This is a genomic window from uncultured Methanobrevibacter sp., assembly GCF_900316895.1.
In the GTDB taxonomy this organism is placed as follows: domain Archaea; phylum Methanobacteriota; class Methanobacteria; order Methanobacteriales; family Methanobacteriaceae; genus Methanocatella.
This window is the reverse complement of record NZ_ONER01000002.1, coordinates 1-57,671: the sequence shown is the minus strand read 5'-3', so window position 1 is coordinate 57,671 and position 57,671 is coordinate 1. Positions and strand designations below refer to the sequence as shown.

Genomic DNA, 57,671 nt, shown 5'->3' with positions numbered 1-57,671 from the left:
ATGGAATGACATCTCCATTTAATACATCATCATTGAAGGACAATTCAGCCCTTTCGGATAGAATGTCTGACAATTGGTCTGCTCCATAAGGTGGAAATACTATTTCTTTATCATTTAAGCTACTGGTAACCCTTGATTTGATTAAGTTTTTAAAGTCAAGATAGTTACTGATTGATAGGACCGCAACATTGTCTGTTCTGGTTAAAGTGTATAATATTCCGTCACCATCCTTATCAAGCAATATATCGATTTCGTCCAATATAACGATTAGCTGAAGTTTTTTACCAAATGCATTGGTTCTAAACAGGCTTCTGAATGCATTTACAACCTCGGCCTTGGTCCATCCACGATTTGGAACATCACGTCCAAGCCTGTTACACAACTCGGCAATAACCTGGTATTCAGTAGTGAAATCTGTGCATCGGATATATTCTATCTTTACAAAGATGTTTTCGTTGTCTGCAACTTCCATCAGCTGTTCACGTGCGAATTTGGAAGCAGCTGTTTTTCCTGTTCCTGTTTTACCGTATAATGTGACGTTTGATGGAGTGACATTATCCAAAACATCGACCCAATTTCTTGCAATTTCTCTGATTTGCTCATCCCTATGAACTAGTTTTTCTGGTAAAAATCTGTGATCCAGAGGTTTCTTGTTTTTAAATATCTGATTTTTCCTTCTGTTTGAAATAAGTTGTTCATCCTCAAAAATATTCGCCATCTTTCCCACCTAAAAAATTAAGTAAATAACAAAAATGTAGTAAGTATAATTTCCAGTGTTAATAATATAAAATACCTCATAAATAAAGGTTTTTATTACAAAGTTATGAAAATTGTATTAATAATTGAAAAATCTCTAAAAATTAATTTGATTAAAATAAGTTAAAATGAATAAAAATGATTATATATAATTATAATATAAAATAAATGAATATATATTATTAAAATTCAAAAATATTTGATTTTAATATTTTAATTTTTAAATGTGAAATAGTATTATTTCAAATAAAAGATAATGATTTCAAGTGTATTTATCTCTAAAAAATATGAATTCAAACTACTCAAATCAGCTAATGGACATCAAATCTGAAAAAATTATCATGATTTGTCACAAAGACAGAGAGGTCCGTTTCAAGTGTAATATTTTTTTCAAAAAACTTAAAATGAAGACATGCATTTCAAGTGTAAAAAACAAGATTAAATGTTGAAATTATAAAATAAAGGAAAAACAATATGTTTAATCAGGAAAACAAGCGCAAAAATAAAAGATAAATTTCAAGTGTTACAGTTGAAATAGACCCCTTCAGTCTTACAATATCAACGAAAGTGTTTCACTTGAAATACACCCCTCCCTCTCTAAATGAACATGTCATTCTCATTGGAAGGTGTGACATTAATTTGAATTGATCCGAAAGTCTTGTCGATTAACCAGATACAATGAAGTTTGGCTTTGAAAACACGTTTAAGAGTTCTGAAAAATTCATTTTTGGTGATTCCATCCTCAAAAATCTGTTCAGTGACTACAAATTGCTGCAAAATATCCTGTGCAACCTGAAGCTCAAAATCGACCAGGAAATTATTCAAACCAAAGTTCAAATCCATGATGAAATCCTTTTGAGTTTTTTTATCAGCTTGCCTCATCAGGTCCAAATGTTGTTGTGCAACCTGTGTAGCGCATGCAACAATCAAACAATCTTTACCTGCTGGCTTTACAACATCCATGATATTTTCTTTTGGAAATTCAATTATATAGTGAAAATCAGCATTTTCATCATACTTGGCTTCTCTTAACAAATCTTCTTCAGATAACCATTGTCTTACATTTTCTTCAAGATTCATAATAACCATCTTTTATTAAAAAATTTATAATAAATTATTTATTTTTTAATTATATAAATTAAACTATGATTGAATATAATAATTTGATTAATGGTATAATTACAACAAAAATAAGCAATATTATATCATTAAATTTATTTTTATTTATTATATTTGCCTTAATATTATCATTGATAATAGACATGATATTTGGAGAGCTTCCCACAAGAATACATCCTGTCGTAATAATGGGATCAATCATCAATTTCTTCAAAAAACTATTTATTGTGATTAAAAACAAAATTTCAGGATTGTTAGTTGTTTTAGGAGTGTATTCAGTATCTATTATTATTTTATATTTAATTTATTTAATTTGCAGTTGTAATCTAGTTCTGTTTTTCATTGTGTTTTCAATACTCCTGTCATCGACATTTTCTGTCAACATGCTGTTGAAGACTGCAAGCGATGTCAAGGATGCACTTGATGAAAACATTGACAAAGCAAGGCAGATGGTATCCTATCTAGTCAGTCGTGACACTGATGAACTGACAGAATCATTCATTGTTTCAGCAACGATTGAAAGCCTGACTGAAAACATTACCGATTCATATGTTGCACCTGTCTTTTATTATTTCATTTTTGGAGTTGTTATATTATGTCATCCGCTCGACAATCAGCTGTTTTATCTGCTGCTGATTCCAATGGCTTATAGAATTTCAAACACTATGGATGCAATGCTCGGATACCAAACTGAAGAACTGATTGACATTGGCTTTTTGCCGGCAAAAATAGATGATATACTGAATTTTATACCATCACGAATTGCAGGACTGTTCATTGTTATTTCAGCTTATCTTATGAATCTTGATGGTAGAAATGCCTATAAAATCATGATGAGAGATGCAAGAAACTGTCCATCTCCAAACTCAGGATATACAATGGCAACAACCGCCGGAGCATTAAACATTCAATTGATTAAAAAAGATACCTATATTTTAGGTGATGACAATAAAGTTATAACAAAAGAAGATATTTCAAAAGCGGTAATGCTGTCTAAAATGACTATTTGTCTGTTTACAGTAGTCATCATATTATTATTTACTTTAATATATGTGATATTATGAAAGTAGCAATAATTTCAGTATCAAATAAGGGCCAGGAATTGGCACATGATTTAAAAGATGATTTAGATTCAGATTCAACAATTTTAAAGTGTGATTTATATCACAAAAATGTTAAAAAATATTTTCCAATTTTATTTTATGAATATGATGCGATTATTGCTGTAATGGCTTCAGGAATATTGATTAGATCAATCGCACCACTGGTTGAGTCTAAAGTCACAGATCCTGCCGTGATAAACATAGACGATAATGGACAGTTTGTAATATCTACATTATCTGGTCATTTAGGTGGAGCAAATGAGTTTGCAAATAAAGTTGCTGCTTTGATTGATGCTACACCAGTCATTACGACTTCAACTGATGTTAATAACAAATTGGGAATTGATGTTCTGGCAAAGGATTTGTATTTATCAATTGACAATACAAAAGAGATTTTACACTTCAATAAGGCCATTTTGGAAGGTCGTGAGATTTCTATTACATTAAATCCAAACAGGAATTTTGAGTATTTATTTGAATATTTGAACAATGTTACACTCGAAATCAATGTTTCAATTATTTATTCATCAAAAGTTAATACAGATGAAATACATGTCAGTTTTGAAGGGCATGAACTGATATTGAGGGAAAGAAAAGTAGTTGCAGGAATCGGATGTAGGCGCGGAAAGGAATGCAAATACATCTATAATGGACTTAAAAAATCATTGGATGATTTGAAAATCTTTGCTTCAAGAGTTAATATGCTCACTTCTGCAGAAATAAAAAAAGACGAAAAGGGAATTCTTGAATTGTCTGAAAAATTGAATATACCTGTTGAATTTGTTGACATTGACAAGATGAAACTGTTTGAATCCAGTGATGTTTCCAAATCAGAATTCGTTTATTCGAAGTTTGGAATTTATGGTGTTTGCGAACCATCAGCATTGATAATGGCAGGTTTCGATTCAGAATTGATTTATAAAAAAACTTCTTATGACGGTGTGACAATAGCTGTTGCCGTTTCTAAATAATATTAAAAAAATAGTAAAAAACTAAATTAGATTGCTTCTAATTTAGATAGAACTTCCCAAATTAAAGTTCTTGCGTGTACCGGAATATTAGGATCATTACTAATTTCATCTAATTTTCCAAGAACGGTACTGATTCTTACAGATTGATCTTGTTCATCATCCTTTAACAAATCACAAGATTGACTTGCTGCTTCTCTGATATTACGAGGAACAGTGTTATTATCTGAAATATAGTCAAGAATTTCACATACTTCTTCGATTGCTTGATTACTCATTTATTCTCCCTCCAAAATAAAATATTAAAATAAGTAAAAATAACTATTAAGATAATATTTGTCTGTAATAGATTTAAATAGTTTTTGGTAATAGCAACATCTTTATTAGAAAAATATATATTTAATTAAAATGAATTATTATACATGTCAGATATAAGCAAAACCACAATAAACTTACCTGTAGATTTAAAAAAAGAATTAAAGAAAATGGCTATTGATGAAGATACTTCATTATCTGGATTAATCATTCAAATGATTGAAGAAGGAATGAAAAACAGAAACAAATCAAATGTAATTTCAGATGAAGATTAATCAATATCTTCAGCTGAATTTAACATAAATGTAATAAACTGAGTTTTAGCAGTCTCTTCAACAAAAACTGCCAGTAACATAGCTTCTTTTAAACTGTCACTTACGCAAATCACACCATGATTTTTTAAAATTAACACATCTTCATTGCCAAGGCCTTCACTGGCGCTTTTTGCAAGTTCATCGCTTCCAGGCTTTTCATAATCAATGGATTGCAGATATGGTGTAACTATCGGTCCGAAACCTTCCAGTCTTTTAAGATTTTTATTTGAAAATGCAAATCCTGTTGCATAAGGTGAATGGGTATGAACTATAGCATTCACGTCAGATCTTTTTTTATAAATTTCCAAATGCATATTTACTTCAGAAGACGGCTTTCCCTTAGTCAAGACGTTGCCTTCCATGTCAACAAGAACAATATCCTCTTCACATAATTTTGATAGGGATTTCAATGTTGGTGTAATGGCAACAACATTTCCAAATCGTGCGCTGATGTTTCCTGATTTTCCGGAAACCAAACCCTTATCATAGATTTCATTTGAAACGTCAATAATTTCAGCAATATTCTTTTTCATTAAAATAACCTCTATAAGAATTTAAAGTGTCTGTATTTTCCTTTATGAAGAACAGGTACTTCAGCAGGTGTCGGATTGATGTTATAAATTTTCTGGAACTCTGTCTGAGTCTGGAATGTACCTGAATTAATCAAATGAACGCCTTTATATTTTTTGTAGCTGTTAATGTGAATGTGACCTGTATGGAAAACATCTGGAACCTCATCAATTACAAGATAGTCTTCAAGTTCTGATGCTAAAGGTGTTCTTTCTCCATAAATTGGAGCTAAATGTCTTTTTTGCAGTAATTCAACCATTATTTCATCACTTTTTTCATATTCAAAGCTCTTGATGGCCATAACCAGGTCGTCAAAACTGCGTCCGTGGTAAATTAATACATTGATTCCGTCAAGTGAAACGACACCGGGATTTGAAATGAATTCGACATTGTCAAGTTCATACAGTGCCTTTGCATATTCCTCAGGCACGGCCGGCTGAGGTTCAGCGACTCTTGATGCATCGTGGTTTCCAGGTGCAATGATTATTTTGATGTCACTTCTGATATTGCCCAAAAATCTGGCAGCTTCATTATACTGCTCGGTAATGTCTTTAATGGCGAGTTCCTTGTCCTGATTCGGATATACTCCTATACCGTCCACGATATCTCCGCCGATAATCAGGTATTTGACATCTTCAGCAACTCTTCTTTGCTCTTCATCTCCAGCCTCACAGTTAATCCAATCAATGAATCTTTGAAAGGCATCCTCCAGGAACGTTAGACTTCCGATGTGAACATCTGACAGAAATACTATACCGAAATCCATTTCCTTTTCAGGTATGCTTAGGACACCCGGATTTATTATTTGCTGTCCAAAGGCGAAACCCGCATCACTGCTTTTGTTTGCAATGACTCCAACAACCTCATCCCTGACAAGCTTTTCGGCTTCTGCAAACAATTCCTCGTTTTTGTTTGAAAATAGAATGGAAATGTTTCCTGTATCATCTTCAAATTCAACGATTTTATGACCGTTTTTACTGGATCTGATTTCACGGACCATTAGAATCAGGCTTAAGCTATCCATCCCGTCATCGATATCGGCTATTTTCGTATAGTTTCTGAGATCAGGTCGTCTGGATAATATCTTGGCCAATTTATCATATCTGCTTTTGAAATAGGAAATGAGGTTTTCAAGCTCACCGCTTGTGTATGATTTTTTACTGGTGTCCTGAATGATTTTAAAATCATATTTGACATTTGTCTTCTGTTCATTTCTTTTGAATTTGATTTTAGTATCCTTAATAGTTTCAGAAGCTTTTTCAATGGCCTCATTTACATAGTGTTCAGGTTCATCACCTTCTTTTTTAAGGTCATCAATGGAATCCGGCTTTTTGGTTTCAACTTCCTTTTCATTGCCGGCGCTTTCAGGCTTTTCATCCATAACCTTTTTTGGCGGTTGCTCTTTTGCATCTGAAACTTTTTTAGGTGGCTGTGGTGTTTTGTCAACAGTCTTTTGAGTCTCTTCAGGTTTTATTAACGTGTCCTGATCATCACTTTCAGGTGCTGTTTTAACGCCGGTGATTTCATCTATGGTTTCACCGCTAACGCAAATCAGGTCTTTAGAAGTAAATTTATCGCTTTTCAATTTGACTATTAAATTTGATGCAAAATCCAGAGGGTTATCTGCTTTCATGACCTTGTCATAAGCTTCAGGTGATAGGTTAATTCCTTTTTTTGCAAATTTTAATAGAATTTTATTAGTTGACATACTGATAAAAAATTTATTTTTCTATGTTAATAAACTTTGAGAATTTTAAAAATCAATATTGGTTTTACTGTGAAAATTTGGGTTAGGTTTATTATATATTAGACATATAATTTAAAACATTATATAATCTATATTTATAAAGATTTATGATTGTGATAAAATGGCAAGTAAAATACTTAGAGTTATACTAATAATAGTGTTATTTATCGTATTTTTTGAATTGGGTCTATTCAGTTCATACACCATTGTAACAGCTGAAGCTCCTAACTTCCACGGATTGGTGGATATGCAGATTTCAAAAATCCAGGAATTCTTTAATCCGCAGAAGGTTAACGACGTTTTGATTAAGGACCCAACTCCAGTCAACATTTCAAATAAAAAGGATGTTGCACTTAAGATGGAATCGCTGTCGCAGGTAGACGGAGTAAATGTTGATTCAATGAATATTACAACATTCGATGACACTGATAACAAAAACATTACTATAAATGTTGAGGCGTTAGGTTATGCTTCACCTAATCAGACATCAGGTCAAATAATCATCAGTCAGGATCCATCCTATAAGGTTATGGCAACCGGTAAGGCGACATACGGTGAAAATGGTCTGAGAGTAGATGAAAATACAGTTGCGATAACTTCTATTTTAAAATTGTACTAGTGATATAAATGATTAATGTAATAGGAATTGGCCAAAATAGGGACAATATGACTTTAGGGGCTATCAAAGCCATTGAAGAGTCTGACATTATTATCGGTTACAAGAAATATGTAGACCAAATTGAAGACTTAATCGAAGGTAAGGAAATAGTCAAAAAAGGAATGGGTGATGAGATAGCTAGAGCTGAATTCGCCATTAAAAAGAGTCTGGAAGGCCAGACAGTTTCATTAATCAGTTCCGGAGACCCAGGCGTATTCGGAATGGCAAACGTATTATATCAGATAGTAAGCAAATATGACGATGTTGAAATAAAGGTTTATCCGGGAGTATCAGCCCTGAACTATGCATCAAGTCATTTGGGAGCTCCTTTACATGACTTTGCAGCAATAAGCTTGAGCAATATCTTGACTCCATTATCAGAAATAGAAAAGAAGTTAAGATATGCACTCGAAGCCAATTTGATAGTTGCAATCTATAATCCTATAAGCAAAACACGTAAAGAACCTTTCAGAAGGTTCAAACAATGTGTTTTGGAAATTAAAGGTGAAGATGCATTGATAGGCATCGTTGACAGTACCTATGAGCCTCCAAAAGCAACAATCGTTGAGGCCAAGGATTTGACCGAGGACATCGTTAACATGTCATGCACACTGATTGTCGGAAATGACATAACCTATGTCCAGGACGGTAAGATGATAACACCGAGAGGATATGTTATCAGGTCCAAGATTCATCCATTATCACAAAATCATTATGAAAAATTCTTGAATGGCGAAGTGGCTCATGGCCCAAACCGTGAATGTGAATTCTATCCTTGCCACTGGGATGGTCAGTACTGTGATTTCTGCTATTGTCCATTTTATCCATGCGGAGATTCTGCAACAGGTGGAGAATGGATTAAGGGCAAGGGAGTATGGAACTGTACAAACTGCCATTGGCTACATCAAAAGGAAACCGTTGAATATATCAGAGAGCCTTTGGAAAACATTCTTGAAGATGTTGAAGATTTGAAAACCAAAAAGAAAACTTTATTGAAACTTAGAAAATCATGCTTATTGAAAACAGATCCAAATGATCTATAGGGGAATTTGAATTGACAATTAAAACTCTTTTAATAGAAATGAAAAACATGTCGGAGTTAATGGTGGATTTAGCTTATTCTGCTGTTTTGTTCAACAGTAAAGCAGCAGCAGAAGAAGTTATTGCACTGGAAAATGAAGTTAACTCCATGAATTATGAAATCAAAAAGGAATCGTTAGTAGCGGCCAGATCATATGAAGATGCAGAGAAGTTAACAGCATTGATTGAAATCGCAGAAGCGGCTGAAAGTATAGCAAATGCTGCTAAGGATTTGGCTGATTTAGTGATAACCGGGTTTAAACCACACCCTGTATTTAAGATGGTTATGGAAGAATCTGATAAAAGTATAGTCAGAGTTACCATTGACGATTCATCAGAACTTGCAAATAATACTTTAGGAGATTTATTATTGGTAAACCGTACTGGTATGCGTGTAATTGCAATCAGAAGAGGTTCATCATGGATTTATGGACCGGATAAACATACCACACTTTTACCGGATGATACTTTAATTTTAAAAGGAACAGACGAAGGTGCTGATTTGCTTGAAAAATTAGCGGCAGGAACCTGTTCTTTAGAGGATATTCCAGAAGAATTAGAAGAAGACTAGGAAGTGAAAAAATGATTATGGGTAGTGATATGTGTGACAGACAAACAGAAGAAGATTCGCACTCCACTATCTGTAAAATGTTCTGATTTTTACGCAGAGCATAAATCTGTCATTAAGGAAGGATTAATAGCCCTTTTGATTTGCGCTATTGGAGACCTATGTGCCGGTCTTATTTTAGGTAAGATGACCTTTTTCCTAGAAACATTCCCGGGATTGCTTGTAGTCATTCCTGGAGCAATTGGAATGAGGGGAAATATTTTCGGTTCTTTTGCATCAAGATTATCAACCAACCTTCACATCGGTATAATATCACCGGAATTTGAGTTTTCAGAGCAATTGAACTATAATATTTACTCATCTTTTGTTTTGACGATGGTATTGTCATTGTTTTTAGCAATCATAGCTAAAGTATTATGTATTTTACTGCATCAACCGTCAATGAGTCTAATAGATTTCATGCTAATCTGTGTGTTTGCAGGAATAATTTCAAACCTGATAATGCTTCCGATTACAATGTTTGTATCATTTAAAAGCTATGAACATGGATGGGACCCGGACAATATAACAAGCCCAATTATAGCTGCATTTGGAGATTTGCTCACACTGCCGGCTATCATTGCATCAATATTTATTCTGCAGGCGATGAACTTCAGCTACATTTTTAAAGATGCTGTTCTTGGCATCGTTTTGATTGCAGTCTGCATCAGCTTTGTTTATTGTTATCGTCTGTCCTATGAGACAAATACCATTTTGAAGCAGTCCACACCTATTCTGCTTTTATGTTCCTTTTTAGGAGGGGCCGCTGGAAGTATCTTGAATTCAGCACTTGAAACATTGCTTACAAATGCAAGTCTACTGACCTTATTGCCACTGTTTTCAGGAGAAAGCGGAAGCCTAATAAGTATTTTGGGAGCCAGATTATCTTCAGGACTTCACTCAGGTTTAGTCGAACCGTTCAATAAGCCAAAAGGCGAAGCGGTTCATAATTTCATTATCAGCTTCATTTTAGCGATTATTGTCTTCCCGCTAATAGGCCTTTTAGCAGAAGGGTCCTCCTTCGCTTTGGGTGTTGTCGGTGTCGGATTTGATAAGATAGTTGAAATAAGCACAATGTCAGGGCTGATTTTAGTGGCTATAATGGTAATTATTGTATATTACGTTTCCATTACATCATATAATCATAATTTGGATCCGGACAATATCGTAATTCCTATTTCAACAAGTATAACAGATTCAATTTCAAGTTTTGTCTTGATTTCAGTTTCACTGCTCCTGTTGGGCACTTTAATTTAATACCATGCCTTCATGACAAATTCACATTCATTTGTTCTGAAATAATCATATTCTAAAAGGTCCTTATCAAAGTTTTTTGGAACGCACACCAGCAATGCCTTCGGATGTGGCTTGTCAAGATGAACGAACACTATGGCACTTTCATCATCGTAAAAATCAAATTCATCGTTTAGGTAAATCACATCAGATATTGTGGTTTTCCATTGTCTGTCCTTTACAACTCTTGTGGTGTCTACAATGTAGGACAGGTCATATTCCTCTGTCGTGTCAATCAGCAGATAGTAATCCGACTTTTTTAAGTTCCCCGGAAATACCTTAAAGTAGTTGCAGCTGCACTTGTCCTGTGAGTGGTGCTTGTTGCACTTGCCATTGATTTCAAAATTTTTGAGTACATAGCTTTTGTAGAAATCACATTTCACCAGTCTTGTAAGTGAAAAAACGCTTTCGCCTTCACCACTTTCACCAATCTTTACACTTGAAATGCAGCTCTCCTTAGGTATGAGTTCCATTGAAGTATGTATTTTTGATGTGAACAGTTTGTCATAAACCAGCTTGTCATAATCCTTTCCTAGGGCTATCAGTTTGGCATATGAGACACTGTTTGGAATTATCTGGCCTTCCCCATTGATGACTGCAAGGCCGGGAGTGCCTTTGCCATATTCATTCCAGTTTTCAGGAACTCCTGGATTGTTTATCAGGTTGGCAATGACTTCTGAGGTTAGTTTTTCCATATTATTTGCTTCAACTTCTTTCATGGCCTTTTCAGTCGAATTTTCAATGGATGAAAGGATTGCGCCGAAGATTACTAAAATGATGATTAGGATTATTCCGATTTCAATAGCTTTCATTTCCCACCAACCCGTATTTCTTTCTGTGTGATGCATCCAGAATCAAGCTGTCCCAATCATCCGGATTTATCTTTTCGCCGTTATAGTGGTCTGCAAAAACCACATGATCAGAGCACGACAGCGATTCGTTTCCAAGTGGGGTATGTGTCTGGATGAAGACCTCCATGCCATAATGGGGACATTTCCCCTTTCCTTCCAGCCTGCATAGATAACAGCTTCCGTCAGCGCTTTCATGAAAATAGCCGGTATCAAGGCAATCCCTCAATACTCCAGGATCACCATGGTGAACGTATGGGTCATAAGGACACCTTTTTATAGTTAATGGCGCTGTTGCTTCGATATATGATTCCGGCGAGTCGAAATTATGCAGGAGCATATATGCTGAAAGTGCAGTCTTATAATGGATCTTATCATCATATGCCATCACGCCGGATGCTATAGTCAGCTTTGCAATAGGTAATGGGTCCCTTAAACCTTCAATAGAAGCGTTTCTTTCAATTATCTGTGAAAATTCATCACTACCCTTTTTTCCATTCAGTTTAACTTTAAACAATAATTTCCAGGGTGAATCGGTTGGTTCAACAGATATCACCTCTGAAGATAAGTCAATATCATATTTTTTCTTGAATTCTTCGTTTTTATCTTCCAAAATATTGTTCAAATTCTTTTTTATTTGGTCTGGACTGTCTCTTACAGGCAGACCATTGTAAACCTTTTGAGTAGCTTCAGCTATTGCATCCCTTTCTAAAATCTCCAAATTGGCTGAATAGTCATCGATAACATATTTGAAATTATCATTGTTCTCGGAATCAATATTTGAATTTTGAATGAAAGTTATTGTAGTTATAACAAAAATGGAGATTAACAGAAGCGCCACAATCAGAATTGCAGTGGTGCCTACGATAATATTGCCTTTTGAGTCTGGTTTTTTTGCTTTCATTTTTAAGGATTTGGCTTGAAATTTATAAATTAATTGTTGAAGTGCGACCCTATGATTTTGCATATTAATGTTAATACGATTTTGTGAAAATGTCAAAAATAGTAATAAAAAAAATACCTATTTATATTATTTAAGATAAACTATACATATTGAAAATTATTAGGAGGATTCACATGTCTGATACTGTAAGAACATGGCGTCATATACAACAAAGATATAATCTTATAGGCTCCAAATGTAACACCTGTGGTGAAGTATTCTTCCCATCTCGTGTAGTTTGTCCTAACTGTAGGAGAAAAGGAGACCTTGAACCTTTCCAATTTTCTGGAAAAGGAAAAATATATACTTATTCAGTAATTAGATCAGCACCTGATGACTTCAAAAAATCAGCTCCATATGCTGTTGCGGTCATTGAACTTGAAGAAGGTGCAAAATTAACCACCCAACTCGTCGACTGTGATGTTGATTCACTTGAAATCGGCGATGATGTTGAAATGGTATTTAGAAGAGTTAGAGAGGATGGAGAAGACGGAGTAATCTCATATGGATACAAATTCAAAGTTATCAAATAATACCGGTGTAATTCTCGTAAGTCACGGCAGTACTTTGCCTTACGCTGAAGAGGTATTTACAGAAATCAAAGAAAAATTTATCAAAAAAACAGGTCTTGTGGCTGAAATAGGATACATGAAAGTCTCAGAACCTACAATTGCAGGTGCTGTAGATATTCTAAAAGAAGAAGTGGATGATATGGATAAAATCATTGCTCTTCCTGTATTTTTAGCTCCAGGAATTCACACCAACATCGATATTCCACAATTATTGGGTTTGGAACCACTTGAAGAGGATCCAAGATGTCCTGACGGCAACTATCCGCCAGAACATTACTTGTCAATAGCTCCTGATGTCGATTTTGATGGTGAAATTGAACTTTTAAGTTCAATAGGACCAAGAGATGAGCTATTGGATATCATCGATAAAAGAGTTGAAGAAGCATTGGCTGAATCCGAATTGGATGACAGTGCAAAAACCGGAATACTGCTTGTAACCCACGGTTCCAGACTAAACTACAACAAGGAATTTGCAACTGCATTATACAATAAGTTTGAAAAGACCTGCGAATTGCCGTCAAGTTTCGGATTCATGGAATTATGCGGTCCAAGCATACCTGAATCAATCAACAAACTTGTTGATGAAAACGGTTTGGAAAGACTGGTTGTCGTACCGGTATTCATTGCTCCTGGAATGCACACAACCCATGACATTCCACATATCCTAGGATTTTTGGATGACCACGAACATGGGCATTCACACGGCCATTCCCATGGCCATGGGGACCACGACCATGTGCATGACTTGACCCCTGTCGAGTTCGATGGTGAAATCTTATATCCGGAGCCTATCAAGGCTGATGACATCTTAATAGATATTTTAGCTAAAATGATTGAGGGAAAATAGTTATTTTTCCATATATTTTTTTGAAAAATTTTTTAATCAAGATAACTTAACAGAATTTAACTTAAAATTTAATTATGGTTGATATTTATGTCAGATAAGAAAACAGGAATATTATTATTATCTCACGGTTCCAGATTGGACGATGGTGAAGAGGTAATTAAAGCTTATAAGGAAATGTATGCTGAGGAATTTCCGGACATACCGGTTGAATACGGTTTCATGGAAATCAGAAAACCTGGAATTCCGGAAACAATCAAAAAATTGACCGAAGAGAATGATTTGGAAAAAATCATTGTAGTGCCGGTCTTTGTAGCACACGGTCTTCACACAAAAAGGGACATTCCGGGATTGTTAGGAATTGAGAGCGATTATGAAGGTGACGACCACGGACATCATCACCACCATCATGACCACGATGATCACGATGACCACCATCACGGACATCATCACCACCATCATGACCACGATGACGAGCCGGTCGAATTCGATGGTGAAATCGTTCTGACCGATCCTTTAGGAATCGACAGAAGAATGTATGAAATCATCAAGGACAGAGTTTCAGAACACTTATAGTTCTGAAATATTTTTACTTTTTTTCTAAAAACTTATTTATTTTAAAGTTTATACTAATATTCATGACCTTGAAAGTCTCAGATATCGGCGAAAAGGAATTGGTCAGATATATCATATCCAATTCCAAGGATATCACGCCGGATGATACAGCAATAACAAATTTTGACAATACAAATCTTATTTCAACATGTGACATGCTGATTCAGTCAAGGCACTTTCCGAAAAACATGACATATTTTGACATGGGATTTAAGGCAGTCACAGTCAACGTAAGCGACCTTGCGGCAATGGGAGCAGAGCCATTGGGATTTCTGCTTGCAATCGCTCTTCCAAAGGATTTGAAATTGGATTCCTTTAAGGAAATCATTGACGGTGTTCTGAAGGCCTGTGACTATTATTCAATTCCACTGATTGGCGGGGACACCAATGAGGCATCAGAAATAATAATCACCGGCACTGCATTGGGTCTGACAGATAAGCCATTGATGAAAGACACTTATCAAAAGGGTGATTTGATTGCCGTTACAGGCGACATTGGACTTGCAGCATTGGGCTTTGAGCTGGAAACCTTGGATAATGTATATGTAAAGCATGCATTAAAACCCAAAGCAAGGATTAAGGAGGGTGTAATCCTGAAGGATTATGCAACTTCAGCCACTGACATTACAGACGGGCTTGCAAGTGAGTTATATGAGATTAAAAGGGATGGTTTCGGCTTCATGATTCATGAAGAGATGTTGAATGCTTCCAATGAATATAAACAGCTGGCCAATGAATTAAACCTTGATTATCTGGATTTGATATTGCATGTCGGCGAGGACTTTGAGCTTTTATTCACAATTTCTGAGGAAAATCTTGAAAAGTTGCCGATTGACTGCATTGTAATCGGTGAGGTTAACGATTCGGATGTTGTTGAACTTACCCTGGAAAACGGCTATGTTGAAAGAATTAAAAACAAAGGCTATGAGCATTATGTTAGTGAGTAGTGATTTATACAAAAAGAGTTCCAAAACACGGAAAATCAGATGTGAGATTTGCGCCAACTACTGTAAGATTGCTGATGGAAATGTTGGAGTCTGTAGACAGCATAAAAACATCAATGGGGAATTGTTTGATGAGTCATATGGTGTAGTTTCATCACTTAGTCCTGATCCGGTTGAAAAAAAGCCTTTGAATCATTTTTTACCCGGCACTTTTACATACTCAATCGGGGGTTTTGGGTGTAACATGACATGTCTGCATTGTCAGAACTATATGATATCACATGAATATGACAAAAATTCAATGGGTGTTAAAATAACACCAGAAGCGATTGTGGAAAATGCACTTAGATACAATTGCAAGTCAATTGCTTGGACCTATAATGAACCTACGATACACTTGCCATTCTCCATGAAAACCTCTTTACTTGCAAGGCAAAAAGACCTGAAGGTAATCTATGTGACCAACGGCTATTTTTCGGATAAGTCAATTGAAGAAATCTTAACATTTGTCGACGCATTCAACATAGACCTTAAGGCAATGTCCAGGGATTTCTATAAAAAAGTCTGTGGTGCGGATTTGGATGTAGTCTTGGACAATATAAAAAGGGTTTATGATGAAGGTAAGCACTTGGAAATAACCAATTTAATTATCAATGATTATAATGATTCAATTGAAGAAATTAATGAATTATGTGATTTTGTAGTAAATGAATTGGACTGCAATGTTCCGCTTCATTTCTCAAGGGCATTTCCATACTATAAGATGAATGACATTTCACCGACAAGGCCCGAAATCCTGTTTAAGGCAAAAGAAATAGCTTTAAATAAAGGAATAAAAAATGTGTATTTGGGTAATATTTAAAAAAAGTAAATTAAAAGTTAGTTTCATTCTCCAAAACTAACTCTTTCGAATTTTTCTAATGTTTTAAGTGACTTTGTTGCGTCAACTCCGATTTTAGTGGTTGTACCGTCACTTTCAGCCACAGGGTCTAATGATGATCCACGGACATTTGGAACAATCATGATGTCACGGTCACCTTTTACACGTGTAGCTATTGCATATTCAACATCTTCCGCATCGAAAATGTTGACATCGGTATCCACAGCAACACAGTGTTTTAGTGAAGGGTGTGCAGACAATGCTGCCATGATTGCGTTCTTACCGTCACCTTCAGTCTGTTTGTTGATTGATACAACTGCATGAAGCCAGCAGCAGCCTCCTTCAGTCAGAACGACATTTTCAACTGTAGGAACAGCATTTTTAACTGCCTTGTAAATCCTTGGCTCCTGTGGGAGACCTTGCAGCAACTTGTGTTCAAATCCTGCAGGAACGATTGCATGATAGCAAGGATTGTCCTTTTTGATGTGCATTTTTTCCAAGTTAATGATTGGTTGGTCACGGATGATGTCGTAAGTGTCAGTCAAATCAACGAATGGGCCTTCAGCAACGGTTTCAGTCACTGAAATCTTACCTTCAAGTATGATGTCAGCCTGTGGAACTTCTAAATCGCCGCATTTTATCAATTCGAGTTCTCCATTTTTAAATGCATTGGCCACTTCCATCTCGTTGTAGTCGATAGGTATTGAAGTGGTACTTGCAAGCAATATTGCAGGGTCCATTCCGATAGCTATTGCAATATCCAAGTCTTCACCAGCTGCCTGTGCATTCTGGAAGTAGGTATAAAGGTTTCTAGGCACAATTCTGATGACCAGTCTTTTATCGTCAAGCACCATCATCCTGTGGATTGAAGCGTTCTGGATGCCTGTTTTAGGGTCACGTGCAAACACGACACCGGCGGTAATGTATGCTCCACCATCTCTTTTATAATGTGTTAAAATAGGAATTTTTCCTAAATCAATATCTAGATTATCATAATCTGAAAAATCAGTGAATTTGGTAACTTCAAGTGGGTTTTCCATTGCGTCAATGATTTTTTCGGTAATCTCTGACACTTCACAGTTGATTGATTTAGCAATCTTGTCACGGGTATTGCAGATTCCGGTTACAACTGGCATGTCATATCCTTTCACGTTTTTAACAATAACGGTGTCCTTAGGATATTCTCTTAATACTTTTGAGATTTCATATTCAGTTGAAAGCTCATCTGCAATTTCTATAATGTTTTCGTCTTTAAGGTTCATGTTATCACTATAAGCTTATTTTTTTATCCTTTAATTTCTCAAGAATGTCCACCATTTCCGGATTTCTGATTGAAAATATTTCACCTGCCAATACTGCGGCATTCTTTCCGTTGTTTATTCCGACAGTTGCAACGGGAACTCCCGGTGGCATGCTGACAGTTGTAAGCATGTAGTCATCGCCGTTTTCATTGGTACATGGAACTCCGATTACAGGTCTTGCTGTAAGGCCGACAAGTCCTCCTGTAACCTGTGATGAGTTGGAGCTGACTCCAATGAAAATTTTGGCGTTTTTCATGGACTTGACATAATCGATGAATTTTTTGTTTGATCTGATTGGACAGACGACTTTCATGTCATATGTAATTTTAAGTCTGTCAAGAAGTTTGGTTATTTTTTTTGCTGTTAACACATCTGCTTGTCTTCCAACAATAATCGCCACTTCAGCATCCTTGTTTTTGCATCCTCCATTCTCTTCATCCGCTTGAACTTTATTTATTTCAATGTCTTTGACTTTTATGAAGTCATTTCTGATGAATGGCCTGTGAATCGGCTGGACAAGGTTTTCATTGCTGTCAATTACCTTTTGAGCATAATCCTTTCTTAATTTTATGACCTTTTGATGTATCTCATCGTCATGAAGTCCAATGAATTGTGCAGCAAGTATTGCCGCATTATCTCCCCTGTCAATTCCAACGGTAGCTATAGGGGATGGATAAGGCATTTGAATGATTGACTGTAAAGCATCGATACCTCCTGTTTTTACATCAACCGGAACTCCAATGACGGGTCTGTATGTATATGCCGCAATTGAACCAGGCAGGTGCGCTGCCAAACCGGCAATTCCAATAAACACTTCTATTCCAGCAGCAGTACCTTGAGTCACGATTTCACGTACAAGGTTAGGTGTCCTGTGGGCTGATGCTATTTTTAAACTGTATGGTATTTCTAATTTGTCCAGTATGTCCATTGCTTTATTTGCAATGGCAATATCTGATCCACTTCCAAGAATAATCATTATCTTTGGTGTCATTTAAAAATCCCTTCTAAAAATAAATGTTAATATATTTATTTTATGTCTAAGTACTATTAAGATTTTTGCAAATTTACATAATCCGATAAAATTTACTTAGTATTATAATAATTACTTATACATATATAATTGTGTTGGTTTAAAACCAACAAATATATAAATATTATAAAAAATATAATATGATATGACAAGAAAAATTCAGAATAAACATAGGATAGGTGACAAATTGATTTACACGGCAAAGACACCTAATGGCTGGTCAATCGTTATCATGCCGGATAACATCCTGATTGACAATTATCATATTGATAGGGTTCATATTCATCCTGACCCTAAAAAACATGTTCATAAAGTAGAAATAAGTCAACTGGATATGGAAAAAATTTTAGAAACAATTAAAGATTACTTAAATGCATCAAATAGTTTTGATGTTGAGGAGTTAATGGAGATGTTAAAGTGATTATAACTTTAGTCAAAAAGCAAACAGGGCATGAATTTATTCGAGAAATGGAAGAAACATATAACTCCATTTCAGAACTAGAAAAACTGTTTGAAAGAACAAACAATATGAAAATGTATGTTGATTTAGAAAATTGGAGATATTATAGGGATAACTTGGATGAAGAAATAGAATTAACTGAAAGTTTGGTAACAAATAAATTATCCTTATCAGATTTGGATTTGATTATTTTAAATACCATTAAACATGAAAAGCCTAGAAGCATCCGTGATTTGGCAAATAAGATTAATAAAGATGTAAGTAATGTACAGCCTAAAGTAAAAAGATTAGAAGAAGAGGGATTTATTAAATTTGAAGCTGGTGCAAAGAATAGCAAAATTCCTTACTTAACATTTGATGAAATTAAATTGGAGATTTAGAGTATCATCGAAAGATTAATCCTATTTCTTCTGTTATCAACATCCAAGACTTTAACGTCAACGATATCCCCTACACTCACAATATCCAAGGGGTGCTTGACAAACCTATCGGCTACCAACTGTGAAATGTGAACCAGTCCGTCCTGATGAACTCCAATATCTACAAATGCACCGAAATCAACAATATTTCGGACTGTTCCCTGCATTATCATGCCTTCCTCCAAGTCATCGATCGATAACACGTTTTTTCTCAGCATCGGCTTCGGCATGTCTTCACGGGGATCACGCCCAGGCTTTTTAAGCTCCTTAATGATATCCTTTAGGGTTTCTTGACCTATATCCAGTCTTTCAGAGAGTTCATTAATGTTGATGTTATCTAATTTGAGTTTTGAGGTTCCTATATCATTAACGGAGTAATTCAGATTATCCAATAATTTTAAGGTCGCATCATATGATTCGGGATGAATTGTGGTATTGTCAAGCGGATAATTCGGATTATCAATTTTAATAAAGCCGGCACATTGTTCAAATGTCTTTTTACCTAGTTTATTAACTTTCAATAATTCCTTTCTGTTTTTAAAACTTCCGTTCTCCTCCCTGTATTCGATAATATTTTTAGCTGTTGTATTTCCAATGCCTGAAACGTAATTCAGGAGACTTACTGATGCGGTATTCAGGTCAACTCCAACTTCATTAACCACTTTTTCAACAACGCCGGTCAATGATTCATTCAATCGCTTTTGATTCATGTCATGTTGGTATTGTCCGACACCAATGGATTTCGGGTCGATTTTAACAAGTTCGGCTAATGGATCCTGCAGCCTTCTTGCAATTGATACCGCACTTCTTTCACCCTCTGAAAACTCCGGAAATTCCTCATCAGCCAATTTTGATGCTGAGTATACTGATGCTCCCGCCTCATTGACAATGATGTATTCTACATTTGTGTTTTTGATAATTTGAGATACAATCTCTTCAGACTCTCTTGAAGCCGTACCATTGCCGATTGCAATAACGTTAATGTCATATTTTTTAATCAATTTACGAACGGTATTGATAGATTCATTAACCTTATTTTGCGGCGCTGTCGGATAAATCAAAGCGGTATCCAATACTTTTCCGGTTTTATCAATAATGGCAAGCTTACAGCCGGTTCTGAATGCAGGGTCCCATCCTAAAATAGTCTTGCCGACAAGCGGACTTTCCATCAGAAGCTGATTCAGATTTTTTGCAAATACCTCTATTGACTTCTCTTCGGCCTTTTCGGTTAAAGAATTTCTTATTTCCCGTTCAATTGCAGGTGAAATTAGACGTTTATAAGCGTCGCTAACTGCCTCTTTAATGATTGGTGTCGTATACTTATTGTATTTGACTTTTTCAGGTACCTTAGAGATGTTTTTAAGCATATGCCTGTTTAGATATTTTAGGATTTCATCGCTGTCGCAGGTGATTTTAGCTTTAATAACACCTTCCTTTTCAGCCCTGTTGATTGCCAGAATCCTGTGGGGTGGTATCTTTTTGACGTTTTCCGAATAATTGTAGTAGATATCGTATTCCGTTGAGATGTCTTTGTCCTTAGCCTTGGTTTCAATCTGGCCGGTGCGGAATGTATTTTGACGGATTTTCTTTCTGAATGTGGAATTGTCCGAGATGATTTCAGCTATTATGTCCTGTGCCCCCTGAATCGCCTCTTCAGGGGTTTTCACCTCATCGGTGACATACTTTTTGGCTATATTTTTGACGCTTTCCTTAACATTTTGTTTTAAGATGATATTTGCCAGTGGCTCCAGGCCTTTTTCACGTGCCTTTGTAGCCCTTGTTTGCTTTTTGCTTTTGAATGGTCTGTAGATATCTTCAAGTTCCACTAAAGTTTCAGCCCTTAAAATCTGACTTTTCAAATCATCATCAAGTTTTCCAAGTTCTTCAATTCTTTTGATGGCTTTCTCTTTTTTGTCTTCCAGGTTTCGCAGGTATTTTAGCCTTTCATCGAATTTTCTCAATGTCTCATCGTTGAGAGAACCGGTGACATCTTTCCTGTACCTTGCAATGAAAGGTATAGTATTTCCGTCATCAATCAGTTTGATTACCTTTTTTACCTGCCAGTTGGCCAGATTCAATTCTTTTTGGAGTGTCTTAACAATCATCAAATACTACCTAAATCAATATTTCTTTTTAATTCAATATTATCGCTTATTAATTAATAATTTTTTGTTTGAATTAATAATAACATTTATAACTATTTAAATTATAAAAATAATAATGTAGAAATTAAAAACGGTGAATTTAAATTGTATTGGTTTTTTGTAATTATTGCATTTTTGCTTGCGGGAATAAAAACCCAAAAACCTAAAAAGTACCAGAAGGTTTCAGTAATCATCCCCGCCTATAACGAAGAAGATACCGTAGCTACCGTTGTGGATGTGGTGAAGAAGGTATCCTTTGTTGACGAAATAATAGTTGTCAATGACGGATCATCTGACAATACCGAAGCTGAAGCAATGAAGGCAGGGGCTCGCGTGATTACTCATGTGACCAACAAGGGTAAAGGTGAAGCATTGTTCACAGGTTACAGGGAAGCGGAATGTGATATCATTGCTTTCATTGATGCAGACATTCATAATTTAACATCCAAAAAGGTAGAGGCAATGATAATGCCTATTCTTATGGGTAAAACTGATATTACTAAAACCAAATTCGCACGTGCCCGTGGACGTGTAACTGAACTTACCGCAAAGCCGCTCTTAAACTTTTTCTTCCCAGAAATTACTTTTGAACAACCGTTGAGTGGTCAGTTTGCAGCACGTAAAGAAGTATTGAAACGTATAAATTTTGAAAAGGACTATGGTGTCGATGTAGGTATTGTTATAGATGCCGATGTACTGGGAATTTCAATAACTGAGGTCGACATTGGTGCAATCGAGCATGACATGTCCCCACTTGAGGATTTGAACTTGATGGCAAATGAAGTTGTAAGGACAATCATGAGCCGGGCTAACAAGTATGGCCGTGTTATAATGATTGATGAAATCGGTCATTTTATCCGAATGTCAATTGTCGGATTGTCTTTGGTCATTTTAGGCTTGTTTACAATATTTTTCGTAAGCTTTGTTCCGTTGGCTATAGGTATAATGATTGGTGTCATCGGTGTTATAATAGCAATCTATTACATTGTCAAAGTTATTGTAAAGTCAATCCTAATGTTTAAAAAGACTCCTAAGGGAAATCTTGTAAGGTCGTTTATCAAAATTCATTTTCCACTTATTATTTCAATCATTATATTGCTTTTAATGATTTCAACATTTATTGGAGCCGCACATTTTGAAAACGGTGTCCTGTCAATCGAGCCCAATTCAAGAAACCTGATCATTTATGCCGATGATTCAGCAAGGGGAAACTCAATTTCAGTAAGGGGTCCTTATACCGTTGATGTAGCTATTGAAGATGAATTGGATTTGGTGCGCATACCGGCCGACGCCATGATGACATTGGGCGTAAAGGAAAACGACACTATACAGATTGATGACAGCAGTTACACAATCAAAGATGCAAGGGATGGCGAACCTAATGTATTAAGATTACCTAAAGGTGCTAAAAACTTTTTGAATCTTGAAGAAGGAAGCGTGATTCAAAATACTCGCTTAAAAGAAGTGTTTGAAGGAACTGTAATAACTCACACTTATGAAAATAACAACACGACAGTTTATGAACAGTATGCTGTCTCTTCAAAGGATGTTCATTCATGTACATATGAAATCTTTTTGGATAACTCCTCCATAGCTTATTCATCAGGAATATTCAAGAAGAACTCAACATATGACATTAAGGTCAATGATGAATCTGTCACTTCATTTAACTTTAATAAGGATAGCAATGTCACATTTGACTATGGAAATCATACCGTTGAAATAATGTTTAATGATAAGAATACAACATCCATAAAAGATATTCCACGGAAAAATCAGGGAACCTTCCTGAATTTTGAATTTTGATTCCATATAATCCATGCCATAATCTTAGAAAATATTTTTTTTCATTTAATTATCTATTTTTTTTGTTTTCCATCACTAATTTAATCCAATTTATTTTTAACAGTATTTAAATGATTTTTTTTGATTGGTTTTAAATTAATCGTCAGAAATTAAGAAAATATAGGTTTTATTTTTGTTTTCATTTTTTCTCATATTCAAAATATTTATATATTAATACTACTAAATTTATTAATCGGAAGGAATGTTCCTTCCGACAATGTATTTCCGACTATACATTTTATGAAATTCATTTAGTAAAAAATTTTCCACTTTCAAAATATTCGGCTAAATGAAAAATAAACTCAAAAATTGATGTGAAAGAATGTCAGAAAGAGATGATAAATTAGACCAAATAATTAAAACAATAGAAGTAAACGACATAAAATTTTTGAAATTAGAGCTCTCAGACATACATGGGTTACCAAAAAGTATGGCAGTACCTCTTAAAAAAGCTGACGATGTTGAAGACATCGTAAATGATGGATTATTGTTTGACGGATCCTCAATTGCAGGATTAGCTTCAATTAATGATAGTGATTTACTTGCAAAACCGGATATCGACACATTTTCAACAATTCCATGGAGACCTGAAGTGAAAGGTACCAGCAGATTCATCTGTGATATTTTCACTACAGAGGGAAAACCATATGATGGAGACCCAAGAGGAGTGCTTAAAAAATCATTACAATTAGCAGAAAAAAGAGGATACCAATTCAATATGGGTCCGGAACCGGAATTCTTCATTATAACAAAAGATGAAAACGGAAATTACATACCTGCAGATGAAGCTGAATATTTTGATGTAGAACCTCTAGACCAAGGTACTGATATCAGAAGGGAAATCGTATTAGGTCTGGAAAAATTGGATTTCAATGTTGAGGTAAGTCACCACGAAGTGGCTGCAGGACAGCACGAAGTAGACTTCAAATATGCTGATGCTTTAAAAACAGCTGATGCTGTAATAACATTTAAAGAGGCAGTCAAAGCTGTAGTAAACAACTTAGGATTTAAAGCAACATTCATGCCAAAACCGTTCCTCGGAATCAACGGTAGTGGAATGCACTGTAACCAAAGTTTGTTTAAAGACGGAAAAAACATTTTCTATGATCCTGATACTGAAAACCAAATATCACAGGAAGCATTATACTTCATTGGAGGATTGCTGAAACATGCACCGGCTTTATCAGCAATATTATCCCCAACAGTCAACTCTTATAAACGTTTAGTGCCTGGATACGAGGCACCATGTTACATCGCTTATGGATTTAAAAACAGGTCAACATTATTAAGGATTCCTGCATCCCGTGGATTAGGTACAAGAATCGAGTGCAGGTCAGCTGACCCATCATGTAACCCATACTTGGCATTTGCAGTGCTTCTCGAAGCTGGTTTAGATGGTATGGACAATAAGATTGATCCTGGCGAACCGACTGAAGAAAACTTGTTTGCACTTTCTGAAGATGAAATTGCCCAAAAAGGAATTGGCAATTTGCCAACAAGCTTATGGGAAGCATACCATTCATTAGAAGAGGATGAGGTTGTTAAAAACGCTCTTGGAGAAAAAGTATTTAATCAATTCTATAACATCAAAAGGGCCGAATGGGATGCTTATAGAATTCAAGTCTTCGATTATGAAAGGGATGAGTACTTAAACGTATAATATCACTGAATTGATTGGCGGTCTTGTTTAAAATTTGGTCTTTAAATGGTCTGCCAATTGATTTTAAATTTTTTTGGAGGTTGAAAATTAAAGTGAAATCAGACGTGACAAATTAAATGTAAATGGTTTTTAAGATTTTAGAATTATTTTTTTAAGGCATATTGTAATTTTAGAATTATTATCGTTAATTAGGCATATGAAATCTATAAATCATGATATTTCAAGCATTAGAAAAATTGAGATATCAGATTTAAAATAAACTCGACTTAAGTTACTGATAATCTGTCATTAACTTAACATGTAGTATTCACCTATTATTTTGTTTGGAGGTATAAAAATGTGTGGAATAGCAGGTGTAATATACAAAGATAAAAAAACTCACAATGTAGGCCAAGCATTGACATCAATGTTGGAATCCCTACAGCACAGAGGCCCGGATTCAGCAGGTTATGCAATCTACGGCAGTTTAAATTTTCCTGAAAATTATTATCAATTAAACATTGAAATACAAAGAAGAAGAGGAGCATTAGACAATTTAAAATCACTATTAAATCAGATAAGCCCAATATTCGAAGAGCAATTAATTGAGTCTGTAGGCGACTCAGACGTATACAAATGCAAAATAGCATTGGATGAGTATTCTCTTTTACAGCCATGTATAAGGGAAATAGACGAACTGGAAAACGTGAGAGTAATCAACGGTTCACATTCATTTGAAATGATAAAGGACACCGGAAAAGTAAAGGACATAGCAGAAAGGTTCGATGTTTCAAGCAGAATGGGAACACATGGAATAGGACATACACGTTTTGCAACAGAAAGTGGTGTGGACCGCTATCATGCACACCCATACCAAAGCTACATCATACCAGACATAACTGTAGTGCACAATGGCCAAATCACCAATTACTGGAAAATAAGAGATCCTCTAGAGAGAAAAGGACATACATTTGAGTCATTCAACGATACAGAATGCATCGTTCACTATATGGCGGATAAACTTGACCAAGGCTATAAATTAGAAGAAGCTCTTGACCAAGCAGTAATTGATTTGGACGGTCCATTTTCAATTTTGGTTGGAACACCTAACGGCATAGGCATTGCAAAGGACAAGCTTGGTCTCAGGCCGGGGGTAATGGTGGAAACTGATGAAATTTTTGCAATAGCTTCAGAGGAAATGGCATTGCATGATGTTACAGATTCCAACGAAATAGAGCAAATAGCTCCAGGTGAAACAAGAGCTTACACCATCTAAATGAGGAGGCTTATCTATGAAAGAATATGTTATCAATGCAGAAAATATGGATGAGAAGGAATTAAACCGTACCATAAAAGAACAGGCCACAACTCACGATAAACTCATTATTAACAATCCCGAATCCAGACACAATATCTGCGCAGGCTTGATTGAAGATGTTGATATCGAAATAAATGGTTCTGCCGGATATTTTGTTGGAACAATGGTCAACGGCCCAAAAATACACATCAACGGAAATGCGGGCTGGTTTGCCGGAGACAACATGACAGAGGGGGAACTGATTATTGAAGGTACTGCAGGTGATGGTGCAGGACAGGGAATCTATGGCGGAACCGTAATAGTTAAAGGAAGCACAGGTTCAAGAACTGGAGAAATCATGAAAGGCGGAACTGTAATAATCGGCGGAAACAGCGGATATATGACAGGACTTCTCATGATGGGCGGCAGACTAATAATACTCGGCGATGTAACCGATGACGTTGGCGAATCAATCATGAGGGGAAGCATTTATGTTCTTGGGGATGTGAAAAGCTTAGGAAAGAATGCCATTATGGATAAAACCACACAAGAGGATCAAAAAGAGCTTAAAGAAATTTTAACACAATATGATTTTGATTTAAGTGATGAGGACTATAAGAATTTTAAAAAAATCGTTAATATACAATAGGAGCTAAGAAAATGAGCGAACATAGAATAGCCATGGTTGGAACACCATGTGAAATTATGGCAGCATCCAAACTGCAGCATTATACTGACAGCCCTATTGATGTTAAACTGGGCTTATTTTGTATGGAGAATTTTTCATATAAGTACTTTGAAAATCTTTTAGAGGAATATGATTTGAAAATGGACGACATTGAAAAATTCCAGATAGATAAAGGATTCGTATTTTTATTGCTGAAAAACAGGCAAACAGTGAAAATACCTTTATCAGTAGCTAAAAGGATTATAAGAAAAAACTGTAACATATGTGTCGAGCTGACTTCCGAAACATCTGATATTTCAATAGGATCAATAGGATCAGATGACGGCTGGTCAACAGTGATAGTCAGAACCCAAAAAGGCGAGGAAATAGTCAATGGGGCAATCGAACAGAAATTCATTGAAGCAAAAGACCTTACAGAATTTCAATTTGATTTATTGAATAAACTTGCAGGAAACAAAATTAGCAAAAATCTGGAACATATAGAAAATAAGGAATTTCTTGCTCGTCCGGTATTGTATCAGCGGGAAAAATCAGACGATTCAATCAATAAGGAAATCTCAGAGTCTAATTTTTTAGATTTGAAGTCAAATATTATTGATATCGGGGCATGTGTGCTCTGTGGAGCATGTGAATATGTATGTCCAGACAATCTGATAACAATTGATGATACAAAACCGATAATGAGAGGTGAATGCCCTCAAGACTGCCACGCATGTTTTGCAGTTTGTCCGAGAACTTTTACACCTCAAAATTTACGAAACGACAATTCAAAAGCGATTGGAGACTTTATTAAAGTTCTGACTGTCAGGTCATTAAAACATAGCCAGGGACAGGACGGTTCCATTGTAACTACACTTTTAGACTATCTGCTGACAAATGAAATCGTTACCGAGGCACTCATTGTTGATAAGAAAGATGATCTGGCCTGGAAGCCTTATGCAAAAATAACAAGAGACATTGATGAGATCGTTAAATCAGGTGGAACAAAATATTCTGTCTGTCCGGTATTCAAACCGTTAAAAGATATAAAAGAGGGGGTAAATTAGATGTCATTCACTGTTGAAAGAAAGATAGAGATATGTAGACAGAACAATGATAGGCCTGGCTGCTGCTGGTATTTATGTGACAATCCTAAAAAATCAGCATGTAAAAACTGTTACAGCTGCTATTCAAATTGCCCTCACAACGTATATGAGGTAATTAATGACGAACCGCTGCCTATTCATCAGGAAAACTGTGTAGGATGTAAAATATGTGAAGAGATGTGTCCGACACATGCGATATATGTCAGGCCTCTTGTAGATGAGGGCAGAGGAATCTGGTCAAATTCAACAATGGTTGAAATAAAACGTAAAAGCCAAAGCGGAGCATATAAAGTGCGTGGATGTGGATTGACCAGGAAAATCCCAACATTTGACGATTTAAGCATATTGCCTGCACAGGTTTCAAGACCTCCAATAGATTCATACAGGGAAACCTGCAAGACTTCAGTAGTGCTTGGAGACAGGTTTGCTGAAAACCCAATTGAAATCGATACTCCAATCATGATCGGAGCAATGTCTTTCGGTGCACTGAGCAAAGAGGCAAAAATAGCACTTGCTATTGGAAGCAGTAAAGTGGGCACAATAACCAATACAGGTGAAGGGGGAATGCTTCCAGAAGAGAGGCATTATGCCGATAAGCTGATTGCCCAGTATGCATCCGGCCGTTTTGGAGTTTCAGCCAATTACCTGAACAATGCCGAAGCCGTTGAGATAAAAATAGGTCAAGGTGCAAAATCAGGTATGGGCGGACATCTGCTTTCCCATAAGGTGACTGCTGAAGTGGCAAGAGTCAGAAACATTCCCGAAGGAACCTCAGCGTTAAGTCCTGCAAGGCACATGGATATTGTTGGGCCTGAGGATTTAGGCATGAAAATCAACCAGTTAAGGGAAATTACCGATTGGAAAATACCTATTATTGTAAAATTCGCATCCGGTAGGGTCGAACAGGACGTAAAGATTGCAGCAAAAGCAGGCGCAGACATAATTGTAGTTGACGGTATGCAGGGTGGAACCGGTGCCGGACCTGAAGTGGTTACAGAACATGCGGGAATTCCTACAATTGAAGCAATTGTAAAGGCTGATGATGCACTTAAGGAGATAAACTTAAGAAGTGAGGTCAGTCTTGTGGCTGCAGGTGGAATAAGGTCCGGTGCGGATGTGGCAAAGGCAATAGCTTTAGGTGCAGATGCTGTGTATGTTGCAACTTCCGCATTAATTTCAATAGGATGTAAGGTCTGTCAAAGCTGTTCTGAAGGAATATGTCCTAAAGGAATTGCCACACAGGACAGGGTGCTCAGAAGAAGACTGGATCCTATAAGAAAAGGTCAGCAAGTTGCAAATTATATAGAGGCAATGACTCAGGAAGTGACCTCCTTGACCCAACAGGCAGGAAACACTGATATAGAAAATCTTGAACGTCAAGACCTGCTTGCATTGACCATGGAAGCATCACAGTTAACAGGAGTGCCAATGTCAAGCAAACAATATTAATTTGATGAGGAATTGGTGATTATTGTTAAAATATAAAATTCAAGATTATTGGGGTTTAAAAAAATTAAATAAATATTAGGAGACATTATTATGGCCGCATTCGATAGAATTAAATCCGGAATTCCCGGGCTTGATGAAGCTTTGGACAATATCCGATTGGGAGATAATGTAGTATGGAATGTAACAAACTTGAATGAATTTTCCTACTTTGTCAATCCATATGTGAAACAGGCAAAGGAGGATGGCAGGAACTTGATATACATTCGATTTGCTAATCATCCTCCATTAATAGAAATGACTGATAAGGATTTTGAACTGCTTGAAATTGAACAGGATAATCCTGACACTGAGTTTTGCATGATAGAACGTGACGGGATTAAGATATATCAGGTAAATCCATATAACCAGTTTGAAACATTCACTCTTGAAGTTCACAGAATCATCGAAAAGGAAGGCTTTGACGCATTTTATGTTTTTGACTGCCTGAGTGACCTGCAGGCGGTCTGGTCAACAGATTTGATGATGGGCAATTTCTTTAAGGTCACCTGTCCGTTCCTGTTCCAACTGGACACTGTGGCATATTTCCCAATCATTCGTGGAAGACATTCTTATGATGCAATAGCCAAGATTCGTGAAACTACACAGTTGTTCCTGAATGTGTACTCAAATTCCCCCGAAGAGGTTTACGTTTCTCCGCTGAAGGTGTGGAACAGGTATTCCCAGACCATGTTTCTGGGACACAAGTTCAACCCTCAGACAGGATTCGTCAAGGTTCTTCAGGATGGCCAGGAAGTCAGCAAATACTACAAGACCATCAATTCGGATAAATATCAGGATGGACGAACCCTGGACAGCTGGGAAAGGTATATGATTCAGGTTAGAAGGGAGTATAAGGAAGGCAAAAACATTGACGAGGAATGCGATAAGATCTGTGAGCTGATGATGACGAAAGATGAAAAGATGCTTTCTAAAATCAAGGAATACTTCACTTTTGAGGATTACATCACAATTTATGACCGTCGTGTCGGCAGCGGATTGGTGGGCGGTAAGACATGTGGAATGCTGCTTGCAAGAAAAATAATCGAAAAGGACCGTCCGGACATATACAACAATTTTGAGCCTGACGATTCGTTCTATATAGGTTCTGATTTATTCTATACATATATAGTTACAAACGACTTGTGGGACCTTAGGGTAAAGCAAAGGACACAGGAAGGTTATTACAAATACGGTAAGGAACTGGAGGAAGCCCTTAAAAACGGCAGCTTCCCGGAAGGAATTAAAAAGGAATTCATACGCATATTGGATTACTTCGGACAGAACCCTATAATTGTCAGATCAAGTAGTTTCCTTGAAGACGGATACGGCAATGCATTTGCGGGCAAATACGAATCTGTGTTCTGTGTAAATAGGGGCAGTCTTGAGGAACGTCTAGCCGCTTTTGAAGAGGCTGTAAAGATTGTATATTCAAGTACAATGAACATTTCCGCTTTGGAATACAGGAAAATAAACGGTTTGGACGACACTGACGAACAGATGGCTCTTCTGGTTCAAAGGGTTTCTGGCTCTTATCATGGAGACTATTTATTCCCGACAGCTGCAGGTGTCGGATTTTCATACAGCCCATATTCTCCGCTTCCGGACATGGACAACAGCAAGGGAATGTTGAGGCTTGTAATGGGTCTTGGTACAAAAGCTGTTGACAGGACAAAAAAGGATTATCCAAGAATCATCAATCTTGATAAGCCTGAAGTGACTCTAACAAAGGATATAAAGGAAAAGCATAGATATTCACAGCATTATCTTGATGTTATCGATTTAAAGAATATCTCTTTGCATGATATACCTGTCGATGATGGTTTAGGTGTAATTCCAAGGTATGCAAAAAGAATTTTGGTCGAACATGACCGTGAAGCTGAAAGAATGTTTCGGGATCGTGGACAACGTCGTGAAATAGTGTTCGTAAACTGTGAGGGAATCGTAAAGAATAAGGAGTTCATCGACGAGATGAAAGAAATCCTGAGCACGTTACAAACAGCATACGATTACCCTGTCGACATTGAATACACAGTCAATGTTGGAGAGGACAATTCATTCAATATAAATCTATTGCAATGCCGCCCTCTTCAGGTTTCAGTAAATGATGAGGCCATTGAGATGCCTGAAGACAAAAACGTCTTTTTCCACATTAAGGAATCCTCCATGGGAATGTCACGTAAAAACAAGATTGACACGATTTGCTATGTTGATCCGCACAAGTATTACGAATATCCTTATGCCCAGAAAAGTTCAATATCCAGGGTTATCAGTGATGTTAATGCTTATTGCAAGAACAACGATAAAACAGCTATTCTGATAGTTCCCGGAAGAATAGGCACATCTTCTCCTGAATTGGGTATTCCAGTTGTATTTGCTGATATCAGTTATTTCTCTGCAATTCTGGAGGAAGCATATAGTGAAGTTGGCTATATGCCGGAATTGTCTTTTGGAAGCCACATGTTTCAGGATTTGGTGGAAGCGGAAATATACTACGGTGCATTGTTTGAAAATGAGAAGAAATTAGAATTCAACAGAGACATGGTCTATGATTATCCGAATATACTGAAAGATATCAATCCTAATTTGAGTGAGGAAGTGTATTCCATGATACAGGTTATAGACTTTGATGAAGACAAGGCGGAGTTATACCATGATATGAATAAGGATGAAACATTATGCATTTTCAAGTAATCAGGTTCATAGTTTAGGATAATGGAAAACATTTCATTATTTTAGGGCAGGCGGGTGGGACATATGCCTTTTTATTTGTAATAATTTTTTGAAAAAAAGATTTTTCAAATAAAAGAAAACGTATGACAAAATATTTATGTGATCAATGACCCTGTTTGATTTTTTCGAGTTTATTTTTTCAACGGGGTTGTTTTTCACATATATTTAAAATTCAGTATTAAAAAAATAAGTTAAAATCTAGAATTAATCTAGATTTCTTTTTCATAAGCTTTTACCGCTTCTTCAACATCATCATAAAGTCCTAGGGCTGCAAGAGCGCCGACTTTACCTTGTTCACCGGTAACCGCAATCAATGGAATGTTCAATTCTTCTGCAACAGATTCTGCAGTTTCAACGTCCATCATTCCGGATTTTGTAGCAATTGAATATTCTCTTAACTTTTCCGGAATGTCTAAACCTTCCAAGATGGCAATTGCTGTTTTATCAGATAATGTGTCTCTTTTAAGGATTTCAATAACATTATCAATTAAATCCTGCTTTTTATCACTTTCAACAGCGAAAGTAAGAGCAATTGAAACACAGTTTTGTGTTTTGTGTGGATTATGAGGATACAGTTGAACAATAATGTGGTCCAAGTATTCAAAGCCCATTCCTGCAAGTTCAACTCCTAGATTATGAGCCATTGTCCAGGTAGCGCCAGCATCTTTGGTGTCTGTATCGTCAACACCGATAACTACCTTTTCAAGTTTAGGTGTCACAACTGTAGCTTTACCTGCTTTTGAGCCTCCTCCAACTTGAATAAGCTCAACATATTTAACACCTTCACCCATTCCTCTGCACATTCCGGCTCCGACTCCTGCTCCGGCAAGGCCTGCATGGGTAACTTTTACCTCATCGCCATCAACGATAATCTCATCTATTCCTGCAGCATTGAAACTTGCTTTCAGGTCAAGTGGAGCCTTACCGACATGGCATTTGTAAACATGCTTGTTTCCATCACGGTAAGCGGAATCAATGAGCTCTGAATTGTTTCTGTACTGATGCAGTAACCAATGAGATCCTGAAATGCATGGATGGTACTCTACGAGCTCCACCTTATCCCCATCTACCATAGTCAATACTTTTTCGTATGGAGCTATCCATGGGTCATTAAACTTTTCTCTTAATTCGTTAGGCTTTAGTATTTCCATCTAATCACTAGATTTCTTTTAATCTGTCGCACATTTTGATAGCTGCTTCAACTGCACTTTTTGCGTTTTTGACACGTCTGTGAGCATCCATTCTGGTCATACCAGGACCGGTAATTCCTAAAGCCACTGGAGTATCATATTCAAGTGCTAAATCAGCAATTTTACGGGAAGCGTGTTGTGCCACGATTTGGTCATGGTCGGTTGCACCTTCAATTACAGCACCGAGGGTAATGATTGCATCGTATTCCCCTTTCTGCAATAATTTTTTGATTACAAGAGGCATATCGAATACGCCTGGAACTGCAACCACTTTAGTAATTTCACAGCCTCTGTTTTTTGCTTCTGCTTGAGCCAGTTCTAACATCATTTGTGTAATATCATAGTTAAATTCAGCAACTACTGCTGCTATTTCATATCTTGCCATTTTATCAATCCTCTTTAATTATCCGGCACCACCGAATATGATAAGTAAAAATCCTGCTACCCCACTTACTACCATAATGAATATGATAAAAAGTGCTGCCATTTGCATTTTGGTTAATTTTTTAAAATTCATATTTATTATTTCTCCTTTACAAGTTATTTATAACTTCACCGGTCAATTCATCGGTTGTAGCTGAACCGCCCAAATCCCCGGTTAAAGTATTAGCATCATTCAGTACTTTTAGTATTGAAGCCTCGAATCTGTCAGCTTCGTTATTTTCACCTAAATATCTAAGCATCATTATTGCTGAAAGCATCATAGCTATTGGGTTGGCTTTGTTCTGGCCTGCAATGTCAGGCGCTGAACCGTGGACAGGTTCAAACAATGCTCCATCCTCTCCAATATTTGCGGATGGTATCAAGCCAAGTCCTCCAACAAGGCCTGCTCCTTCATCTGATAGGATGTCTCCGAAAAGATTGGTTGTCACGATAACCTCAAAGCTTTCAGGTTGTGTGATGAGATACATTGCGGTTGCATCCACGTAAAAGTCCTCAGTTGCAATGTCAGGATAATCCTTTGCAACTTCATAGAAAATCTCACGAAACAGACCATCGGTTTTTTTCAGCACATTGGCCTTATGAACTGCGGTTACTTTACGTTTACCATTGTCCTTTGCATATTTGAATGCATAGTCAATGATGCGTCTTTCCGCTTCTCTTGTTATAATGCGTCTTGCTATTGCCCCTTCATCAGTGTATGATTCCTCATCGGCAATGTACATTCCTTCAGTATTTTCACGCACGATCATAAAGTCAATGTTGTCAAATAATGAGTTAGTATTAGGATAAGCTTTAACAGGTCTTAAATTAGCGAACATTTTCATTTCCTGACGTATTTTAACGATAACGTCAGCTGCAGTTTCACCAGCTGCACCAAATAGGCATGCATCAGCTTCTCTAATGATATCTAAAGTCTCTTTTGGCAGTGCGGTGCCTGTCTTTTCAAGGCATTCGTCTCCTGCATCTCCATAGACATATTCAAAATCAATATCCAATGCATCTAAAACATCCAATGTTGCTTTCATAACCTCTTTGCCGATTCCATCACCTGGAACGACTGCAATCTGATATTTATCTTTTGTTTCTGAGGTATTCAATTAAACCACCTTGATTTAAAATTTCTAACATGAATGGAGGCAATTTTTTAAATGTGATCTTTTCACCATCTGAAGTAGTAATGGTTCCTTCGTCCATATCCACTTCAATTTCATCTCCATTTTCCACGAGTTCTGTAATTCCGGGAGCTTCAAGAAGAGGAACCCCTACATTAGTAGCATTTCTATAAAAGATTCTTGCAAATGATTCCGCAATCACGGCTGACACGCCAACACCCTTAAGTGCAATTGGGGCATGTTCTCTTGAAGAGCCGCATCCGAAATTTGTTCCAGCTACGATAAAGTCTCCTTTTTTGCATTTCTTATTGAAGTCAGCATCAAGTCCTTCCATACAATGCTGTGATAATCTTTCCTCATCAGTATAAATTAAGTATCTTCCGGGAACTATAATGTCAGTGTCTATATCATTTCCAAATTTCCAAGCTGTTCCTTTCATATAATCACTCCGGTGCCACAATTCTTCCTTCAATTGCTGAAGCCGCAGCAACAGCAGCAGAGGATAAATAAACTTTTCCATCAGGACTTCCCTGCCTTCCCTTAAAGTTTCTGTTGGATGTGGAAAGGCTCACTTCATCAGGTCCTATAATTCCGGTATGACCTCCAAGACACGGGCCACAGCATGGAGCGGATACAAGAGCTCCTGCATCAACGAATATTCTAATTAATCCTTCGTCCAACGCTTTTGAGTAAACTTCTTTGGATGCAGGTATGACTAGCATTCTGGTGCCGTTAGCTATTTTATTGCCTTTTAAAATCTTTGCGGCATCCCTCAAATCGCTGATTCGGCCGTTGGTACATGAACCTAAAAATACCTGGTCAATCTCTACGTCCACCTCACTGATTGGCTTTACGTTATCAACATTGTGAGGACAGGCTATCTGAGGCTCCAAATCATTAACGTCAACATCAATTATATTAAGTGAAGATGAGTCCAAATCAGTCTTGAACACTTTGTAAGGCTTATCGGAACGTTTTTCAACGTAATTGATAGTTTTTTCATCCGGTTCCACCAAACCTGTTTTTCCACCCATCTCAATTGCCATATTGCATAGAACCATTCTGTCTGAAACGGTCATGTCTGAGATGGTCTCTCCTGCAAATTCACAGGCCTTGTATGTGGATCCGTCTGCACCCATTTCACCGATAATATGTAAAATAACATCCTTGGCATATACATTGTCCTTTAACTCACCGGTAATATTGAATCTGTTTGTTTCAGGCACCTTGAACCATAAATTACCTTCAGCAAACACCATAGCCATATCGGTTGAACCGATACCTGTTGCGAATGCACCCAATGCACCATGAGTACAGGTATGTGAATCGGCACCTACAATAACGTCTCCGGGCACCACATGACCTTTTTCAGGTAAAATTTGATGACAGACACCTGCATTAACATCATAAAAATGCTTAATATCATGTTTTTTAACGAATTCTCTCATTAAAATATGATTATTGGCGGAATCTATTGAATCGGCAGGCACTTGATGGTCAAATGGAATAACAATTTTTGAGGAATCCCATACCTTTTCAGCACCAATCTTTTCAAAAGACTCAACAGAAAGAGGCCCTGTTAAATCATGGGTCATTGCTATATCAATATTTGCTATAATAATATCTCCAGCTTCTACACTCTCTTTTCCTGAAGCCCTAGCTAATATTTTTTCTGACATTGTTGGCATATTTCTAACCTCTTAGTAATGATAATTATTTATATTAATCAAAATATATAAACCCTTTTTAATATTTATATATAATGTTTGACAGAATATAAATTATGAGCAACTCATTTTTTAAAAGATTCAAAAAAGAAGAAGAACCTCAAATAATCGAGGAAGAAGCTCCTGTTTGGGAAGATAGGATTTTTTGGGTTTCAACATTACAAAAAATAGCATTTCCTGTCCTTAATAATCTGTCAAAGGGGTCACTTAGAAAAACAATGCCTTTTGAATCAAACACTTCTGAAGGACAGAAGTTTTCTTATCTTGAAGCTTTTGCTCGTGTTTTTAATGGTATCGCTCCTTGGTTGGAATTGGGGCCTGATATTTCTGAAGAAGGTAAAGTTCGTGAGAAATATATTCGTTTAACTTTACAGTCCATTAGAAATGCTGTTAGTACAAATAGCAATGATTATATCTTTGTTGTAGAACCTAAACAATCTTTAGTTGATGTTGCTTTATTTGCTCAAGGATTACTCAGAGCTAAAAATCAAATTTGGCTTAATTTACCGATGGATGTTCAAGCCAGAATAATCCGCGAATTCAAAAATACAAGGATTATAGCACCTTTTGAAAATCATTGGTTATTATACACTTCTATGATTGAAGCGGCTCTTTTAGAATTCACAGGGGAATGTGATATGGAGAGATTGACTTATGCTGTATCCAAATTTAGAGATGAATTCTACATTGGAGATGCAATTTACTCTGACGGCACAGATTTTGAGGTGGGTTATTTTAACAGTTTAGTTATACATCCTATGCTCAATGATATCTTGCGCGTAATGAGAAAGTATAGTCTTAGGGATGGGGAATTTTTGGATGTGCAGTTAATGAGATCCTCAAGATTGTCCTCTCAACTTGAAAGAATGATTTCTCCTGAAGGAACATATCCGCTTTTAGGTAAAGCTTTATCTTATCGCTGTGGCATTTTCCACTTGCTTTCACAAGCCGCCTTACTGAAAATTTTACCAAGAAACATTTCACCTGCACAGGTCAGATGTGCACTTACAAAGGTTATTAAAAGGCAATTTGAAGGTAATCAAAACTTTAACTCTGAAGGATGGTTGATTTGTGGATTGAATGCGTCACAAATAGAAATCTGTGAAGATAACATTGATACAGGCAGTCTTTATGCATGCTGTACAGTATTTTTACCTTTAGGTTTAAAAGCCAATGATGTATTTTGGGAATCACCATCTGAAGAATGGAGTAGTCAAAAAGCATGGAATGGCCATCAAATACAACCAGACCAATCAATTAATTTTTAATTCAATTTGTATAAGTTCCCGTAATTATATAATTTAATTTCGTTTGGAACTTCTTTTATTATATTTTTTGTATCAAATATTATCGGATTAGTCATATTTTTAGTTATCAAATCATAATCCAGGTTTTTGAATTCGTCATGGTCACATAGCACTAAAATCAGATCCGCATCTTTTGTCGCCTCATCCAGACTGACGAAATCGGGATTGGTAATGTGAGGGTCATGTATAGCTATTTCATAATTGCTGCTTAATTTGGCAATTATTTCATAAGCCGGACTTTCCCTGTCATCTCCGGTATTGCCCTTATAGGAAACGCCCAATATGGCTATTTTACCCTTTTGAATAATTTTTTTAGTATTTTCAACAACAAAATCAGGCATGGAATTATTGGTGTCACGTGCCAGTTTAATGATTTTTGCCTGCTCAGGTGCCTTTGCATAAATAAAGTAAGGGTCTATTGCAAGGCAATGTCCTCCAACACCCGGACCTGGTGAGTGCAGGTTGACTCTTGGATGTTTGTTTGCCATTTCAATAACATCAAGTGCATTTACACCGATTTCAGTGCAAATTTTAGCAAGTTCATTTGCAAGAGCAATGTTAACATCCCTGAATGTATTTTCCATACATTTTGAAAGTTCTGCGGTTTTTGCTTCTGTTAGCATCAAGTTTCCTTCAACAAACTGCCCGTAAACTTCACAAGCCTTTTTGGCACATTCTGGTGTAACTCCACCAATTATGCGGTCATTGTGTATTAATTCTTCAATGATCCTTCCTGGAAGCACTCTTTCAGGGCAATGCGCAAGGTACAAGTCTTTTCCAATTGTAAATCCTGCCTTTTCAAAGATAGGCTTTATTGTCTCATCTGTTGACATAGGAGCTATTGTGGATTCGATGATTACAGTATTTCCTTTTTCAAGGTAAGGCAGAATTGATTCACATGCAGTTATTACATAGCTCAAATCGCAGCTGTAGTTTTCAACTATGTATGGTGTTGGCACGGTAATTATGAAAGCATCGGCTTTTTGTGGAGTTAGGCTTGCTTTATACACTTTTAGTTCAACAGCTTTTTTGATGATGTCGGATATTCCAGGCTCTTCGATGTGGATAATTCCCTTATTCAGATTTTTTATCATCTCTTCTGATATGTCGACACCTACCACTTCACAGTGGTTACGAGCGAATAATGCGGCTGTTGGTAGTCCAATGTAGCCTTGACCAATAATACATACTTTCATAATTCCAACTCCATTATTAATTAATATTACTTCAAACATATATAAAAACTAATATTAAATTTTTAAGTGATAATATGAAAATTCTAATAACAGGCTCTAACGGAATGTTGGGCCATGATTTAATCAATGTTTTGGAAAATCATGAATTAATTTTGACAAATTCTAAAACATTGGACATTACAGATAAAAATCATACAATCGAATTTGTTTGCGATGCAAAGCCGGACATTGTTATCAATGCTGCTGCATATACCGATGTTGACGGTTGCGAGGAAAACCGTGACCTTGCATATGCCGTCAATGGAGAGGGTGTTAGAAATCTGGCTCTGGCATGCAGGGAAGTTGACTGTCCACTTGTTCATATAAGCACTGATTACGTGTTTGATGGAACTGCAAGAGAACCTATTGCAGAAGATGGGGAAATTGGCCCAATTAGTGTTTATGGTAAGAGCAAACTCGAAGGAGAACTGGCCATACAGGAAATTTTAGATGAATATTTCATTATAAGGACAGCATGGCTATATGGAATCAACGGTAAGAATTTCCCAAAGACAATGCTTGAATTGGCCAAAAGCCATTCAGAAATAACTGTCGTTTATGATGAAGTCGGAACACCGACATACACTCCAGATTTGGCTTTTGGTATTTCCGAGCTAATCGAAACGGATTATTATGGAATATACCATTTGACAAATTCCGGAAGCTGTTCATGGTGTGAGTTTGCAAGATACATTTTTGAAGTTGCACAAAAGGACATTAATGTGGTTCCGGTGACAGCATCTGAGTTTGCAAGGCCCGCTCCAAGGCCAAGTTATTCTGTTTTGAAAAATAAGAATTGGGTTGAAAAAGGATTCAAGCCACTTCGAAGTTATAAAGAAGCAATCAAAGAATATATTGAGTTGATTATATGAATAAAAAGTTATTTTTAATCATAGCATTGTTCATCGCTTTCATAAGCATTTCAGTTGTCAGTGCAGGATTTTTTGATTTCCTGAATTTCGGTAATGATAAGGCAGGCGATGTCAATGTTGTTGAAGACGGACAGTACTGTACAGTTGAAGAGGTTTCAGCATACATTAAGGAGTTTCACAAGCTTCCAAGCAACTATATAACAAAAAAGGAAGCTCAAAGCCTTGGCTGGCATGGGGGACCCCTTAAGAAATATGCTCCGGGAAAGAGTATTGGCGGAGATAGATTCACCAACAGGCAGCATGTGCTTCCTGACAGCGATTCCAAATACATAGAATGCGATATAAATGCAAATGGAACACAGCGCGGTGCCGAAAGGATAGTATACAATACCGGTGACTATAAGGTTTATTATACTGACGACCACTATAATACATTCAAAGAGGTTTAAAATGCAATTAGACGGCAATTTAATAAAAAAAGAGGGGCATGACTATTTGAAGGAAGCTTTGAATTTGCCTGATTACTATGGAAAAAATCTTGATGCATTATATGACTGTCTCACAGAAATTGAATGTGAAATTGAACTGGTCAATGCAGGTGAAGTTGATGGGGATATCATCGATACTTTTCAGGATGCGGCCGATGAAAATCAGTTTTTGACTATTAAAATCATTTATTAATTTCTTTTTTTCTTTTTTATTTTATATCGGCTTAGTTGTGTTTTTAGATTAGGTTTAACGGCAGTTTAAAGTGTTTATGGATAATAATAATAGTTATATATTTATATACTCGATGATAAAGGTTTAAACATATTTTACAAATATAATAGTTTTTATGAATAATAAAATAACTTTATCAAATATTTTTTCATAGAATAAAGAAACACACACGATTTGTTTAAGGAGAATTTTCATGTTCAATTTTAAATATTTCCCCAAAAAATTGATGTTTTTAGTTTTGTGTATACTGCTTGTGTGCAGTATGCAGGCCTGCTCAGCATGTACCGCAGTATATGTAGGTCAGGATGTCAGTGCCGACGGCTCAATAATTGTTGCAAGATCAAATGACCTTCAGGGGGTTTTTGGAAATCATATCACTGTGACTCCAAGGGTGGAGAACGAACCGGGTCGCTTGATGCCTGTAAGTCCGGATGGAAAGGTAAAGACCGAGATTCCGGCAACCACTTATCACTACACTGCGACACCATTTATGAACAGTACAGTAGTACGCAATGAGGGTGTCCATGATGCGGCTACATGCACAAACGAATATGGTGTAGCCATGACCATGTCCGTTACGGCCTTTCCAAACAATGCTTCATTGCAAGCGGACCCGCTAGTGAAAGAGGGTATTTGTGAATTTACTGCAACAGATCTTGTTGTTTGCCAGAGCAAAACAGCTAGAGAAGCTGTAGAAACTCTTTTGGGACTCGTTGACAAGTATGGAAGCAGCGGCTCCGATATTGCAATAATTGCTGATCAGAACGAGGTATGGTATGTTGAGATATATACAGGACATCAGTATGCTGCAGTGAAATTGCCGGCAGATAAGGTGTCAGTCTTTGGCAATGAGTTTTCTTTAGAGTACTTGTCAGACTATGAAGATAATATCACATCTAAGGATTTAATTTCTCTTGCGGAAGAAAAGGGCTTCGCCGTGCATGGTAAGAATAATGAAATTAACTTGTTTGATACATATTCCGGAAAGCAGACTACTGTTGATTACTCTCATATGAGGACATGGATTGGACACCATATTCTGGCGCCTTCAAAATTCAGTTCAATCTACAGTCATAATTCCCTGTATCCGCTCTGTTTTTCACCGGATGAGAAAGTTTCAATAGAAGATGTCTCTCAAATTTATCGCAATAGATATGAGGGAACGAAATATTCGCCTGATGAGACCGGTAGAGTAGATATGAGAGTGATTGGAAGTGATACAACATTAAGTGCTCATATGATACAGGTGTTCCCGAATCTTCCAGCAGAAATGTCATGTGTCAGTTGGATCAGTTGCGGTCCGCCAGTTTATGGAGTGTATGTGCCACTATCCAATGACTGTATAAATGTCAGCGAGCCTTATGTCGCTAATCAGTCTGCAAATGAAAGTGGAGTGTTTGACTCAAATAAATATCCATATTATGTCTTTAAGGATCTTTGCACTCGATGTGTGGGATCGGAAAACTATAAAATCTATGGTGAGCCTGTTCAAGCGTACTGGCATGAAGCGGAAAGCAACATGTTCTCTGGAATGAGTAAGGTAATCGCACAGGCGGAAAAAATCAAGGACAATAACACCAGGGCAAGCTATATCACTTCTTATTGTAATGATATGCAGACCAAAGCATTCAAAGACGGCAAACAAATCCTCAACGATCTTGTCTGGACACAAAACTATAATAGTAATACCTTTAAAATCGAACGCAATCCAGAAACCCATCAAATGACTGGTAAAGAGGTAGTAATTCCGCCAATGGAAGTGAAACTCAATGCATCAGGATATGGAAATGTTCCTGAAGTGCCCAACTGAGTGATTTCACTGAACATTTTCATGCTTTCTGCAAATGCAGTAATTGAACTAATACAAGGAATATTATTTTCCTTGCTTTTTTCTTTTTTTAAGAGTTCATGACAATTTTTTTGAATATAATCTTTTTTGTTAAATTAGTTATTTATAGCATGTATAATAAAATATAAATTAATAGTATAATTTGGAGAGAATCGTATGAAAGGTATAGTGCTTGCAGGTGGTTCCGGAACCCGCCTTTATCCAATTACCAAGGCGGTTTCCAAGCAGTTGTTACCACTTTATGATAAACCAATGATTTATTATCCCATTTCTGTCTTAATGCTTTCAGGAATTAAGGAAATATTGATTATATCCACTCCTAGAGACTTGCCAATGTATAAGGATTTGCTCGGTGACGGATCCAGTCTGGGAATTAAATTTGAATATGAAGTTCAGGAAAATCCCAACGGGCTTGCGGAAGCATTCATCATAGGTGAAGAGTTTATTGGGGACGATAATGTTGCACTCATTTTAGGTGACAACATATTTCATGGTCACAGGTTCACTGAAATACTTGAAAGGGCAACCAACATTGAGGAAGGAGCAGTAATATTCGGTTATTACACTAACAATCCTGAAGCATTCGGTGTAGTGGAATTTGATGATGAATGGAACGTACTGTCAATTGAAGAAAAGCCGGAAAAACCAAAATCAAATTATATCGTGCCGGGCCTATATTTCTATGACAATGATGTAATTGAAATAGCCAAAAAAGTAAAGCCTTCAGACAGGGGAGAGGTTGAAATCACTTCTGTCAACGAGGAATATTTGAAGCGCGGAAAGCTGAAAGTAGAGCTTTTAGGTAGAGGAATGGCTTGGCTTGATACAGGAACCCACGAAGGACTTCTTGAAGCTGCAAACTTCATCGAAACAGTTCAAAAAAGACAAAGTTTATACATTGCTTGCCTTGAAGAGATTGCCTATCTTAAAGGATATATTGGTAAAGAACAATTATTAAAGACCGCTGAAGAGCTTAAAAAAACAGATTATGGAGAATATTTATTTAATTTAGCTAAAAGATGATTATTATGGGGAAATTTAAATTCACAGAAACCGGGATTGAGGACATGTTTGTGGTGGAGCCTACTGTCTTTGAAGACAACAGAGGATACTTCATGGAAACCTTCCAGGAAAATGACTTTAAGGAGGCAGGTCATGACTTGACTTTCGTTCAGGACAATCAGTCAAAATCCTCAAAAGGTGTTCTTAGAGGCCTTCATTTACAGTTGAACTATCCGCAGGGGAAATTGGTCCGTGTCATTAAAGGTGAAGTCTTTGATGTTGGAGTGGATTTAAGGGGAGATTCACCGACTTACGGAAAATGGTATGGTGAAATACTGTCCGAAGAGAATAAAAAGCAGATATACATTCCTCCCAAATTTGCCCATGGGTTTTTGGTATTGTCAGATGAAGCGGAATTCGTTTACAAATGCACAGAATTCTATCACGGCGAAGATGAAAGCGGAATAAAATGGGATGATGAGGACATTGGCATTGACTGGCCACTGGATGGAATCGATGAGATAATATTATCAGATAAGGATAAAGAATTGAAAAGCTTTAAAGAGGCTAAAATTAAATATTAGTGATTATTATGGTAAATATTCTAGTTACAGGTGGAGCAGGTTTTATTGGAAGTAATTTTGTAAGATATATGGTTAACAAATACTCAGATTACCATATCATAAATTTGGATGCATTAACCTATTGCGGAAACCTTGAAAACCTGAAAGATATTGAAGACAAGGACAATTACACCTTTGTTAAAGGTGATATCAGAGACAAGGACGTTGTGGATGATTTAGTTAAAAAATGTGATTATGTTATCAATTTTGCAGCTGAAAGTCACGTTGACAGAAGCATTACGGACCCAGAGATATTTATTAAGTCAAATGTATTGGGCACACAGGTTCTTTTGAATGCTGCAAAGGAATACGGCGTTGATAAGTACATCCAAATTTCAACCGATGAAGTTTACGGTACCTTAGGCAAAACAGGGTACTTTACAGAAACCACTCCTCTACAGCCTAATAGTCCTTATTCAGCCTCAAAAGCCGGCGGAGATTTGATTACAAGAGCATACTTTGAAACCTTTGATTTGCCTATAAATATAACCAGATGTTCAAACAATTATGGGCCTTATCAATTCCCGGAAAAGTTAATCCCTTTGATGATTTCAAACACTCTTGAGGATAAGAAATTGCCTGTTTACGGTGACGGGAAAAACATCAGGGACTGGCTTCATGTGCATGACCACTGTACAGCCATCGATCTGGTTCTGCATGAAGGAAAGCTTGGTGAAGTATACAATATTGGCGGAAACAACGAAAAGGAAAACATCTACATCGTTAAGCTGATACTTGAAACCTTAGGCAAGGACGAGTCATTGATTGAATTCGTCACTGACCGTTTAGGGCATGACAGACGTTATGCAATAGATTCAAGTAAAATCCAAAATGAATTGGGCTGGAGTCCCGATTATACTTTTGAAGTAGGTATTAAAGAGACAATCCAATGGTATCTTGACAATCAGGATTGGACAAATCAGGTTAAAAGCGGCCAATATCAGGAGTATTATGAAAAAATGTATGCCAACAGATAGTGATTTTACACTTGAAACATACCTCTTTTTTTTATAATATTCATTTTTTTATTATTTTTCTTAATTTTATTTAAATAATTTAATATTTTTAATTGATATTATCAATTATTTTTCAGAATGTAATCTAAAAATTTCATTGAAATATGGATAATTTTATATATTAATTTTAATATAATAATCATGTTAGATTATTTTATTTGGGGAAATGGTGATTTTAATGTTGGAGCAATATTTGCCTTTTGTAGCATTAATTATTTTTGGGAATATTGAAAATTTAGTGCTATCTTCACAAGGCGTTGTAGCAGGTGTGAATCCAATTAAATTAGCAATTGCAAGCTTTATTTGTGTAGGGTCATGGTTAGCAATTGGAACTTTTGGAACACAGATGCTTATAGATTATGTTAGTTTTATCGAATTCATTGGTGGATTAGCTATTTTCATTTTAGGAGCCCAAGCGATGATTACTTCAATTAGGGGTGAATAGAATGGATCCTGAAATAATGCACTTCTTACCTTTAATAGTCTTTGGAAACATTGAAAACTTGATTTTAGCCGCTCAGGGTGTTGCTGCACACGTTGATCCTTTGGGTTTGGCTATTTTGAGTTTTATTGCCGTCCTTATGTGGTTTTTAGTTGGAACATTCGGTACAAAAGTAGCAATGAAATATGCTAGGGTTATCAATTTCATCGGTGGTTTAGCTATTTTCATTTTAGGTGTACAGGCAATGGCAGGGGCAATTCCAGGAATGCTTTCATTTTTACATTAGATTTTCATGTCTTATCTAAAGCATAAACTGTATGGTTTGATGTTTAGTTTATTCAAACATGCAGATGTTGAAAAAAACAGAATTTCTTTTATAATTGATTCTCGAGAATCATTTAAAGGCAATTTGGATTATATTAAAAAGGAATTTGAAAAAAGGGGAAATTTTGACTTCCATTTCTTTTACAAGGACAAATTGTCTTTCAGCAGTTTCAAAAAGCTGGCAAGCTCCAAATACATATTTTTAAACGATAACTTTTTCCCGCTGGCTTTCATGAAATTCGGAGATGGGAATACAATTGTACAATTATGGCACGCTCCGGGAGCTTCAAAGAAGTTCGGAGGCTCTGTTGATATTGAAAGCAGAGAAATATTAAGTAAAATTTCTGAAAATACGGATTATCTGATAGTTACCTCTGAAAACATCATAGGATATTATAGTGAAGCTTTTCAAATGCCCGAGTCCAAAATCAAGGCATTGGGACTTCCAAGAATGGATTATTACTTTGAAAACCGTGATTTGGATAAACTGAAAAAGGATTTCTGTCAAAAATATGGAATATCACAGGATAAGAAAATAATTCTCTATGCTCCAACCTTTAGAGATGAGGAAAAATATAATAATGTTTTCAGCTATCTTGATTTGGAAGAATTTAACGCAAGATTGGGAAATGAGTATGTTCTGGCCTTAAGACTCCATCCAAAGATAAAGAACTTCTATAAGGAGGACATATCTTCAAAAGGAAAATATATTGACGTAAGCGGATATGAATCGGAACAGGAGTTGATGCTGATCAGTGATGTTTTGATAACCGATTATTCATCAATCATGATTGAATATTCTATTTTAAACAAGCCTACTGTCTTTTTCACTTATGATTTGGATGAATATTTGAAAAATGAACGTGGATTTTACTATGATTTCAAAACAACCGTTCCAGGTCCTATCGTTCACACGTCTGATGAGCTGATTGATGTGATTGAAAATAATAAATTTGATAAAAGCAAAATATCAGAATTTGTAAAGACCCAATTTGATGAAATAGACGGTCATTCATCTGAGCGCATTGTAAATTTTCTTTTAAATAATGAGGGATAAAATGGATAATATTGATGTTAGTGTTATCGTTCCAGTTTATAATAGCGAAGAATATATAGGTACAACACTCGATTCTATAATCAATCAGGATTTTAGAAGTTTTGAATTGATTGTCATCGATGACGGGTCAACCGATGGCAGCCTGGAGATAATCAATCAGAAATTGTCCAAGTCAACAATTTCCTATAAGGTCATACATCAGGAAAATTCAGGGGTAAGCAGTGCAAGAAATTGTGGAATTGATGAGGCAAACGGAAAGTATTTAGTATTTATTGATGCTGATGATTATGTAACCGGAAATCACCTGTCTGAATTATATAACGGTCAGACAGACTTCAGTTTAATACAATTCATTAAAAAGGATGGAGATAAGTTATCCAAACCCCATCATTTTGCCTCCGAACTAATGTATTGCGATGACTTTATCAAAAAGGAACTGAATATGGAAATGCCATTCAACTTTTGGCAAGTGATGTACAAAGCAAGCATAGTCAATGATAATAACATAAGGTTCAATCCTGACCTGGTTTATGGTGAAGACATAGATTTTGCGCTTAGGGCATTAATTTATGGAGCGGAAATCGCCATCAGCAATGAGGCTACCTACTATTACATCCAGCACTCCGAATCAGCCATCAACACAACCGAGTTCAGGCGTTTTGATGTTATAGATATCTTTGAGAATCTGGCTGAATTTTATAAAAGCCAGGGAAGGGATGATTTGGCCAACTTGATTATTACCTCAAGAATTCCAAAGGCAATATTCGGAAACATGAACTACTTCTTCTACAACGGCTATGATTTTGATGAGGTGCTCGGCAAAATGAAGGAGCTTGACTTGCTCACCAAATTATCCAAATATGAAGGGGACGGCAAGTTCAAATCCAAAATTAAATTATTCTTATTAAGTCCAAAATTATATTATAAAACATGGAAAAGATTAAAAAATTCGATTGATTAGCATGAAGGTTTCTGTAGTAACACCAAATTATAACGGGGAAAAATTTTTAAAGACTTTCTTTGAATCCTTAAATGATGATTCAGAGCTTATCGGAGAGGTCATCATAGTCGATAATGCATCAACTGACGGAAGCAAGGAATATATTGAAAACAGCACTTTCAATTTCCCGGTAATACTTATTGAAAACACTGAAAATGTCGGATTTTCACCGGCTGTAAATCAGGGAATCGAGAAAGCTCAGCATGAATTTATTTTTTCTTTAAACAATGACACTGAAGTCAAGAAAGGATCCATTAAGGCATTGGTAGATTTGATGTCTTCTGATGACAATATTTTTTCTCTTCAGGCCAAGATGCTTCAATACAACAACAAAGAATTGATTGATGATGTTGGAGATGAATATAACCTGCTTGCCTGGACTAAAAAGACAGGAGAGAACCACAGCTCAGATGAATACACAGAGGTTTGTGAAATATTTTCAGCATGTGCCGGTGCGGCAATGTACAGGAAATCCCTGCTTTTGGAGCTTGGAATGTTTGACGATAACTTTTTTGCATATATGGAAGATGTGGATTTGGCAATCAGGTCAAGAATCAACGGTTACAAGAATTTATTGTGTCCCGATGCCATCGTATACCACATAGGGTCTGCAACTTCAGGAAGCAGATACAATGAATTCAAGGTTCGCTTGGCTGCCAGAAATAACGTTTGGGTTGTCTATAAGAACCTGCCGATACCTTTGAAAATCGTAAATTTCATATTCTTGTTTTTCGGATTTTTAATTAAGTATGTGTTCTTTAAAAAAAAGGGATTCGGTTCAACTTACATGTCAGGCATAAGGGAAGGCCTGTCAAGTAGAAGCAAAATTGATAAAGTCAAATTCAAATCAGAAAATACAAAAAATTATTTTAAAATCGAATACAGATTAATAATCAATACCTTAAAATTTTTAAAAAAATAACTAGTGATTCCTATGGATCTTTCGGTTGTAATCGTAAACTATCAAACTTTTGAGCTAACAAAAAATACCATAAATTCCATTTTGGAATATGACTATCCATTCTCATATGAGATATTTGTAGTTGATAATGCATCCAGCGACGATAGCTTAGCTCGCCTAAAAGATTATTTTAAGGATAATGTAAAATTCATAGCTTCAAAAGAAAACAACGGTTTTGCAGCCGGAAACAACCAGGCATTAAGACAGGCCAGCGGCAAATATCAGCTGCTTTTAAACTCAGACACTATTGTGTGGGAGAATACCCTGGAAAACATTTATGATTATATGGAAAAACATGAAGATGTCGGTGCATGTGGATGCAGGGTTCTTTTGGAGAATGGTGAACTTGACAAAGCCTGCAAAAGATCTTTTCCAAACGTTAAAAACTCATTCATAAGATTATTCCACATTCCCACAAACAGTAAGGATGACGACTACAACTTGACTGACCTGCCCGATGATGAGATTTATGAAATAGACTGCCTTACAGGAGCGTTCATGTTCATCAGAAAGGATGCCCTTGACCGGATAGGTTTGCTTGATGAGACTTTTTTCATGTACGGCGAGGATATCGACCTGTGCTATCGAATCAAGCAGGGCGGCTGGAAGATAATTTACTATGGAGAATCAAAAATCACCCATCTTAAGGGCGCAAGCAGCAAAAAACAGAAATCCAAGTTAATCTATGAATTTTACCGTGCAATGTACATCTATTATAAAAAACACCATGCCGGTGAATCATCATTCATTGTGAATTGGGTTGTTTATTTGGGAATAGCACTTTTATGCCTTTTAAAATTATTCTTAAATATATTTAAAAAGAAAGATTAATTATATATTAAAACCATAATATATAATCAAACTAGTTTTTAGGTAGTTAACATGATAAAGGAAAATCAAAAGGCATTGAATATTTTATTGGTTCTAATAGATATTTTAGTTATATCTGTTTCCCTTTTATGCTCTATTTGGTTAAGGTTTAAAACCACTTTATTCGGTCCAATTGGAGGTCATTTGGGCTTTTTCAGCTATCTTTTATTTTTAATATTGGCTGTTATTCCAGTTTATCTGATTTTATATTTCGCATTTGGTTTGTATAAGCCTCGCAGAACATATAAAAACATATTTTCAGAAGCTACTCAGATAATCAAGGTAAACATTCTGGCATTCTTTGCGTTAGTTTCAATTTTATTTATCATAAACCAGCCGGATTTTTCAAGAATCATGCTATTTTTGATGGCGATAATTGGAACATTCTTCGGAATAATCGAAAGGTTCATTATCAGAAGCATTTTAAAGAATTTGAGAGTCAACAACAAGAATTTAAAACATATTCTAATTGTTGGAGACAATGAGTTGGCATTCACATTTGCCCGTAAAATTCGTGAAAATCCATATTTGGGTTTTGTTGTCAGCGGATTATTGGGAAGAGACGAGCATGTCGGAATGGAAGTAGAAGGCAGTAGAATTATCGGTTCATTCAAGCAGATGGACCAGGTCCTTGAAAGAAATAGATATGACAGGGTTGTTTTGGCCATTCCTTTGAAATACTATTATAAAATTAATGAACTAGTGGAAAGCTGTGAGAAAGTCGGAATTAAAGCGGAAATAATTCCGGATTATATCAGGTATTTCCCGGCACAGCCGTCAGTAGACATGATAGAGGACATTCCGATTATCAATATCCGTTATGTTCCCCTTGATGATGACTTTAATAAGTTTTTGAAATATACTTCAGATTATATTATATCCATAATAGCAATTATTATAACATCACCTATAATGATTATTACGGCCATTGCTATTAAATTGACATCTCCGGGCCCAATCATCTTTAAACAGGAAAGAATGGGTCATAACGGTAAAATCTTTGAGATGTATAAGTTCCGCAGTATGAGGGTTCAAGATCCAAGTGAAGAGAAGTCCGAATGGACCACACCTGACGATCCAAGAAAAACCAAGGTCGGGGATATAATTAGAAAGACCAGTATTGATGAATTGCCGCAATTTTTCAATGTTCTAAAAGGGGACATGAGCGTTGTTGGACCCAGACCTGAAAGACCTTATTTTGTAGATCAGTTTAAGGAATCAATTCCAAAATATATGGTAAAACACCAGGTAAGGCCTGGACTGACAGGATGGGCTCAAATTCATGGTTGCCGTGGCGATACTTCAATCAATAAACGTATAGAATATGATATTGAATACGTAGAAAATTGGCATATGGGTTTGGACTTGGCTATAATGATTAAGACAGCTTTAAAGAAAAATCCTAATGCATATTAGCACTTTTGCGTATTTGCATGGGTGTGCACTTGAGTGATATTTATATCAAATTTTTAATTAATAAGTTATTGAGATTAGTTTTCAAATGCTCTCTCTCTAACTTTATATACACTATCAATATAAAATTATAATTAACTTTTCTATGAGGGGTTTGGTATGCAAGAAAATATTTTACAAGAATACGAAAAAGTTAAAGATAAACTTTCCGAAGAAGAGTTCTTAGAAGAAATGGAAAGAATGAAATCAAGTAATGAAGATGTAGACTTTATTGATGATTTTAGTGCTGCACAGCTTGTGGTTCAAAATCATTTAGGTGTTGATACAACTATTTTTGAAAATAAAGAAGAAGCATCATCTGATATGAGTGATGAACTTAAGCAAAGATTTGACAAAGTAAAAGATCAGATTTCTGAAGAGGAGTTCTTTGAAAGGATTGAAAAATTCAGACAACAGGAAATTGAAAATCCGTTCATGACCGATACAAGTTTGGCGGACATGGTTGTTGGTGAATTGATTACAGAAGAACCTGAAATGGTTTCTGAAAAACCTGAATTCGCTGTCGATACTATAGACAAACTTGAAGCCAATAGTCGTGATGTTACCGTTTCAGGTAGGGTAATATCAATTTCAAATCCAAGATCATTTAAAACACGCAAAGGGCAAAACGGCCAAGTTCAAAATGTTGAGTTAAAAGACAATACCGGTGAAATAAGAGCAGTTTTCTGGACTCAAAATATAAGATTGCTTAAAGAGGTCAAGGAAGGGGACATCATTCAAATCAAAAATGTGGATATTAAGGAAGGATACTCCGGTCTTGAAGCAAACTTAAGGCCAAGGTCAGTTCTAGTTCATTTGGATGAAGACCCATCAAAATATCCTGCTTATGAAGAAGAAATCACCAAAATTGCTGATATTGAACCTGAAACTAAAGTTAATATTATTGCAAGAATCATCAGAATTCCAACTATTAGAAGTTATGAAAAGAATGGAAAAGAAGGAAAAGTTGCATCTCTTGAATTACAGGATGATTCAGGACAAATCTCTTATACTCTGTGGAATAAAAATGTTGAATTGATTGATGATTTAAAATTGGAAGACGGCGACACTGTCAAAATACTTCAGGCACAAGCACGCGAAAGACCAAACCGTGACGGTGAAAATGAAATCTCATTAACACATTGGGATGGAAGAATCATTAAAGGGGATTATGATGTTCCTGAAATTCAACAGGAATTCTTGCCAATCGGTGATTTAAGCGAACAGAGAGATGTTTCAATTATTGGTGTTGTTTCCAGACTCCAGGATATCAGAGTCTTTACAAGAAAAACTGATAATACCGAAGGCAAATTAAGAAACTTTGATGTCAGAGATTCAACCGGTGAGATAAGAGTAACAGTTTGGGGCGATGACACCAATATTGCGATTAATAAAGGAGATTTCATTAAGGTCATCGGCGGTGATGTCCGTTATGACCAGTACACCCAAAGCCAATACTCAATGAATACCAATTTCAACACTCAAATCACTGTAAATCCTGAAAACTTGTCAATAGAAAAATTAGATGAATTGGATGGAATCAGAAATGAGTTACACCCTGTTTCAATTGGACAAATCCAATTTGACTATGATGAAGATGGTGTTGAGATAGACATTATTGGAAGAATATTATCACTGGAAGATCCAAGAGAATTCCAAAGAGACGATTCCACTGTAGGAATTGTTCGCTCAGCACTCTTTGCAGATGAATCAGGTAAAGTAAGATTATCCTTCTGGAATGAAAAGGCTGAAGGAGATTATGCAGTTGGTGAAGCATACAGAATTGAAAATGCCAGAACCAGACTCGGAATGTACAGTGTTGATTTAAACATTGGAGGAGGTTCCAGAATTATTAGATTATCCGAAGAACAAGCATCCGCAATGTTTATTCCAGAACTTGCTACATTGGAAAAGGCGATTTATGACTATAAGAAAATTGAAGACTTGGATGAAGATGAGGAAGATACTGTCATCATCGGAAGAGTAATTGAATTGAATGAAATACGTAATTTTGATAGGGACAACGGTGATACAGGATCTGTTAGGAATATAGAAATTGCTGATGACACAGGTTCAATTAGAGTTGTATTATGGGACAAGGATGCTAATATGGATTTGGAAATGGGTCAACCTCTCAAATTACAGAATCCTCGCTTGTCTCTGGATATGGATAATCGTCTTCAAGCTACTGTATCTGGTGGAACAACTGTTTTAGAACCTAGTGAAAAAGAATTGGAAGACTTACCATCTCAAGATGAGTTAATGGAATCAATATTTGTTGCAAAATCAATTGAATCATTAACAGAAGATGATACTAATGTTCACATTACCGCTACAATTAAAGAGGTATTCCCTGATAAGATTTTACTTAAAAGATGCCCAAATTGTCGTGAAAGTGTAGAAGAGTCTGAAGATGAATACATTTGTGATAATTGTGGACATACCTTTGATGAACCTAAATACACTCTTATGATTCCAACAAGAGTGGAAGATGATACTGGTGAGATTTCAGTTACTTTCTTTGGCAATTTAGCTGAAGAACTTATTGATATGAGCCAAGAGGAAGTTGTTTCAATTATAGAAGATGAAGCTTTAGGAGTTGAAGATAAAATTCAAGATTTAGTTAACATGACAATTGAAATTATTGCTAATGTTAGTTTTAATGAATATTCTGAAGAATATAGGTTAAACCCTAAAAAACTTTTGAAAAAATATTACTAAAAATAAATTTAAGGAATGATAATTATGGTCGAATTAAGTGATTTACCAGGTGTTGGAGAAAAAACAGCAGAAAAATTAAAAGACGCAGGTTTCGCTGATATGATGAGATTAGCTACAGCTACTCCTAAAGAATTATCAGTAAAAGCTGAAATTGGTGAAGGTGTTGCAGAAAAAGTTATTGAAGCTGCTCGTAGAGCTGAAAACATTACTTTTGAAACAGCATTGGAAGTAGATGAAAGAAGAAAAGATGTTGGTCACATTACTGTTGGAAGCCAAGAATTCAATGATTTAATAGGTGGTGGAATTGAAACCCAATCTATTACTGAAGTATTCGGTGAATTCGGATCTGGTAAAAGTCAAATTTCTCATGAATTAGCAGTTACCGTTCAATTGCCAGAAGAACTTGGAGGTCTAGATGGCGAATGCGTATTTGTTGACACTGAAAACACTTTCCGTCCAGAAAGGGTAAGGCAAATTGCCGAAGGATTCGAATTAGACACTGAACAAGTGTTAAGCAGAATTCATGTTGCACGTGCATTCAACTCAGCTCACCAAATTTTAATGGTTGATAAGATTAATGAACTTATTCAAAGCGGCGCTAATGTAAGATTGGTCATTGTTGATTCATTAATGGCTCACTTCAGAGCTGAATATGTTGGAAGGGAATCTTTGGCTGTAAGGCAACAAAAGTTAAACCAACATTTACATTCACTTCAACAAATTGCTAACACTTACAATGTTGCAGTATTCTTAACCAACCAAGTTCAGGCTAAACCTGATTCCTTCTTCGGAAGTCCTACCAAAGCTATTGGTGGACACGTTTTAGGTCACGCTTCTACCTACAGAATCTGGCTCAAAAAAGGTTTGGCTGGAAAAAGAATCGCACGTTTAGTGGATTCCCCTCATTTGCCTGAAGGCGAATGTGTATTTAAAATTACTAGCGAAGGTATCGTTAGCTAATTTTATTTTTCTTTTTTTTCTTAACTTTTATATACTTTTTTTATCTAATATTTACTCATGAACGATATTGAGATTACTATTTTATCAATCATTATAATGATTGGACTTGGATATTTCCTTAAAAGAATTGATTTTTTAAGTGAAAAGGACATTGATCCATTCAATAAGATAGTAATGTATATTTTGCTTCCCTGCATGATTTTTCATGCTTTGTATTCCGCTGATTTATCATTGATTTCAAAATTGGGCATCCTACCATTCATAATCCTGATTTCCTCATTTGCAACAGGATTGGTTTCATATTTCATATTAAGACAATTGAAGTTGGATGACATTACGTTATGGAGCGTTTTGGTCACTGTAATGATTGCTAATACTGCATTTATGGGTTATCCTGTTACCTTAGGTATTTTTGGTCAGGAAGGCTTTTTAAGGGCAATATTCTGTGACATCGCCACATTATGTATCTTTTTGATATTGTCATTTGTTTTAATAATGAAATTCGGAGGGACAGTCAAAACCGCCGTTAAAAAGATTACATTTTTCCCGCCTCTTTGGGCAGTGATTTTGGGTTTGGGATTCAATTTTTTAAATATTCCGATAGGTCCCGTTATTGACAATACAGTCAATTATTTGGGACAGGGTGCAATTCCTTTAATCATGATTGCATTGGGATTGTCAATTGACTTTTCAGCCATCAGAAGAAGCAAATCCATGATAGTATTCACATCAATCATGAAATTGGCATTTTTCCCATTTGTCGCTTTTGTTGCAGCATCCCAGCTGGGATTAATCGATCTTCAGTTTAAGATTTCCATAGTTGAGGCCGCCATGCCTTCCGGAATGATGTCTTTGCTTCTGGCAATCACATACAAACTTGACTATGAGTTGACCTCAGACTGCATATTAATCAACACTGTAATCTCTTTGATTACACTCCCTGCAATTATCATGTTATTGTAATAAAAAATTGAAAATTTATCTTAACCTAAATTTTTTATTTCATCAAAAAATAAAGATTAAGCTTTATTTAGATTAATATAGTATAAAAAACGTTAATTTTAATTTTAAAGCTATTTTTAAAGAGATTTCAGTTTCTCATATATAAACTTTACTCCAAGAGTTTTATGAATAGCTTTATATATGTGTATTTACTACATTTATATATCTAATACTATGTAAAAATTTTTACAACTGTTTTTAAATTGCAATTTTTTATATATATTAGATATTTTTCACGACTTGTACAAGGTGAATTAATATGGCAGAAGAAAAAATAGATAATAACGAAGAATTAAGGATAGGTGTTTACGTCTGTCACTGTGGTGTAAACATTGGTGGAGTAGTCGACTGTCCTGAAGTAGCAGAATATGCAAAGACACTTCCTAACGTTGTCTACGCAACTGACTACAAATACATGTGTTCCGACCCTGGACAAGCTATGATCCAAGAGGACATTAAAGAGAAAAACTTAAACAGAATTGTTGTAGCAGCATGTTCCCCTCGTCTTCACGAACCTACTTTCCGTAGATGTGTAGAAGAAGCAGGATTAAACAAGTTCTTATTTGAATTTGCTAACTTAAGGGAACAAGACTCCTGGGTACACATGGACTTACCAGAAGAAGCTACTGCAAAAGCTAAAGACTTAACACGTATGGCTGTTGCTAAAGCAAGATTACTCGAACCATTAGAAGCTACTAAAGTAGATGTAAACAACACCGCTTTAGTTATTGGTGGTGGAGTAGCTGGTATTCAAACCGCATTAGACTTAGGTGACATGGGCTTCAAAACCTACATGGTAGAAAGAAACCCAACCATCGGTGGACGTATGGGACAATTAGATAAAACATTCCCTACACTCGACTGTTCAATGTGTATTTTAGCACCTAAGATGGTAGACGCTTTCAAACACGAAAACATCGAATTAATTTCTTACGCAGAAGTAACTGAAGTTGACGGATACATCGGAAACTTCAGTGTAAAAGTTGAGAAAAAACCAAGATATGTAGATGAATCATTATGTACTGGATGTGGATCCTGTCAAGAAGCATGTCCTATCGAAATACCTAACTACTACGACGAAGGTGTAGGTATGGTAAAAGCAGCATTCATCCCATTCCCTCAAGCTGTACCATTATGTGCAACCATCGATAAAGATTACTGTATCGAATGTAACTTATGTGTACAAGCATGTGGACCAGAAGCTATCGACCACAACCAACAACCTGAAACAATCGAATTAGAAGTTGGTACTATCGTTGCTGCAATTGGTTACGACCCATTCGACCCATCCGGAATTTACCAATACGGATACGGCCGTTTCTCAAACGTAATTACTGCTATGGAAATTGAAAGGATGATTAACGCATCCGGACCTACCGGAGGTCACGTAATCAAACCTTCCGACGGTATCGAACCTAAACGTGTTGCATTCATCCACTGTGTCGGTTCCAGAGATGAACAAATCGGTAAACCATACTGTTCC

Annotated in this window: 56 protein-coding genes (1 of these 56 running past the window's edge); 40 read left to right on the top strand and 16 right to left on the bottom strand. The window is 36.2% G+C overall.

Going from position 1 to position 57,671, the window contains the following annotated elements:
• Positions 1–718: the 5' portion of an orc1/cdc6 family replication initiation protein gene (locus tag QZN27_RS00735; protein ID WP_296782463.1), read on the bottom strand. The gene continues 449 nt to the left of window position 1, outside the view; the window shows 718 of its 1,167 coding nt (coding positions 1–718); the start codon lies at positions 716–718; its stop codon lies beyond the left edge, outside the window.
• A gap of 635 nt (positions 719–1,353) precedes the next feature.
• A complete protein-coding gene (locus QZN27_RS00730; RefSeq protein ID WP_296782461.1) occupies positions 1,354–1,836 on the bottom strand; it encodes a DUF2299 domain-containing protein in 483 nt (160 codons plus the stop codon).
• 65 nt (positions 1,837–1,901) lie between these two features.
• Between QZN27_RS00730 and QZN27_RS00725 the strand changes: the two genes are divergently transcribed.
• On the top strand, positions 1,902–2,939 hold the full coding sequence (locus QZN27_RS00725) for a cobalamin biosynthesis protein (RefSeq protein WP_296782459.1): 1,038 nt from the start codon (positions 1,902–1,904) through the stop codon (positions 2,937–2,939).
• Positions 2,936–3,949: a cobalt-precorrin 5A hydrolase gene (locus tag QZN27_RS00720; protein ID WP_296782457.1), complete on the top strand. Its 1,014-nt coding sequence runs from the start codon at positions 2,936–2,938 to the stop codon at positions 3,947–3,949. Before QZN27_RS00725 ends, QZN27_RS00720 begins: the two co-directional genes overlap by 4 nt.
• A gap of 26 nt (positions 3,950–3,975) precedes the next feature.
• Here the strand turns inward: QZN27_RS00720 and QZN27_RS00715 are convergent, their stop codons facing one another.
• Positions 3,976–4,224, bottom strand: coding sequence for a UPF0147 family protein (locus tag QZN27_RS00715; protein WP_296782455.1), 249 nt, complete (start codon positions 4,222–4,224; stop codon positions 3,976–3,978).
• A 144-nt stretch (positions 4,225–4,368) separates the two neighbouring features.
• On the opposite strand from QZN27_RS00715, the gene QZN27_RS00710 reads away from it, so the two are divergent.
• Entirely contained in the window at positions 4,369–4,536 is a 168-nt protein-coding gene (locus QZN27_RS00710; protein ID WP_296782453.1) for a Met repressor, read from the top strand.
• Here the strand turns inward: QZN27_RS00710 and QZN27_RS00705 are convergent.
• Both QZN27_RS00705 and QZN27_RS00700 read right to left on the bottom strand, forming a co-directional pair.
• On the bottom strand, positions 4,533–5,108 hold the full coding sequence (locus QZN27_RS00705; protein ID WP_296782451.1) for a class II aldolase/adducin family protein: 576 nt from the start codon (positions 5,106–5,108) through the stop codon (positions 4,533–4,535). The two genes, QZN27_RS00710 and QZN27_RS00705, sit on opposite strands and share 4 nt — an antisense overlap.
• A gap of 11 nt (positions 5,109–5,119) precedes the next feature.
• Positions 5,120–6,853: a DNA-directed DNA polymerase II small subunit gene (locus tag QZN27_RS00700; RefSeq protein ID WP_296782449.1), complete on the bottom strand. Its 1,734-nt coding sequence runs from the start codon at positions 6,851–6,853 to the stop codon at positions 5,120–5,122.
• Between the two features lie 160 nt (positions 6,854–7,013).
• Here QZN27_RS00700 and QZN27_RS00695 point away from each other — a divergent pair, with 160 nt between their 5' ends.
• The 4 genes from QZN27_RS00695 to QZN27_RS00680 are packed head-to-tail and all read left to right on the top strand — an operon-like array spanning position 7,014 to position 10,494.
• Positions 7,014–7,511, top strand: a complete 498-nt coding sequence (locus tag QZN27_RS00695; RefSeq protein ID WP_296782447.1) for a hypothetical protein — start codon at positions 7,014–7,016, stop codon at positions 7,509–7,511.
• Between the two features lie 8 nt (positions 7,512–7,519).
• Positions 7,520–8,593 (top strand): precorrin-3B C(17)-methyltransferase, encoded by a 1,074-nt coding sequence (gene cobJ / locus QZN27_RS00690; protein ID WP_296782445.1) that lies wholly within the window; start codon positions 7,520–7,522, stop codon positions 8,591–8,593.
• 11 nt (positions 8,594–8,604) lie between these two features.
• Complete coding sequence (locus QZN27_RS00685) at positions 8,605–9,201, top strand: potassium channel family protein (protein WP_296782439.1); 597 nt, start codon at positions 8,605–8,607, stop codon at positions 9,199–9,201.
• Between the two features lie 33 nt (positions 9,202–9,234).
• Positions 9,235–10,494, top strand: coding sequence for a magnesium transporter (locus tag QZN27_RS00680; protein WP_296782421.1), 1,260 nt, complete (start codon positions 9,235–9,237; stop codon positions 10,492–10,494).
• Here QZN27_RS00680 and QZN27_RS00675 read toward each other — a convergent pair.
• Positions 10,491–11,342 carry a hypothetical protein gene (locus QZN27_RS00675; RefSeq protein WP_296782419.1) on the bottom strand — a complete coding sequence of 284 codons (852 nt, stop codon included), beginning with the start codon at positions 11,340–11,342 and terminating at the stop codon, positions 10,491–10,493. The genes QZN27_RS00680 and QZN27_RS00675 overlap by 4 nt on opposite strands.
• A complete protein-coding gene (locus tag QZN27_RS00670) occupies positions 11,329–12,282 on the bottom strand; it encodes a hypothetical protein (RefSeq protein WP_296782417.1) in 954 nt (317 codons plus the stop codon). The genes QZN27_RS00675 and QZN27_RS00670 overlap by 14 nt, the downstream gene beginning before the upstream one ends.
• 173 nt (positions 12,283–12,455) lie before the next feature.
• Here QZN27_RS00670 and QZN27_RS00665 point away from each other — a divergent pair, with 173 nt between their 5' ends.
• The 5 genes from QZN27_RS00665 (at position 12,456) to amrS (ending at position 16,158) form a co-directional block, all read left to right on the top strand.
• Positions 12,456–12,854 carry a Zn-ribbon domain-containing OB-fold protein gene (locus tag QZN27_RS00665; protein ID WP_116592943.1) on the top strand — a complete coding sequence of 133 codons (399 nt, stop codon included), beginning with the start codon at positions 12,456–12,458 and terminating at the stop codon, positions 12,852–12,854.
• On the top strand, positions 12,826–13,740 hold the full coding sequence (gene cfbA / locus QZN27_RS00660) for a sirohydrochlorin nickelochelatase (RefSeq protein WP_296782414.1): 915 nt from the start codon (positions 12,826–12,828) through the stop codon (positions 13,738–13,740). Before QZN27_RS00665 ends, cfbA (QZN27_RS00660) begins: the two co-directional genes overlap by 29 nt.
• A gap of 87 nt (positions 13,741–13,827) precedes the next feature.
• Entirely contained in the window at positions 13,828–14,313 is a 486-nt protein-coding gene (cfbA, locus tag QZN27_RS00655) for a sirohydrochlorin nickelochelatase (RefSeq protein WP_296782412.1), read from the top strand.
• Positions 14,314–14,375: 62 nt separating this feature from the next.
• Positions 14,376–15,299 carry a thiamine-phosphate kinase gene (gene thiL / locus QZN27_RS00650; RefSeq protein WP_296782411.1) on the top strand — a complete coding sequence of 308 codons (924 nt, stop codon included), beginning with the start codon at positions 14,376–14,378 and terminating at the stop codon, positions 15,297–15,299.
• On the top strand, positions 15,286–16,158 hold the full coding sequence (gene amrS / locus QZN27_RS00645) for an AmmeMemoRadiSam system radical SAM enzyme (protein WP_296782408.1): 873 nt from the start codon (positions 15,286–15,288) through the stop codon (positions 16,156–16,158). The genes thiL and amrS overlap by 14 nt, the downstream gene beginning before the upstream one ends.
• Before the next feature lie 23 nt (positions 16,159–16,181).
• On the opposite strand, the gene QZN27_RS00640 is transcribed toward amrS, so the two are convergent.
• Together QZN27_RS00640 and purE are read right to left on the bottom strand one after the other, a co-directional pair.
• Entirely contained in the window at positions 16,182–17,438 is a 1,257-nt protein-coding gene (locus QZN27_RS00640; protein ID WP_296782406.1) for a UbiD family decarboxylase, read from the bottom strand.
• A 7-nt stretch (positions 17,439–17,445) separates the two neighbouring features.
• Positions 17,446–18,468 carry a 5-(carboxyamino)imidazole ribonucleotide mutase gene (gene purE, locus QZN27_RS00635; protein ID WP_296782404.1) on the bottom strand — a complete coding sequence of 341 codons (1,023 nt, stop codon included), beginning with the start codon at positions 18,466–18,468 and terminating at the stop codon, positions 17,446–17,448.
• Positions 18,469–18,694: 226 nt separating this feature from the next.
• Between purE and QZN27_RS00630 the strand changes: the two genes are divergently transcribed.
• Positions 18,695–18,928, top strand: coding sequence for a hypothetical protein (locus tag QZN27_RS00630; RefSeq protein WP_296782403.1), 234 nt, complete (start codon positions 18,695–18,697; stop codon positions 18,926–18,928).
• Positions 18,925–19,347: a winged helix-turn-helix transcriptional regulator gene (locus QZN27_RS00625; RefSeq protein ID WP_296782401.1), complete on the top strand. Its 423-nt coding sequence runs from the start codon at positions 18,925–18,927 to the stop codon at positions 19,345–19,347. Before QZN27_RS00630 ends, QZN27_RS00625 begins: the two co-directional genes overlap by 4 nt.
• On the opposite strand, the gene QZN27_RS00620 is transcribed toward QZN27_RS00625, so the two are convergent.
• The gene (locus QZN27_RS00620; RefSeq protein ID WP_296782399.1) at positions 19,344–21,491 is read right to left on the bottom strand and encodes a Tex family protein; all 2,148 of its coding nucleotides are present in this window, start codon (positions 21,489–21,491) and stop codon (positions 19,344–19,346) included. The genes QZN27_RS00625 and QZN27_RS00620 overlap by 4 nt on opposite strands.
• A gap of 144 nt (positions 21,492–21,635) precedes the next feature.
• Here QZN27_RS00620 and QZN27_RS00615 point away from each other — a divergent pair, with 144 nt between their 5' ends.
• From QZN27_RS00615 to QZN27_RS00585, 7 genes are all read left to right on the top strand, one after another.
• Positions 21,636–23,336: a glycosyltransferase gene (locus QZN27_RS00615; RefSeq protein ID WP_296782397.1), complete on the top strand. Its 1,701-nt coding sequence runs from the start codon at positions 21,636–21,638 to the stop codon at positions 23,334–23,336.
• Between the two features lie 361 nt (positions 23,337–23,697).
• Entirely contained in the window at positions 23,698–25,035 is a 1,338-nt protein-coding gene (glnA, locus tag QZN27_RS00610) for a type I glutamate--ammonia ligase (protein ID WP_296782395.1), read from the top strand.
• Positions 25,036–25,372: 337 nt separating this feature from the next.
• Positions 25,373–26,290 carry a glutamine amidotransferase gene (locus QZN27_RS00605; protein ID WP_296782393.1) on the top strand — a complete coding sequence of 306 codons (918 nt, stop codon included), beginning with the start codon at positions 25,373–25,375 and terminating at the stop codon, positions 26,288–26,290.
• A gap of 16 nt (positions 26,291–26,306) precedes the next feature.
• Positions 26,307–26,960: a tributyrin esterase gene (locus QZN27_RS00600; protein WP_296782391.1), complete on the top strand. Its 654-nt coding sequence runs from the start codon at positions 26,307–26,309 to the stop codon at positions 26,958–26,960.
• A gap of 11 nt (positions 26,961–26,971) precedes the next feature.
• On the top strand, positions 26,972–28,045 hold the full coding sequence (locus tag QZN27_RS00595) for a Coenzyme F420 hydrogenase/dehydrogenase, beta subunit C-terminal domain (protein WP_296782389.1): 1,074 nt from the start codon (positions 26,972–26,974) through the stop codon (positions 28,043–28,045).
• Complete coding sequence (locus tag QZN27_RS00590; RefSeq protein WP_296782387.1) at positions 28,046–29,533, top strand: glutamate synthase-related protein; 1,488 nt, start codon at positions 28,046–28,048, stop codon at positions 29,531–29,533.
• A 90-nt stretch (positions 29,534–29,623) separates the two neighbouring features.
• A complete protein-coding gene (locus tag QZN27_RS00585; RefSeq protein ID WP_296782386.1) occupies positions 29,624–32,263 on the top strand; it encodes a PEP/pyruvate-binding domain-containing protein in 2,640 nt (879 codons plus the stop codon).
• A 248-nt stretch (positions 32,264–32,511) separates the two neighbouring features.
• On the opposite strand, the gene mmp11 is transcribed toward QZN27_RS00585, so the two are convergent.
• From mmp11 to hacA, 5 genes are all read right to left on the bottom strand, one after another.
• Positions 32,512–33,453 (bottom strand): methanogenesis marker protein 11, encoded by a 942-nt coding sequence (gene mmp11 / locus QZN27_RS00580; protein WP_296782384.1) that lies wholly within the window; start codon positions 33,451–33,453, stop codon positions 32,512–32,514.
• A gap of 7 nt (positions 33,454–33,460) precedes the next feature.
• Positions 33,461–33,877, bottom strand: a complete 417-nt coding sequence (gene ribH / locus QZN27_RS00575; protein ID WP_292601552.1) for a 6,7-dimethyl-8-ribityllumazine synthase — start codon at positions 33,875–33,877, stop codon at positions 33,461–33,463.
• Positions 33,878–34,025: 148 nt separating this feature from the next.
• Positions 34,026–35,033, bottom strand: coding sequence for an isocitrate/isopropylmalate family dehydrogenase (locus QZN27_RS00570; RefSeq protein ID WP_296782382.1), 1,008 nt, complete (start codon positions 35,031–35,033; stop codon positions 34,026–34,028).
• The gene (locus QZN27_RS00565) at positions 35,008–35,487 is read right to left on the bottom strand and encodes a 3-isopropylmalate dehydratase small subunit (RefSeq protein WP_296782380.1); all 480 of its coding nucleotides are present in this window, start codon (positions 35,485–35,487) and stop codon (positions 35,008–35,010) included. Before QZN27_RS00565 ends, QZN27_RS00570 begins: the two co-directional genes overlap by 26 nt.
• 4 nt (positions 35,488–35,491) lie before the next feature.
• Positions 35,492–36,736, bottom strand: coding sequence for a homoaconitase large subunit (gene hacA / locus QZN27_RS00560; protein ID WP_296782378.1), 1,245 nt, complete (start codon positions 36,734–36,736; stop codon positions 35,492–35,494).
• Positions 36,737–36,831: 95 nt separating this feature from the next.
• Between hacA and QZN27_RS00555 the strand changes: the two genes are divergently transcribed.
• Entirely contained in the window at positions 36,832–38,043 is a 1,212-nt protein-coding gene (locus QZN27_RS00555; RefSeq protein ID WP_296782376.1) for a DUF2264 domain-containing protein, read from the top strand.
• Here QZN27_RS00555 and QZN27_RS00550 read toward each other — a convergent pair.
• On the bottom strand, positions 38,040–39,278 hold the full coding sequence (locus QZN27_RS00550; RefSeq protein ID WP_296782375.1) for a nucleotide sugar dehydrogenase: 1,239 nt from the start codon (positions 39,276–39,278) through the stop codon (positions 38,040–38,042). The genes QZN27_RS00555 and QZN27_RS00550 overlap by 4 nt on opposite strands.
• Positions 39,279–39,352: 74 nt before the next feature.
• Here QZN27_RS00550 and rfbD point away from each other — a divergent pair, with 74 nt between their 5' ends.
• From rfbD to QZN27_RS00460, 18 genes are all read left to right on the top strand, one after another.
• On the top strand, positions 39,353–40,189 hold the full coding sequence (gene rfbD, locus QZN27_RS00545) for a dTDP-4-dehydrorhamnose reductase (protein WP_296782373.1): 837 nt from the start codon (positions 39,353–39,355) through the stop codon (positions 40,187–40,189).
• Positions 40,186–40,638, top strand: coding sequence for a ribonuclease domain-containing protein (locus QZN27_RS00540; protein WP_296782372.1), 453 nt, complete (start codon positions 40,186–40,188; stop codon positions 40,636–40,638). The genes rfbD and QZN27_RS00540 overlap by 4 nt, the downstream gene beginning before the upstream one ends.
• 1 nt (position 40,639) lies before the next feature.
• The gene (locus tag QZN27_RS00535; RefSeq protein ID WP_296782371.1) at positions 40,640–40,870 is read left to right on the top strand and encodes a barstar family protein; all 231 of its coding nucleotides are present in this window, start codon (positions 40,640–40,642) and stop codon (positions 40,868–40,870) included.
• 265 nt (positions 40,871–41,135) lie between these two features.
• A complete protein-coding gene (locus QZN27_RS00530) occupies positions 41,136–42,719 on the top strand; it encodes a C69 family dipeptidase (RefSeq protein WP_296782370.1) in 1,584 nt (527 codons plus the stop codon).
• A gap of 195 nt (positions 42,720–42,914) precedes the next feature.
• Positions 42,915–43,781, top strand: coding sequence for a glucose-1-phosphate thymidylyltransferase RfbA (rfbA, locus tag QZN27_RS00525; protein WP_296782368.1), 867 nt, complete (start codon positions 42,915–42,917; stop codon positions 43,779–43,781).
• A gap of 5 nt (positions 43,782–43,786) precedes the next feature.
• Positions 43,787–44,344 (top strand): dTDP-4-dehydrorhamnose 3,5-epimerase, encoded by a 558-nt coding sequence (gene rfbC / locus QZN27_RS00520; protein ID WP_296782366.1) that lies wholly within the window; start codon positions 43,787–43,789, stop codon positions 44,342–44,344.
• Between the two features lie 8 nt (positions 44,345–44,352).
• Positions 44,353–45,360: a dTDP-glucose 4,6-dehydratase gene (gene rfbB / locus QZN27_RS00515; protein ID WP_296782364.1), complete on the top strand. Its 1,008-nt coding sequence runs from the start codon at positions 44,353–44,355 to the stop codon at positions 45,358–45,360.
• 217 nt (positions 45,361–45,577) lie between these two features.
• On the top strand, positions 45,578–45,844 hold the full coding sequence (locus QZN27_RS00510; protein ID WP_296782362.1) for a hypothetical protein: 267 nt from the start codon (positions 45,578–45,580) through the stop codon (positions 45,842–45,844).
• 1 nt (position 45,845) lies between these two features.
• Positions 45,846–46,127 carry a hypothetical protein gene (locus QZN27_RS00505; protein ID WP_296782360.1) on the top strand — a complete coding sequence of 94 codons (282 nt, stop codon included), beginning with the start codon at positions 45,846–45,848 and terminating at the stop codon, positions 46,125–46,127.
• A 39-nt stretch (positions 46,128–46,166) separates the two neighbouring features.
• A complete protein-coding gene (locus tag QZN27_RS00500; protein ID WP_296782358.1) occupies positions 46,167–47,222 on the top strand; it encodes a CDP-glycerol glycerophosphotransferase family protein in 1,056 nt (351 codons plus the stop codon).
• 1 nt (position 47,223) lies between these two features.
• A complete protein-coding gene (locus tag QZN27_RS00495; RefSeq protein ID WP_296782356.1) occupies positions 47,224–48,183 on the top strand; it encodes a glycosyltransferase family 2 protein in 960 nt (319 codons plus the stop codon).
• Between the two features lies 1 nt (position 48,184).
• Entirely contained in the window at positions 48,185–49,144 is a 960-nt protein-coding gene (locus QZN27_RS00490) for a glycosyltransferase family 2 protein (protein WP_296782354.1), read from the top strand.
• A gap of 12 nt (positions 49,145–49,156) precedes the next feature.
• A complete protein-coding gene (locus QZN27_RS00485; RefSeq protein ID WP_296782352.1) occupies positions 49,157–50,014 on the top strand; it encodes a glycosyltransferase family 2 protein in 858 nt (285 codons plus the stop codon).
• Between the two features lie 51 nt (positions 50,015–50,065).
• Entirely contained in the window at positions 50,066–51,469 is a 1,404-nt protein-coding gene (locus QZN27_RS00480) for an undecaprenyl-phosphate glucose phosphotransferase (RefSeq protein WP_296782350.1), read from the top strand.
• Between the two features lie 156 nt (positions 51,470–51,625).
• Complete coding sequence (locus QZN27_RS00475) at positions 51,626–54,226, top strand: OB-fold nucleic acid binding domain-containing protein (RefSeq protein ID WP_296782348.1); 2,601 nt, start codon at positions 51,626–51,628, stop codon at positions 54,224–54,226.
• Positions 54,227–54,250: 24 nt separating this feature from the next.
• Positions 54,251–55,186 carry a DNA repair and recombination protein RadA gene (gene radA, locus QZN27_RS00470; RefSeq protein WP_296782346.1) on the top strand — a complete coding sequence of 312 codons (936 nt, stop codon included), beginning with the start codon at positions 54,251–54,253 and terminating at the stop codon, positions 55,184–55,186.
• Positions 55,187–55,243: 57 nt separating this feature from the next.
• Positions 55,244–56,149: an AEC family transporter gene (locus QZN27_RS00465; protein ID WP_296782344.1), complete on the top strand. Its 906-nt coding sequence runs from the start codon at positions 55,244–55,246 to the stop codon at positions 56,147–56,149.
• A 298-nt stretch (positions 56,150–56,447) separates the two neighbouring features.
• A partial coding sequence (locus QZN27_RS00460) for a CoB--CoM heterodisulfide reductase iron-sulfur subunit A family protein (RefSeq protein ID WP_296782342.1) occupies positions 56,448–57,671 on the top strand: 1,224 nt, incomplete at its 3' end.

What these genes read in the sequence shown, in the direction of transcription:
- QZN27_RS00730 (WP_296782461.1), bottom strand. Translation starts at nt 1,836, where the DNA reads ATGAATCTTGAAGAAAATGTAAGACAATGGTTATCTGAAGAAGATTTG.
- QZN27_RS00725 (WP_296782459.1), top strand. Translation starts at nt 1,902, where the DNA reads ATGATTGAATATAATAATTTGATTAATGGTATAATTACAACAAAAATA.
- QZN27_RS00720 (WP_296782457.1), top strand. Translation starts at nt 2,936, where the DNA reads ATGAAAGTAGCAATAATTTCAGTATCAAATAAGGGCCAGGAATTGGCA.
- QZN27_RS00715 (WP_296782455.1), bottom strand. Translation starts at nt 4,224, where the DNA reads ATGAGTAATCAAGCAATCGAAGAAGTATGTGAAATTCTTGACTATATT.
- QZN27_RS00710 (WP_296782453.1), top strand. Translation starts at nt 4,369, where the DNA reads ATGTCAGATATAAGCAAAACCACAATAAACTTACCTGTAGATTTAAAA.
- QZN27_RS00705 (WP_296782451.1), bottom strand. Translation starts at nt 5,108, where the DNA reads ATGAAAAAGAATATTGCTGAAATTATTGACGTTTCAAATGAAATCTAT.
- QZN27_RS00700 (WP_296782449.1), bottom strand. Translation starts at nt 6,853, where the DNA reads ATGTCAACTAATAAAATTCTATTAAAATTTGCAAAAAAAGGAATTAAC.
- QZN27_RS00695 (WP_296782447.1), top strand. Translation starts at nt 7,014, where the DNA reads ATGGCAAGTAAAATACTTAGAGTTATACTAATAATAGTGTTATTTATC.
- cobJ (WP_296782445.1), top strand. Translation starts at nt 7,520, where the DNA reads ATGATTAATGTAATAGGAATTGGCCAAAATAGGGACAATATGACTTTA.
- QZN27_RS00675 (WP_296782419.1), bottom strand. Translation starts at nt 11,342, where the DNA reads ATGAAAGCTATTGAAATCGGAATAATCCTAATCATCATTTTAGTAATC.
- QZN27_RS00670 (WP_296782417.1), bottom strand. Translation starts at nt 12,282, where the DNA reads ATGAAAGCAAAAAAACCAGACTCAAAAGGCAATATTATCGTAGGCACC.
- QZN27_RS00665 (WP_116592943.1), top strand. Translation starts at nt 12,456, where the DNA reads ATGTCTGATACTGTAAGAACATGGCGTCATATACAACAAAGATATAAT.
- cfbA (WP_296782414.1), top strand. Translation starts at nt 12,826, where the DNA reads ATGGATACAAATTCAAAGTTATCAAATAATACCGGTGTAATTCTCGTA.
- cfbA (WP_296782412.1), top strand. Translation starts at nt 13,828, where the DNA reads ATGTCAGATAAGAAAACAGGAATATTATTATTATCTCACGGTTCCAGA.
- thiL (WP_296782411.1), top strand. Translation starts at nt 14,376, where the DNA reads ATGACCTTGAAAGTCTCAGATATCGGCGAAAAGGAATTGGTCAGATAT.
- amrS (WP_296782408.1), top strand. Translation starts at nt 15,286, where the DNA reads ATGTTAGTGAGTAGTGATTTATACAAAAAGAGTTCCAAAACACGGAAA.
- QZN27_RS00640 (WP_296782406.1), bottom strand. Translation starts at nt 17,438, where the DNA reads ATGAACCTTAAAGACGAAAACATTATAGAAATTGCAGATGAGCTTTCA.
- purE (WP_296782404.1), bottom strand. Translation starts at nt 18,468, where the DNA reads ATGACACCAAAGATAATGATTATTCTTGGAAGTGGATCAGATATTGCC.
- QZN27_RS00620 (WP_296782399.1), bottom strand. Translation starts at nt 21,491, where the DNA reads ATGATTGTTAAGACACTCCAAAAAGAATTGAATCTGGCCAACTGGCAG.
- glnA (WP_296782395.1), top strand. Translation starts at nt 23,698, where the DNA reads ATGTCAGAAAGAGATGATAAATTAGACCAAATAATTAAAACAATAGAA.
- QZN27_RS00605 (WP_296782393.1), top strand. Translation starts at nt 25,373, where the DNA reads ATGTGTGGAATAGCAGGTGTAATATACAAAGATAAAAAAACTCACAAT.
- QZN27_RS00600 (WP_296782391.1), top strand. Translation starts at nt 26,307, where the DNA reads ATGAAAGAATATGTTATCAATGCAGAAAATATGGATGAGAAGGAATTA.
- QZN27_RS00595 (WP_296782389.1), top strand. Translation starts at nt 26,972, where the DNA reads ATGAGCGAACATAGAATAGCCATGGTTGGAACACCATGTGAAATTATG.
- QZN27_RS00590 (WP_296782387.1), top strand. Translation starts at nt 28,046, where the DNA reads ATGTCATTCACTGTTGAAAGAAAGATAGAGATATGTAGACAGAACAAT.
- QZN27_RS00585 (WP_296782386.1), top strand. Translation starts at nt 29,624, where the DNA reads ATGGCCGCATTCGATAGAATTAAATCCGGAATTCCCGGGCTTGATGAA.
- mmp11 (WP_296782384.1), bottom strand. Translation starts at nt 33,453, where the DNA reads ATGGAAATACTAAAGCCTAACGAATTAAGAGAAAAGTTTAATGACCCA.
- ribH (WP_292601552.1), bottom strand. Translation starts at nt 33,877, where the DNA reads ATGGCAAGATATGAAATAGCAGCAGTAGTTGCTGAATTTAACTATGAT.
- QZN27_RS00565 (WP_296782380.1), bottom strand. Translation starts at nt 35,487, where the DNA reads ATGAAAGGAACAGCTTGGAAATTTGGAAATGATATAGACACTGACATT.
- hacA (WP_296782378.1), bottom strand. Translation starts at nt 36,736, where the DNA reads ATGCCAACAATGTCAGAAAAAATATTAGCTAGGGCTTCAGGAAAAGAG.
- QZN27_RS00555 (WP_296782376.1), top strand. Translation starts at nt 36,832, where the DNA reads ATGAGCAACTCATTTTTTAAAAGATTCAAAAAAGAAGAAGAACCTCAA.
- QZN27_RS00550 (WP_296782375.1), bottom strand. Translation starts at nt 39,278, where the DNA reads ATGAAAGTATGTATTATTGGTCAAGGCTACATTGGACTACCAACAGCC.
- rfbD (WP_296782373.1), top strand. Translation starts at nt 39,353, where the DNA reads ATGAAAATTCTAATAACAGGCTCTAACGGAATGTTGGGCCATGATTTA.
- QZN27_RS00540 (WP_296782372.1), top strand. Translation starts at nt 40,186, where the DNA reads ATGAATAAAAAGTTATTTTTAATCATAGCATTGTTCATCGCTTTCATA.
- QZN27_RS00535 (WP_296782371.1), top strand. Translation starts at nt 40,640, where the DNA reads ATGCAATTAGACGGCAATTTAATAAAAAAAGAGGGGCATGACTATTTG.
- QZN27_RS00530 (WP_296782370.1), top strand. Translation starts at nt 41,136, where the DNA reads ATGTTTTTAGTTTTGTGTATACTGCTTGTGTGCAGTATGCAGGCCTGC.
- rfbA (WP_296782368.1), top strand. Translation starts at nt 42,915, where the DNA reads ATGAAAGGTATAGTGCTTGCAGGTGGTTCCGGAACCCGCCTTTATCCA.
- rfbC (WP_296782366.1), top strand. Translation starts at nt 43,787, where the DNA reads ATGGGGAAATTTAAATTCACAGAAACCGGGATTGAGGACATGTTTGTG.
- rfbB (WP_296782364.1), top strand. Translation starts at nt 44,353, where the DNA reads ATGGTAAATATTCTAGTTACAGGTGGAGCAGGTTTTATTGGAAGTAAT.
- QZN27_RS00510 (WP_296782362.1), top strand. Translation starts at nt 45,578, where the DNA reads ATGTTGGAGCAATATTTGCCTTTTGTAGCATTAATTATTTTTGGGAAT.
- QZN27_RS00505 (WP_296782360.1), top strand. Translation starts at nt 45,846, where the DNA reads ATGGATCCTGAAATAATGCACTTCTTACCTTTAATAGTCTTTGGAAAC.
- QZN27_RS00500 (WP_296782358.1), top strand. Translation starts at nt 46,167, where the DNA reads ATGTTTAGTTTATTCAAACATGCAGATGTTGAAAAAAACAGAATTTCT.
- QZN27_RS00495 (WP_296782356.1), top strand. Translation starts at nt 47,224, where the DNA reads ATGGATAATATTGATGTTAGTGTTATCGTTCCAGTTTATAATAGCGAA.
- QZN27_RS00490 (WP_296782354.1), top strand. Translation starts at nt 48,185, where the DNA reads ATGAAGGTTTCTGTAGTAACACCAAATTATAACGGGGAAAAATTTTTA.
- QZN27_RS00485 (WP_296782352.1), top strand. Translation starts at nt 49,157, where the DNA reads ATGGATCTTTCGGTTGTAATCGTAAACTATCAAACTTTTGAGCTAACA.
- QZN27_RS00480 (WP_296782350.1), top strand. Translation starts at nt 50,066, where the DNA reads ATGATAAAGGAAAATCAAAAGGCATTGAATATTTTATTGGTTCTAATA.
- QZN27_RS00475 (WP_296782348.1), top strand. Translation starts at nt 51,626, where the DNA reads ATGCAAGAAAATATTTTACAAGAATACGAAAAAGTTAAAGATAAACTT.
- radA (WP_296782346.1), top strand. Translation starts at nt 54,251, where the DNA reads ATGGTCGAATTAAGTGATTTACCAGGTGTTGGAGAAAAAACAGCAGAA.
- QZN27_RS00465 (WP_296782344.1), top strand. Translation starts at nt 55,244, where the DNA reads ATGAACGATATTGAGATTACTATTTTATCAATCATTATAATGATTGGA.